The 55779-nt window shown below is 64.0% G+C and carries 53 protein-coding genes (1 of these 53 only partly in view); 19 read left to right on the top strand and 34 right to left on the bottom strand.

Translation table 11 applies throughout. The features are described from left to right. The 5 genes in view from ACODSM_RS21595 to ACODSM_RS21575 are tightly spaced (at most 1 nt apart) and all read right to left on the bottom strand, a layout consistent with a single transcriptional unit that may run on beyond the window. Positions 1-63 carry the 5' portion of a type IV pilus secretin PilQ gene (locus tag ACODSM_RS21595; protein WP_488806856.1) on the bottom strand. Its footprint begins 2073 nt before the window's first position, so only the first 63 of its 2136 coding nucleotides appear in the window; its start codon is at positions 61-63; its stop codon lies beyond the left edge, outside the window. Next, entirely contained in the window at positions 60-605 is a 546-nt protein-coding gene (locus ACODSM_RS21590; protein ID WP_488806855.1) for a pilus assembly protein PilP, read from the bottom strand. The genes ACODSM_RS21595 and ACODSM_RS21590 overlap by 4 nt, the downstream gene beginning before the upstream one ends. Continuing rightward, positions 605-1264, bottom strand: a complete 660-nt coding sequence (locus ACODSM_RS21585) for a type IV pilus inner membrane component PilO (protein WP_488806854.1) — start codon at positions 1262-1264, stop codon at positions 605-607. Before ACODSM_RS21585 ends, ACODSM_RS21590 begins: the two co-directional genes overlap by 1 nt. A gap of 1 nt (position 1265) precedes the next feature. Continuing rightward, on the bottom strand, positions 1266-1886 hold the full coding sequence (locus tag ACODSM_RS21580) for a PilN domain-containing protein (RefSeq protein WP_488806853.1): 621 nt from the start codon (positions 1884-1886) through the stop codon (positions 1266-1268). Further along, entirely contained in the window at positions 1883-2962 is a 1080-nt protein-coding gene (locus tag ACODSM_RS21575) for a pilus assembly protein PilM (RefSeq protein ID WP_488806852.1), read from the bottom strand. Before ACODSM_RS21575 ends, ACODSM_RS21580 begins: the two co-directional genes overlap by 4 nt. 267 nt (positions 2963-3229) lie before the next feature. Here ACODSM_RS21575 and ACODSM_RS21570 point away from each other — a divergent pair, with 267 nt between their 5' ends. Then, on the top strand, positions 3230-5623 hold the full coding sequence (locus tag ACODSM_RS21570) for a penicillin-binding protein 1A (RefSeq protein ID WP_488806851.1): 2394 nt from the start codon (positions 3230-3232) through the stop codon (positions 5621-5623). Positions 5624-5673: 50 nt separating this feature from the next. Here ACODSM_RS21570 and cyaY read toward each other — a convergent pair whose 3' ends face one another. Beyond that, positions 5674-6003, bottom strand: coding sequence for an iron donor protein CyaY (gene cyaY / locus ACODSM_RS21565; protein WP_110959754.1), 330 nt, complete (start codon positions 6001-6003; stop codon positions 5674-5676). 12 nt (positions 6004-6015) lie between these two features. Between cyaY and lptM the strand changes: the two genes are divergently transcribed. Continuing rightward, entirely contained in the window at positions 6016-6222 is a 207-nt protein-coding gene (gene lptM, locus ACODSM_RS21560) for an LPS translocon maturation chaperone LptM (protein WP_110959755.1), read from the top strand. A 115-nt stretch (positions 6223-6337) separates the two neighbouring features. Continuing rightward, complete coding sequence (locus tag ACODSM_RS21555; protein ID WP_488806850.1) at positions 6338-7165, top strand: oxygen-binding di-iron domain-containing protein; 828 nt, start codon at positions 6338-6340, stop codon at positions 7163-7165. 65 nt (positions 7166-7230) lie between these two features. Here ACODSM_RS21555 and msrQ read toward each other — a convergent pair whose 3' ends face one another. The 5 genes from msrQ to ACODSM_RS21530 form a co-directional block, all read right to left on the bottom strand. Next, on the bottom strand, positions 7231-7887 hold the full coding sequence (gene msrQ / locus ACODSM_RS21550) for a protein-methionine-sulfoxide reductase heme-binding subunit MsrQ (protein ID WP_488806849.1): 657 nt from the start codon (positions 7885-7887) through the stop codon (positions 7231-7233). A gap of 61 nt (positions 7888-7948) precedes the next feature. Beyond that, positions 7949-8953 carry a protein-methionine-sulfoxide reductase catalytic subunit MsrP gene (msrP, locus tag ACODSM_RS21545; RefSeq protein ID WP_295937818.1) on the bottom strand — a complete coding sequence of 335 codons (1005 nt, stop codon included), beginning with the start codon at positions 8951-8953 and terminating at the stop codon, positions 7949-7951. Positions 8954-9134: 181 nt separating this feature from the next. Beyond that, on the bottom strand, positions 9135-10484 hold the full coding sequence (gene ccsB, locus ACODSM_RS21540) for a c-type cytochrome biogenesis protein CcsB (RefSeq protein ID WP_488806848.1): 1350 nt from the start codon (positions 10482-10484) through the stop codon (positions 9135-9137). Further along, entirely contained in the window at positions 10481-12634 is a 2154-nt protein-coding gene (locus ACODSM_RS21535) for a cytochrome c biogenesis protein ResB (RefSeq protein ID WP_488806847.1), read from the bottom strand. The genes ccsB and ACODSM_RS21535 overlap by 4 nt, the downstream gene beginning before the upstream one ends. Before the next feature lie 146 nt (positions 12635-12780). Continuing rightward, on the bottom strand, positions 12781-13410 hold the full coding sequence (locus ACODSM_RS21530) for a c-type cytochrome (RefSeq protein WP_015012649.1): 630 nt from the start codon (positions 13408-13410) through the stop codon (positions 12781-12783). Between the two features lie 72 nt (positions 13411-13482). On the opposite strand from ACODSM_RS21530, the gene yihA reads away from it, so the two are divergent. Together yihA and ACODSM_RS21520 are read left to right on the top strand one after the other, a co-directional pair. Continuing rightward, on the top strand, positions 13483-14238 hold the full coding sequence (gene yihA, locus ACODSM_RS21525; RefSeq protein ID WP_488806846.1) for a ribosome biogenesis GTP-binding protein YihA/YsxC: 756 nt from the start codon (positions 13483-13485) through the stop codon (positions 14236-14238). Positions 14239-14288: 50 nt separating this feature from the next. Next, positions 14289-15197 carry an alpha/beta fold hydrolase gene (locus ACODSM_RS21520; protein ID WP_488806845.1) on the top strand — a complete coding sequence of 303 codons (909 nt, stop codon included), beginning with the start codon at positions 14289-14291 and terminating at the stop codon, positions 15195-15197. A 48-nt stretch (positions 15198-15245) separates the two neighbouring features. Here ACODSM_RS21520 and ACODSM_RS21515 read toward each other — a convergent pair whose 3' ends face one another. Both ACODSM_RS21515 and ACODSM_RS21510 read right to left on the bottom strand, forming a co-directional pair. After that, positions 15246-16127 (bottom strand): lysophospholipid acyltransferase family protein, encoded by an 882-nt coding sequence (locus ACODSM_RS21515; protein ID WP_291445463.1) that lies wholly within the window; start codon positions 16125-16127, stop codon positions 15246-15248. Further along, positions 16124-16987, bottom strand: coding sequence for a lysophospholipid acyltransferase family protein (locus ACODSM_RS21510; RefSeq protein ID WP_488806844.1), 864 nt, complete (start codon positions 16985-16987; stop codon positions 16124-16126). The genes ACODSM_RS21515 and ACODSM_RS21510 overlap by 4 nt, the downstream gene beginning before the upstream one ends. 132 nt (positions 16988-17119) lie before the next feature. On the opposite strand from ACODSM_RS21510, the gene metK reads away from it, so the two are divergent. The 3 genes from metK to ACODSM_RS21495 all read left to right on the top strand — a co-directional run bounded on the left by metK (position 17120) and on the right by ACODSM_RS21495 (position 19386). Then, positions 17120-18301, top strand: a complete 1182-nt coding sequence (metK, locus tag ACODSM_RS21505; RefSeq protein ID WP_015012644.1) for a methionine adenosyltransferase — start codon at positions 17120-17122, stop codon at positions 18299-18301. A gap of 402 nt (positions 18302-18703) precedes the next feature. Then, complete coding sequence (locus ACODSM_RS21500) at positions 18704-18889, top strand: DUF1328 family protein (RefSeq protein WP_056060124.1); 186 nt, start codon at positions 18704-18706, stop codon at positions 18887-18889. Positions 18890-18927: 38 nt separating this feature from the next. Then, positions 18928-19386 (top strand): hemerythrin domain-containing protein, encoded by a 459-nt coding sequence (locus ACODSM_RS21495; RefSeq protein WP_488806843.1) that lies wholly within the window; start codon positions 18928-18930, stop codon positions 19384-19386. Between the two features lie 23 nt (positions 19387-19409). Here ACODSM_RS21495 and ACODSM_RS21490 read toward each other — a convergent pair whose 3' ends face one another. Together ACODSM_RS21490 and ACODSM_RS21485 are read right to left on the bottom strand one after the other, a co-directional pair. After that, positions 19410-20651 (bottom strand): diguanylate cyclase, encoded by a 1242-nt coding sequence (locus ACODSM_RS21490; RefSeq protein ID WP_488806842.1) that lies wholly within the window; start codon positions 20649-20651, stop codon positions 19410-19412. Between the two features lie 159 nt (positions 20652-20810). Continuing rightward, positions 20811-21488, bottom strand: a complete 678-nt coding sequence (locus ACODSM_RS21485) for an NUDIX hydrolase (RefSeq protein WP_488806841.1) — start codon at positions 21486-21488, stop codon at positions 20811-20813. 174 nt (positions 21489-21662) lie between these two features. On the opposite strand from ACODSM_RS21485, the gene ACODSM_RS21480 reads away from it, so the two are divergent. From ACODSM_RS21480 to ACODSM_RS21465, 4 genes are all read left to right on the top strand, one after another. Further along, positions 21663-22505 (top strand): cysteine hydrolase family protein, encoded by an 843-nt coding sequence (locus ACODSM_RS21480; RefSeq protein WP_488806840.1) that lies wholly within the window; start codon positions 21663-21665, stop codon positions 22503-22505. A gap of 45 nt (positions 22506-22550) precedes the next feature. Further along, positions 22551-23750, top strand: a complete 1200-nt coding sequence (gene pncB / locus ACODSM_RS21475) for a nicotinate phosphoribosyltransferase (RefSeq protein ID WP_488806839.1) — start codon at positions 22551-22553, stop codon at positions 23748-23750. Positions 23751-23754: 4 nt separating this feature from the next. After that, the gene (locus tag ACODSM_RS21470) at positions 23755-25455 is read left to right on the top strand and encodes an NAD+ synthase (protein ID WP_116750290.1); all 1701 of its coding nucleotides are present in this window, start codon (positions 23755-23757) and stop codon (positions 25453-25455) included. A 227-nt stretch (positions 25456-25682) separates the two neighbouring features. Continuing rightward, positions 25683-26720, top strand: coding sequence for a bifunctional nicotinamide-nucleotide adenylyltransferase/Nudix hydroxylase (locus ACODSM_RS21465; protein WP_488806838.1), 1038 nt, complete (start codon positions 25683-25685; stop codon positions 26718-26720). Between the two features lie 77 nt (positions 26721-26797). On the opposite strand, the gene ACODSM_RS21460 is transcribed toward ACODSM_RS21465, so the two are convergent. From ACODSM_RS21460 to ACODSM_RS21435, 6 genes are all read right to left on the bottom strand, one after another. After that, positions 26798-28054, bottom strand: a complete 1257-nt coding sequence (locus ACODSM_RS21460; RefSeq protein ID WP_488806837.1) for a Zn-dependent hydrolase — start codon at positions 28052-28054, stop codon at positions 26798-26800. A gap of 26 nt (positions 28055-28080) precedes the next feature. Next, positions 28081-29532, bottom strand: coding sequence for a dihydropyrimidinase (gene hydA / locus ACODSM_RS21455; protein ID WP_488806836.1), 1452 nt, complete (start codon positions 29530-29532; stop codon positions 28081-28083). A gap of 81 nt (positions 29533-29613) precedes the next feature. Beyond that, positions 29614-31071: an NCS1 family nucleobase:cation symporter-1 gene (locus ACODSM_RS21450; protein WP_476018584.1), complete on the bottom strand. Its 1458-nt coding sequence runs from the start codon at positions 31069-31071 to the stop codon at positions 29614-29616. 221 nt (positions 31072-31292) lie between these two features. Then, complete coding sequence (gene preA / locus ACODSM_RS21445; RefSeq protein WP_488806835.1) at positions 31293-32606, bottom strand: NAD-dependent dihydropyrimidine dehydrogenase subunit PreA; 1314 nt, start codon at positions 32604-32606, stop codon at positions 31293-31295. A gap of 43 nt (positions 32607-32649) precedes the next feature. Next, a complete protein-coding gene (locus ACODSM_RS21440) occupies positions 32650-33999 on the bottom strand; it encodes an NAD(P)-dependent oxidoreductase (RefSeq protein WP_488806834.1) in 1350 nt (449 codons plus the stop codon). Further along, positions 33999-34148 (bottom strand): hypothetical protein, encoded by a 150-nt coding sequence (locus ACODSM_RS21435; protein ID WP_488806833.1) that lies wholly within the window; start codon positions 34146-34148, stop codon positions 33999-34001. Before ACODSM_RS21435 ends, ACODSM_RS21440 begins: the two co-directional genes overlap by 1 nt. A 182-nt stretch (positions 34149-34330) precedes the next feature. On the opposite strand from ACODSM_RS21435, the gene ACODSM_RS21430 reads away from it, so the two are divergent. Next, positions 34331-35038 (top strand): TetR/AcrR family transcriptional regulator, encoded by a 708-nt coding sequence (locus ACODSM_RS21430; protein WP_488806832.1) that lies wholly within the window; start codon positions 34331-34333, stop codon positions 35036-35038. A gap of 89 nt (positions 35039-35127) precedes the next feature. On the opposite strand, the gene ACODSM_RS21425 is transcribed toward ACODSM_RS21430, so the two are convergent. Further along, positions 35128-36507, bottom strand: a complete 1380-nt coding sequence (locus ACODSM_RS21425) for a sigma-54 interaction domain-containing protein (protein ID WP_488806831.1) — start codon at positions 36505-36507, stop codon at positions 35128-35130. Positions 36508-36866: 359 nt separating this feature from the next. Between ACODSM_RS21425 and petA the strand changes: the two genes are divergently transcribed. Continuing rightward, positions 36867-37493 carry a ubiquinol-cytochrome c reductase iron-sulfur subunit gene (gene petA, locus ACODSM_RS21420; protein ID WP_488806830.1) on the top strand — a complete coding sequence of 209 codons (627 nt, stop codon included), beginning with the start codon at positions 36867-36869 and terminating at the stop codon, positions 37491-37493. A 46-nt stretch (positions 37494-37539) separates the two neighbouring features. Here petA and ACODSM_RS21415 read toward each other — a convergent pair whose 3' ends face one another. Next, positions 37540-38427 carry a LysR family transcriptional regulator gene (locus tag ACODSM_RS21415; RefSeq protein ID WP_488806829.1) on the bottom strand — a complete coding sequence of 296 codons (888 nt, stop codon included), beginning with the start codon at positions 38425-38427 and terminating at the stop codon, positions 37540-37542. Between the two features lie 101 nt (positions 38428-38528). Here ACODSM_RS21415 and argC point away from each other — a divergent pair, with 101 nt between their 5' ends. From argC to groL, 3 genes are all read left to right on the top strand, one after another. Further along, entirely contained in the window at positions 38529-39464 is a 936-nt protein-coding gene (gene argC / locus ACODSM_RS21410; protein ID WP_488806828.1) for an N-acetyl-gamma-glutamyl-phosphate reductase, read from the top strand. 205 nt (positions 39465-39669) lie between these two features. After that, on the top strand, positions 39670-39960 hold the full coding sequence (locus tag ACODSM_RS21405) for a co-chaperone GroES (RefSeq protein ID WP_015012625.1): 291 nt from the start codon (positions 39670-39672) through the stop codon (positions 39958-39960). A gap of 96 nt (positions 39961-40056) precedes the next feature. Further along, positions 40057-41703 carry a chaperonin GroEL gene (gene groL / locus ACODSM_RS21400; protein ID WP_015012624.1) on the top strand — a complete coding sequence of 549 codons (1647 nt, stop codon included), beginning with the start codon at positions 40057-40059 and terminating at the stop codon, positions 41701-41703. A gap of 124 nt (positions 41704-41827) precedes the next feature. Here groL and ACODSM_RS21395 read toward each other — a convergent pair whose 3' ends face one another. The 3 genes from ACODSM_RS21395 to edd all read right to left on the bottom strand — a co-directional run bounded on the left by ACODSM_RS21395 (position 41828) and on the right by edd (position 44775). Next, positions 41828-42127, bottom strand: a complete 300-nt coding sequence (locus ACODSM_RS21395) for a DUF805 domain-containing protein (protein ID WP_015012623.1) — start codon at positions 42125-42127, stop codon at positions 41828-41830. Between the two features lie 231 nt (positions 42128-42358). Next, positions 42359-42988 carry a bifunctional 4-hydroxy-2-oxoglutarate aldolase/2-dehydro-3-deoxy-phosphogluconate aldolase gene (gene eda, locus ACODSM_RS21390; RefSeq protein WP_343736333.1) on the bottom strand — a complete coding sequence of 210 codons (630 nt, stop codon included), beginning with the start codon at positions 42986-42988 and terminating at the stop codon, positions 42359-42361. A gap of 17 nt (positions 42989-43005) precedes the next feature. After that, the gene (gene edd / locus ACODSM_RS21385) at positions 43006-44775 is read right to left on the bottom strand and encodes a phosphogluconate dehydratase (protein WP_488806827.1); all 1770 of its coding nucleotides are present in this window, start codon (positions 44773-44775) and stop codon (positions 43006-43008) included. A 99-nt stretch (positions 44776-44874) separates the two neighbouring features. Here edd and ACODSM_RS21380 point away from each other — a divergent pair, with 99 nt between their 5' ends. Then, positions 44875-45807, top strand: coding sequence for an SMP-30/gluconolactonase/LRE family protein (locus ACODSM_RS21380; RefSeq protein WP_488806826.1), 933 nt, complete (start codon positions 44875-44877; stop codon positions 45805-45807). Positions 45808-45861: 54 nt separating this feature from the next. Here the strand turns inward: ACODSM_RS21380 and ACODSM_RS21375 are convergent, their stop codons facing one another. From ACODSM_RS21375 to pgi, 3 genes are all read right to left on the bottom strand, one after another. Beyond that, positions 45862-46302, bottom strand: coding sequence for a GFA family protein (locus ACODSM_RS21375; protein WP_488806825.1), 441 nt, complete (start codon positions 46300-46302; stop codon positions 45862-45864). Positions 46303-46349: 47 nt separating this feature from the next. Further along, on the bottom strand, positions 46350-47582 hold the full coding sequence (locus tag ACODSM_RS21370) for an AGE family epimerase/isomerase (protein ID WP_488806824.1): 1233 nt from the start codon (positions 47580-47582) through the stop codon (positions 46350-46352). Positions 47583-47695: 113 nt separating this feature from the next. Further along, positions 47696-49264, bottom strand: coding sequence for a glucose-6-phosphate isomerase (pgi, locus tag ACODSM_RS21365; RefSeq protein WP_488806823.1), 1569 nt, complete (start codon positions 49262-49264; stop codon positions 47696-47698). Positions 49265-49438: 174 nt separating this feature from the next. On the opposite strand from pgi, the gene zwf reads away from it, so the two are divergent. Next, entirely contained in the window at positions 49439-50893 is a 1455-nt protein-coding gene (gene zwf, locus ACODSM_RS21360) for a glucose-6-phosphate dehydrogenase (protein WP_015012616.1), read from the top strand. A gap of 46 nt (positions 50894-50939) precedes the next feature. Here zwf and gloA2 read toward each other — a convergent pair whose 3' ends face one another. The 5 genes from gloA2 to ACODSM_RS21335 form a co-directional block, all read right to left on the bottom strand. Next, on the bottom strand, positions 50940-51371 hold the full coding sequence (gene gloA2, locus ACODSM_RS21355) for an SMU1112c/YaeR family gloxylase I-like metalloprotein (protein WP_488806822.1): 432 nt from the start codon (positions 51369-51371) through the stop codon (positions 50940-50942). Continuing rightward, a complete protein-coding gene (gene glk, locus ACODSM_RS21350; RefSeq protein ID WP_488806821.1) occupies positions 51368-52345 on the bottom strand; it encodes a glucokinase in 978 nt (325 codons plus the stop codon). The genes gloA2 and glk overlap by 4 nt, the downstream gene beginning before the upstream one ends. A 272-nt stretch (positions 52346-52617) precedes the next feature. After that, a complete protein-coding gene (locus ACODSM_RS21345; RefSeq protein WP_488806820.1) occupies positions 52618-53679 on the bottom strand; it encodes an ABC transporter ATP-binding protein in 1062 nt (353 codons plus the stop codon). A 3-nt stretch (positions 53680-53682) separates the two neighbouring features. Next, a complete protein-coding gene (locus ACODSM_RS21340; protein WP_015012612.1) occupies positions 53683-54552 on the bottom strand; it encodes a carbohydrate ABC transporter permease in 870 nt (289 codons plus the stop codon). After that, positions 54542-55420: a carbohydrate ABC transporter permease gene (locus tag ACODSM_RS21335; RefSeq protein WP_015012611.1), complete on the bottom strand. Its 879-nt coding sequence runs from the start codon at positions 55418-55420 to the stop codon at positions 54542-54544. The genes ACODSM_RS21340 and ACODSM_RS21335 overlap by 11 nt, the downstream gene beginning before the upstream one ends. Positions 55421-55779: the final 359 nt, after the last annotated feature.

Raw genomic sequence — 55779 nt, 5'->3', positions numbered from 1 at the left:
GGCTGAAACGCCGACAACAAACGAGCGGCAATAATTAAAAAGCGTAATACTATTTTGTTTCATTTTCTACCCTCTTGTAGATCAAGCAATGCAGTGCGCTCTACCCAGTCCCCAGTTGCGTCCTGTACAATTTCACGCAGCTGAATCGAACTTTCAGTGATTCGAACAATTTTCCCATAATTTTGACCAAGATAATTTCCCACTTTTACCTGGTAAATCAAATTATCAATCTTCACTAAAGCCGTAGGCGAGTCTGATTTGTTCAAACTGCCAACCATAACTATGGAATCCAATGGAAAGGCCTCTAAACTTTCCTTGCGGCGTGCCATTTCCGGAGCAATTAAAACTGCATTTGAAGCCGCTTGATTCGAATCACGCCTTAACGCCTGGGTCAACTTGATCTGATTGAAAGGGTCTGCCACTCCATCTTGCGCGTAAGGCTCGGGAATAAATTTTTTCGGCTCTGTTAAGGGTTGAACAGTCGGCTTCGTGTTGGCTCGTTGCTCCGCCATCCAAACTCTTAACTCATCCTCGCCTGTTGGGCCACAGCCGCTCAAAAGAAACGCTAATACAACAAAGAGAGGGAATGCAAAAAATAATCTCATTATCTCCCCCCCCCTGCCCTCTTCTGAGCTTGAATTTCGTCAGGATCAAGATATCTAAAAGTACGGGCTGTCGCATCGAGAGTCAAGCCGTCACGAATACCCGGCGTTATTGATATATTATTCAATGTAACGATACGCGAGAGGTGAGCGATATCAGACGCAAAGGCACCAATATCATGATACTTCCCAGTCACCCTAATGGCGATGGGCAACTCAGCATAATAATCTTTCGCAATTACTTGTCCAGGTCGGAATAATTCAAACTGCAAACTCCGCCCCAAGCCAGATTGATTGATATCGGAAAGCAAAGCCGCCATTTCGGCTTTGCTCGGGAGCTGTTTTTCCAACTGAGTAACATACTGCTGAATCTGCTCCCGCTGCTTCTTGAGCGCATCCAAACTAACAGCTTTGACTAGTTTTTGCTGATAGTCGGTACGCAACGATACTTCTTTGCTGCGCTCGCCTTCGAGTTGCACTTCATATTCTTGCAAGAAAGCGTACCAGCAAACTACAGCGACAGCGCTTGCTATAAAAATGCAAAGGATCAGCTTAGGCGTCGCGGGCCACAACGACGGATCTTTTGTATCCAAATTTCTAAACTGATTCTGAATCACCGCTAGATAGTCAGTAACGCTTGTCAGCTTCCCCTTTTTCGCCATCTTATTTACCTCCCTGCGATGACGCGGCTGCACCCGCAGCCTCAATAGACTTCCTAGCGTCGCTAGCCCGAACTAATTGAAATCTCAAATTGAAAGCCGAAACCCGACGTTGGTCCCGCTGCGAAACTGCGACAGTACCTGCCGTAATCTCAGCCAATTCCGGCTTGGCAAGCCAAGGCGTATTGCTTGCCAAATTACGCAGTAGCTCGGAAACACGTTCATTTGATTGGGCCATACCCTGCATTGTGATCGTCTGCCCGGCCTGCTTGATTGCGGTGACGTAGACTCCATCCGGCAATTGCTTAACTAACTCCGTCAGTAGGTGAACAGGTAAATTTCGATCAGACTGAAGATCTTCAACCGCCTTTTGACGCGCACGAAGAGAGGCTATCTCATCTTCGATGGAAGCAATTTCTTTAATTTGCCCTTCCAGAACTTTGATCTCCTGCTGGAGAAAATCGTTTTTTTTCTGCTGATCAGTAATCATCATCTGGAACCACCAATAAATAGCTCCAGCTATAGCAAGACCCATCAGAAAAGATGCAAACATCGTCGCCTGGAATGCCTCCTTGCGACGTTTGCGAGCCGCCTCACGATGAGGTAACAAATTAATAAGAATCACTGCAGAAACCTCCGCATAGCGAGACCGCAAGAGGTCAGGTAGGACGGCGCTTCGCGCACCATTTTTTTCAGTCGCACGGAACTTCCGATTTCCATGCCATCAAAAGGATTGACAGCACTACATGCGAAACCGGTTTGCTGGGTGACAGCCTCTGTAAGCCCCGGCAGCGGGGCCGATCCTCCCGCCAACATGATGTGGTCTACGCGGTTGTGTGGCGTGCTGGTGAAGAAGAATTGCAGGGCCCGGCCAATTTCTTGGGCCATGCTGTCGACAAAAGGACGAAGGACCGCTGATTGATAGTCTTCTGGCAAGTCGCCGCTACGCTTTTTACTCTCGGCTTCTTCCACCGAGAAACCGTATTGGCGAACAATCAACTGAGTGAGTTGGGCACCGCCAAAGGCTTGATCGCGGTCATACAGAACCTCTTCGTTCCGGATCACCTGCATGCTGGTCGTCAGGGCTCCCACCTCGAAAAGCGCCACCATCGCATCCACGCCTTTATTCGGCAGCGCTTCAATGAGGCGCCCAGCAGCCAGTCGCGATGCATGGGATTCAATATCGATCACCACGGGCTTCAACCCGGCGGCCTCTGCCAAACCCTGCCGGTCTTGGACTTTTTCACGCCGGGATGCGGCAATCAGAACGTCAACATCCCCTGGTGCATTTTTACTGGGACCGATAACGCAAAAATCCAAGCTCACCTCGTCGAGCGAAAACGGGATGTACTGGTTGGCCTCGGATTCCACCTGGACCTCAAGCTCCTGCTCGGTCATACCACCTGGCAGCGTGATCTTCTTGGTGATCACTGCGGAAGGGGGCAGCGCAAGCGCCACGTTTTTGGTTCTAGTGCCGCTCTTCTTGACCAAGCGACGCAATGCGTCCGCCACTTCGTCAAACTTTTCGATGTTGCCATCGGTGATCCAGCCCCGCTCCAGTGGCTCGATCGCGCAACGCTCTAGGACCAGACTACCCGCCTTATCGCGTCCCAACTCCACCAGCTTGACACTGGAGGAGCTGATGTCGATTCCCAGCAGCGGAGCAGACTGGCGATTGAACAAAGACCCCATTGAGATCAAGATTGGTCCCCTGTAACTTGCCAAAATGAGGCAACAAAACTTAACACTTCACATGAATGCTATCAGTAAGATAGTTCTCCAGCAAAGATTTTTCCCCCTGCAACATCAGAAGAGCGTTGCCAAAAGCAGACGAAATTTTTGGGCGCTGCAATACCGCTCGGCCACTACCGGAAGCCTTTCGGCGGCACCTTGCCAAGTACGAAATTGGATTTCGAGCCCCAGCGGTGGACATTTTTATAATGGGTGGTCTTACCCCATCGGAGCGATATGCCGCCCTCCCCTTCGAAGTCCTCCGACAAGTCGGACTCCTCTCCTGTTCGCACCCGCCCCAGTTGGCTTCGCTGGTTGGTTCGTATCTCTCTTTGGATCACGGGATTGGCGGCGGCCGCAGCCTTGGGCCTGGCGCTCACAATTGCTGTGGCTCTGTCGGTGGCCTACCCCAACCTACCCGACATCTCTGACTTGGCGGACTACCGTCCCAAACTGCCGCTGCGGGTGTACTCAGCGGAAGGAGCCTTGCTGGGCGAGTTTGGCGAAGAACGTCGCAACCTCACACCCATCGGCGAGATTCCGCAGGTCATGAAAGACGCCGTTTTGGCGATTGAAGATGCCCGGTTCTTTCAACACGGCGGGGTGGACTACAAAGGCGTTCTGCGAGCGGGTCTCGCCAATCTGGGCCGGGTAAAAAGCCAAGGCGCTTCAACGATCACCATGCAGGTGGCGCGCAATGTTTATCTGTCCTCAGAAAAAACATTTACTCGCAAAATTTACGAAATCTTACTAACTTTCAAATTGGAGCATTTGCTGACCAAGGATCAGATTCTTGAGATTTACATGAATCAGATTTTCCTCGGCAATCGTGCTTACGGTTTTGCAGCCGCCTCTGAAGCTTATTTTGGTAAACCGCTCAAATCCGTCTCGATCGCCGAAGCTGCGATGCTTGCCGGTTTGCCCAAGGCTCCATCTGCCTACAACCCCATCAGCAATCCGAAACGTGCCCGCGCTCGTCAGCAGTACATCATCGAGCGGATGGAAGAAAACGGCTTCATCACTGCGCAACAAGCAGAGCAAGCCAAGAAAGAAGAACTGAAAATCCGCACGGGGCCCGACAACACCCGCATCCACGCTGAATACGTGGCGGAAATGGCCCGCCAGCTGATCTTTGCCCAGTACGGCAACGAGGCCTACACACGCGGTCTCAATGTGTACACCACCCTTAACGCCGCAGAACAAGAGGCGGCCTATGTCGCTTTGCGGCGTGGGATCATGGATTACGAACGGCGCCAGCAGTACCGGGGGCCAGAAAAGTTTGTGGCGCTGCCTGCCAGCGCTCAGGAGGTGGAAGACGCCATTGATGACGCACTGGCCAACCATCCGGACAACGGCGACGTGCTCTCCGCGGTGGTGCTGGAGGCATCTGCCAAACGTATCCTGGCCGCCCGTGCCAACGGGGACTCGGTGGAGATCACAGGCGATGGACTGAAGCCTGCTCAATCCGGCCTCAGCGACAAGGCCCCCCCCAACATCAAGATACGGCGTGGCGCCGTGATCCGTGTGGTCAAGACACCCAAAGGCGCCTGGGAGATTACACAGCTGCCCGAAGTGGAAGGCGCGTTTGTAGCCCTGGACCCGCGCAACGGCTCCATTCGTGCACTGGTGGGCGGCTTCGACTTCGACAAGAACAAGTTCAACCATGCAGCGCAGGCCTGGCGCCAGCCGGGCTCCAGCTTCAAGCCCTTCATTTACTCGGCGGCGCTCGAAAAAGGCTTCACGCCCGCCACCGTGATCAACGACGCCCCGCTGTTCTTTGATGCGGGGGTCACAGGCGGCCAGCCTTGGGAGCCCAAGAACTACGACGGCAAGTACGACGGCCCCATGAGCATGCGCACGGGCTTGGCGAAGTCCAAGAACATGATTTCCATCCGGATCCTGCAGGCCGTAGGCCCCAAGACGGCACAGGAATGGGTGGGACGGTTTGGATTCGACCCCGAGAAACACCCTGCATACCTGACCATGGCGCTGGGTGCAGGCTCAGTGACTCCTCTGCAAATGGCCTCTGCGTATTCGGTGTTCGCCAACGGCGGATACCGCATCAATCCTTGGCTGATCGCCAAGGTCACCGACCACAAGGGCCGGGTGATTTCTGAGATCACACCTCCCGCGTTGAGTGAACAGCCACGTGCCATTGATGCGCGCAACGCCTTTGTCATGAGCAGCCTGTTGCAGGAAGTGACCCGCACCGGTACTGCAGCACGCGCTCAGGCGACCCTGAAGCGACCCGATCTTTATGGCAAAACCGGCACCACCAATGATTCGGTGGACGCGTGGTTTGCCGGGTTCCAGCCGACCATCGCAGCCGTGACCTGGATTGGCTATGACACGCCGCGCAATCTGGGCAGCAGGGAAACCGGGGGCGGGCTGAGCCTGCCGGTGTGGATCAGCTTCATGGAGCGCGCGCTCAAGGGTGTGCCGGTGATGGAGCCCACGGTGCCGCCCGGTGTCGTGAATGTGGGCGGCGAGTGGTTCTACGAGGAATACGCGCGCAACGCGGGTGTTTCGAGCGTGGGTGTGGAAGACCGATCCGTATCTCCGGCGGTAGCCCCCCAGGCGCCTCCTCCTTCTGAAGAGCGCAGTCGCATCCTGGACTTGTTCCGTAACTGATCGCCCCAACGCCCCATCACCAGCCCCTCAGGCTGGCGGGGCGAAAACCGTCACGCAGAAAACTGCAGCGACATGCCGGACTGCTGTGACGCGTCGCGCGTTAGGCACGCAAAAAACTCACCTGCGCCTTTGGTGTCCTGCCAGTGGCTGCCATCAAAACGGTAGTGGTAGCCGCCCGATCGGGCCGCCATCCACACCTCGTGCAGCGGCTTTTGCAGATTGATCACGATCTGGCTGCGATTGGGAAAGGTCAAGGTCACCATGCCCCCCGAGCGCTGGCTGTCCACATCGGCATCCGAGGTGTCGTTGATGCGATCACAACTGCGCTCGACGGCAAGCAGCAGTTGTTCGGCGTGGTCCATGAATTCGAGGTCGGTCATTACAATTTGCGCATGTTGAAAGCTCCCCAAATTCTAGTCAGGACGCTTGTCCTTGCTGCCAGTGCGGCAGCCCTCTTCGGTTGTGGCCAGCGGGGGCCGTTGTATCTGCCGACCGGCCCTGCAGCGAGCCAGCGTGCCACGCTGCCGCAAACACTCACGCCGGGCAACGACACCAACACTGCGCCGTCGCCTGCGGCCAGCGCCTCGCAGCCACGCTGAAACATTCGGCCGCCTGCGCAGGATGGCCAGGCAATGCGGTTTCGCTTGATTTCCATCAAGCACAAAGCTTAGGGGTACTCGTACAGTCTGCGCTTTATTGCACCGCAGGATGGCCATGGCCCTGGAACTCTACCGCGACAAAAATCATGCTTGCCTGATGTTCACCGACCTCATTGAGGAAGATGGACAGGCCGTGCAGGCCAATCAGTTCCTGATCGTGGACGACGACACCGGCGCCATCATCGACCCGGGCGGCAACCTCGCTTTCAACGAGCTGTTCATGGGGATGACCAAGCATTTCCCGCCCCACAAGCTGTCGTACCTGATCGCCTCGCACGCAGACCCGGACATCATTGCCTCGCTGGACCGCTGGATGACCAGCACCAAGGCCAACCTGGTGATCTCACGTGTGTGGGAGCGCTTTGCACCGCACTTCACCAAGGTGGGCAAAACCGAAAACCGCGTGATCGGTGTGCCAGACGGTGGCGGCCACCTGCCCCTGGGACGCCATGAGCTGGTACTGCTGCCTGCGCACTTCATGCACTCCGAGGGCAACTTCCACTTCTACGACCCGGTCAGTCGCATCCTGTTCACAGGCGACCTGGGCGTATCGATGATGTCGGGGGCCGAGGCCCGTGTGCCGGTGACTGACCTCAAGGCGCACATTCCGCGCATGGAGGGGTTCCACCGCCGCTACATGGTGTCCAACAAAATCCTGCGCCTGTGGGCACGCATGGCACGGCAGCTCGACATTGCCATGATCGTGCCGCAGCATGGTGCCCCGATCATGGGCAAGGAAGCCATTAGCGACTTCTTTGAATGGATCGAGAACCTGATGTGCGGCATCGACCTGTTCGATGACCGCGCCTACCAGATTCCCACCGCGTACATCGACCCTGTGACCCGGCAGATGCGCCCTGCGCTGCGGACAGTCAACGGGTAAATGTTGGTCAAATCGACTGCAAGCGCTACAACTACAAGCCCAAGAAGCTATAAATTTAATAGCATTCAACTTCCCGGAGATCCAGCGGCTGTCCGTCTTGCCGCTGCACCGGCCGGTGCAGCCGACCGCTTGCGCAGTCGGTGCCAAAGTCGCCAGCCCAGCAGCGCGCCGAGGATGGCGGCATAGATGGCGACTTCACCAAAATTGTTCTTGCCAGCACGCATCCAGAAGAAGTGCAGCACCGCTAACCCGGCCACCGCATAGACGGTGCGGTGCAGCGCCTGCCAGCGCTTGCCGCCCAGGGCCTTGATCGCGCGGTTGAACGACGTCGCAGCCAACAGGGCCAGCAACACCAGGGCCAATGTGCCCACCAGGATGAAGGGCCGCTTGGCTATGTCGTGCAGGATGTCCGGGATGTCGAAACCCATGTCGAACCAGCTGTAGCTCAGCAGGTGCAGCACTCCGTAAAAGAACACAAACAACCCCAGCATGCGCCGAAACCGCGCCAGCTGCGGGGTGGCGGTGATGACGCGCAGTGGAGTGATCGCCAGCACCAGGCAAAGCGCCCGCAGCGTCCAGTCACCGGTGACGCGGATCAACGCCTCTGCAGGGTTGGCGCCCAGCTGGTTCGCCACCGTGGCATAGACCAGCCACGCCAGCGGCAACAGGCACGACACAAACACCACCGGCTTGGCGGCGGGGTGGAGCAATAGTTTTCGCATCGCGATTCAAGAACCACCGTGGCCTCGCACACCGCCCAGGACGGCAGCGAGGCCCAAGCGGTCAGTAGAACTTCTTGAGGTCCATGCCCGCGTAGAGCTGGCCGACCTGGGCTTCGTAGCCGTTGAACATCAACGTCTTGCGCTTCTTGGCAAACAAGCCGTCTTCACCAATACGCCGCTCGGTCGCCTGGCTCCAGCGGGGGTGGTCCACATTGGGGTTCACGTTGGAATAGAACCCGTACTCCTGCTGGGCCGCCTTGTTCCACGCGGTGCCTGGTTCTTTTTCGACAAAGCGGATCTTCACGATGCTCTTGGCGCTCTTGAAGCCGTACTTCCATGGCACCACCAGACGCACCGGTGCACCGTTCTGGTTGGGCAGCACTTCGCCGTACATGCCGAAGGCCAGCAAGGTCAGCGGGTGCATGGCCTCGTCCATGCGCAAGCCTTCCACATAAGGCCAGTCCAGCACGCGCGAGCCCACGAAGGGCATGGTGGCCTTGTCGGCCAGGGTCACGAACTCGACGTACTTGGCGCTGCCCTGCGGCTCCACTCGCTTGATGAGCTCGGCCAGCGAGTACCCCACCCACGGGATGACCATGGACCAGCCTTCCACGCAGCGCAGTCTGTAAATGCGTTCTTCCTGCGCGCTGAGCTTGATCAGGTCTTCAATGCCGTACTTGCCGGGCTTCTTGACCAGGCCCTCAACTTCCACCGTCCACGGGCTGGTCTTGAGAGTGTGCGCATTGCGGGCGGGGTCGGCCTTGTCGGTGCCAAATTCGTAGAAGTTGTTGTAAGTGCTCGCGTCCTTGTAGTCCGTGAGCTTCTCCATGGAGACCGCCCCCGCTACTGCCGACTTGGCACCCGCCAAAGGCGCCAGCTTGCCAGGGCGCGTGACTGCCACCTGCTGCGCCAGGGCCTCCCGACCCGCCCAGGCGGCCATGGCGGCACCGGCAGCACCACCCGCCATCAGCTTGAGCATCTGGCGGCGGTCTTCGTAGACCGAGCGGGGGGTGATTTCGGAGGAGTGCGGGTGATTGAAACCCGAATCGCGTGAGGGGATCAGCATGGTGGCTCCGGTCATGGTGGGTGAAACAGCTGCAGCGGTAGAGCAGAACAACTGTTAGTTCGTTCCCTGGACCGCTCAGGTTACACCGAAGACGCAATAGTTGCTGTGCGCCTGCGAATGCCCGACATGCCCGCCGCGCCCGTTGACGATCTGGCAGGGATCGTCAACAGCGCTCGCCCTCTCAGAGCGTGCCGTAGCTGTGCAGGCCGCTCAGGAACATGTTGACGCCCAGGAACGCGAAGGTCGTCACAGCCAGACCCACCAGCGCCCACCAGGCGGACACCGTGCCGCGCAGGCCCTTCATAAGCCGCATGTGCAGCCAGGCCGCGTAGTTGAGCCAGACGATCAGGGCCCAGGTTTCCTTGGGGTCCCAGCTCCAGTAGCCGCCCCAGGCCTCGGCGGCCCACAGCGCACCCAGCACCGTGGCGATGGTGAAGAAGGCAAAGCCCACAGCGATGGACTTGTACATCACGTCGTCCAGGATCTCGAACGAGGGCAGGCGCGCCGCGATGCGCTTGCGGCCCAGCAGAATGCCCGCAACGATGAAGGCCGAAACGCCGAAGTAGACCATCCAGTAGCTGCCGCCGTTTTCCGTCGCGCCCTGGCGGAACACGATGGGCTCGAAACACAGCACCACGCCCAGCAGCCACAGCGGCGCCAGCTTGTACCAACGGGTTTCAGTGGCCTGCTGTTTGATGAGGTAGGCAAACGCCACCATGGCCGACAGCGCAAACGTGCCGTAACCGATGAAGTTGGCGGGCACATGCAGCTTCATCCACCAGCTCTTGAGCGCAGGGACCAGCGGCTGGATCTCATGCGCCTCGCGCACCACGGTGTACCAAAGCAAAAAGCCCACGGCAGCACTGACCACCAACATCACAAAACCACCCAGCGCGCGCGTGTCGTACTGCTCTTCGTAGTACAGGTAGAACGCCGCTGTCATCCAGCAGAACAGCACGAACACTTCGTAGAGGTTGCTCACCGGGATGTGGCCGATGTCCGGGCCGATGAGGTAACTTTCGTACCAGCGCACCAGGGTGCCAATGAGCGCCATAGCCACCGCCACCCACGCAATGCGCGAGCCCAGCATGCTCATGGTCTTGCCTTCGCCACGTGCAAACATCCCCACCCAGTAAAACGCCGTGCTGATGAAAAACAGCATGCTCATCCACAGGATGGCCGACTGGCTGGACAGGAAATACTTGAGGCCGAACACCGTGTCGGCCCGCGCCAGGCTGCCTGCCCCGTCTTGCTGGTACAGGCCAATGGCCATGAGCGCCACGGCCGCCACCACCAGCATCAGAACGCGCAGCGGGCGCCAGAACCAGCCCAGCCAGATGGTGCTCGGAATGGCGCCCAGCAAAATGCCTTTTTCGTAGACATCCATGAAGGCCCCGTAGCGCTGCAGCGCATACAACGCCCCCACGGCCACGATGGCGGCAAACAGCCAGTCCAACCAGTTGCGGCGAGCGAAGAACCCCTCGTTCAGGGTGATCGTGGTAGCGGTCGAGGTAGAAGTCGCGGTGTTCATGCGGTGCCTTCGCGGGGCGATGCCCCGATCAGTTTTTGTGCGAGCTGGACAAACTCCTGGTCGCCGTCCATGGTCTTGCGGTTGGTGGACAGTGCCATGGTGGCGTGGGTGCGGCCATCCTGCGGGGCCACCCAGACCCACACGCGCCGCTCGCGCACGTAGAGCATGGCAAAAACGCCCAGGATCAGCAAGGCGCAGCCCAGATAGACAACATTCTTGCCAGGGGCTCGCGCCACCTGGAACACGCTGGCCTGGACCTGGGTGAAGTCTTTGAGTTCAAACGCCAGCGGCGCTGGGTAGATCTGCGCATCGCTGAGGGAGAGCACGGCCTGGGTCATAAAACCCCGGGTCTGATCGTCCTGCGGCAGCGGCGGCAGGCCCTCACGCTGGCGGGTCAACTGGGCCAGCTCGAACAGCGTGCCGTTCAGGATGCGCACCAGCACCTCGCCTGCGCGCGCACGCTCCGCCTCGGGCACATTGGCCTCCATGAAGTCCGACACGGCCTGCAGCCCGCCCGTGGGCTTGCCATCAACCACACCACGCCCTGCGAACAACGCGAGTGCGCGCACGGCAGACTGCTGCAGTTGCTCGGCCAGGTCGGGGCGCGAGGCGTCCATGGCCTGCGACACGTAGCGGCGCACCGCCTGCTCCCGGGCCTGGGGGTCGGCCAGGGCGGCCTTCATGCGCATGAAACCGTCCATGCTGCCCTTGTCATCCGCCGGTACCCGCAGGTACCGGAAGGGCTCTGCCGGGGATTCGCGCACCCCCAGCAGGAACACCGGCACGCCGTCGCCGGTGTCGACTGGCAGCATGTAGTTGTGGAACTCACGTGCCTGCCCGGCCGCATCACGCAGCTTGTAGCTCACGCTAGGGCCGACGTTGCGCAGTTCTTTTTTGGTGACGGTTTTGTTGGCAGCGCCCAGGCGCGACTCCACCGACTCGCGCAGGTCCACCTTGCGCACGTCGGCACCGCTGCCGCCCGGGCCAGCGCCGCCAAAGTTCTCCACATTGATGGTGCGCAGCGCCGTGAACTCCAGCGTCAGCGTATCGCTGCCGGGGCCTCCGCCCTTGTTGGTGAGCTGCGTGGAGTTGCCCACCACACCCTCGACATCAAAAGGCTTGGCCCCCGCCACCATGGGTACGGCGCGCAGCTTGAGGTGCGAGCCGCCGTCGTCAAAGCTCGACTGGTAGATCTCGATGCCCTTGTAGCTGGCCGGGTGGTTCACCTCGACGCGTGCAGGCGTCTTCTCGCCCGTGGCCTTGTCGTGGATGATGATTTCGCTGGCGAACAGCTTGGGCATGCCCGTGGAGTAGTGCTCCACGATGAACTTCTTAAGCTCAATCGCAAACGGCAGGTCCTGCAGCAGCACACCGTCGGACTGGCTCAGGATGGCCGTGCTCGACTGCGTACCCTCGGCCACGAGCAGGTTGCCCCGGAAGGTAGGGTTGCGCTCGGACAGGCGGTGCTCGGGCTTCACATCGGCGATCAGCCCGCCCCCGGTGTAGACCGACTTGCCACCCAGCAGCATCTGCGCCCGCACGATGAGGTCGCCGTCCAGCAGGCCCCCCACACACACCAGCACGATGGCACTGTGCGCCGCGATGTAGCCGATCTTGTTGGCCGCACCCGCCTTGGCCGCCACCATCCAGCCGGTGCCTGGGCCGGCGGCGGTATCGCGCTGCTGCAGGCGCACCTTCCACCCGCCCCCTGCCAGCAGCGTGCCAATGCGGCGTGCCTCGGCCTCGGCAGAGTCGCTGAGCGCAGCCTCGGCCTTGTGGTGGAACGCCTTCAGGCTTTGTTCGCGGATGTTCTCTTTGTAGACCTTGAGGTCGGTGAGGATCTTGGGCGTGTTGCGGGCAATGCACAGAGAGGTGCTGATGACCAGAAACGCCAGGATCAGCAGAAACCACCAGGCGCTGTACACCGCGTTGAGCTGGATGGCGCCGAACAACTCGGCCCAGAACGGTCCGAACTGGTTGACATAGTTGGCCGAAGGTTCGTGCTGCTTGAGCACCGTGCCGATGACCGAGGCGATGCAGATCACCGTCAGCAGCGAGATGGCGAACCGCATCGAAGACAGCAGCTCGACCCCGGCGCGCAGGGCCTGGGAGCCGGACTTCATGCGAAGGCCCTGGGTGTTGTCGGACATGAGTGGGTGCGGTGTCTGCGAAGCGCGAAAGAAAAAGGGCGGGACCATCGCTGCGATGGACCCGCCCTTTTTGGGGTTGTTATTGGCGGTAGGTTCCGTGCCGCCCGGTCAATCAGGCCGGGGCATGACAAATATCAAGCAATCACTCAACGCAGGCCGGCGATGTAGTCCGCCACGGCCTTGATTTCCTTGTCATTGAGCTTGGCGGCCACCTGGGTCATCTGGATGCTGTTGGCGCGCGAGCCGTCGCGGAACATGTTCAGCTGCGACACCGTGTAGTCGGCGTGCTGGCCCGACAGGCGGGGGTACTGCGCAGGGATGCCAGCGCCATTGGGGCTGTGGCAGCCAGCGCACGCGGCGATCTGGCGGTCGGCAATGCCGCCGCGGTAGATGCGTTCACCCATGGCCACCAGGTCCTTGTCCTTGGCAAAGCCGGCCTTGGCGGGCTTGGACGTGAGCCAGTAGGCGATATTGCGCATGTCGTCGTCCGACAGGGCCGTGGCGAAGCCCTTCATGATGGCGTTGTTGCGCTTGCCGGACTTGAATTCCTGCAGCTGCTTGACCAGGTATTCGGGGTGTTGCTGCGACAGCTTGGGGTTGGCCGCGATGGCCGAGTTGCCGTCTGCGCCGTGGCAAGCCGCACACACCGCAGTGAAGCTGGCCTCGCCTTTGACGAGATCCGGCTTGGCCGCTTTGGGTGCGTCACCCGCTGCAAAGGCCGAAAAAACAGGTGCTGCCAGTGCGGCAGCCGTCAGCAATGAGGCGAGCAACTTCATATCGAGGGTGTGTGTTTATGTGCGCAAAACCTCGCGATTCTACAATGATGGTTCTTTCTCTCCCAACTCCCCATGACGACACCCCCCTCTGCGCCAGTTGCTGGCTCTCTCCCGCCCGCACCTGACGCCAAAATCGCCATGGGCTGGATGCACACCGCCAGGTTCCTCACCACGGCGGCGCAGCTGCACCACCTGCCGCCCATCGACGTACCCGAAATCGCTTTCGTGGGCCGTTCCAACGCGGGCAAATCCACCTGCATCAACACCCTCACCCAGCAAAAGCAGCTGGCGTTTGCCTCCAAGAAGCCGGGGCGCACCCAGCACATCAATTTGTTCTCGCTGGGCAAACAGGGGGTGATGGACGCGGTGCTGGCCGACTTGCCCGGCTACGGCTACGCCGCCGTGTCGCGCTCGGACAAGGTGCGCTGGCAGCAGGTGATGGTGAACTACCTGGTCAGCCGCCCTGGTCTCACCGGCATCGTGCTGCTGTGCGACCCGCGCCTGGGCCTGACCGAGCTGGACGAGGCGTTGCTCGAAGTGGTGCGCCCCCGCGTGGAAGAAGGGCTCAAGTTCCTCATCGTGCTGACCAAGGCCGACAAGCTCACGCGCGCCGAACAGGCCAAGGTGCTGTCGATTACGCGACTGCACGCCGGCGGTGGCGAGGTGAAGATGTTCTCGGCCCTCAAAAAGCAAGGGGTGGATGAAGTGGCCCAGTTGCTGTGGCAGTGGGCGCACCCGGTGAAGCCCCTCGCCGAAGAGCCCCCTGCGGCTGCGGACGGCAGCAGCCCCACCCCGCCTTCGCCCACCAGCGAATCCGAGACCAACTAGCCGCAAGCGCAATTGCATCATGCGCTGGCAGCTACAGAATGCATAGCGCCATGATCCAAGATAGCCCTGTTGACCTCCCCCACGGAATCACCTTGCACTGCCGCGTGAGCGGCATCCCCGGGCGCCCGGTGCTGCTGTTCCTGCACGGGTTCCCCGAGGGGGCCTTCATCTGGGACGAACTCCTGCTGCACTTTGCCCGCCCCGAAAACGGCGGCTACCGCTGCGTGGCGCCCTACCTGCGCGGGTTTGGCCCGTCCAGCAGCCCGCAGGCGGTGGACGCGTACCGCGCCAAGCACCTGGTGCAGGACCTGGTGGCACTGATCGCCCACGAATGCCCCGGCAGCGCCCTGGAATGCCTGATTGCGCATGACTGGGGCGGCGCCGTGGCGTGGAACCTGGCCAACCAGCAGCCCCAGCTCATGAAGCGCCTGGCCATCATCAACTCGCCCCACCCCGGCGCGTTTGTGCGCGAGCTGTCGCACAACGCCGCCCAGCAGGCGGGGAGCCAGTACATGCACTTCCTGTGCAGGCCTGATGCCGAGACCCTGCTGGCCGAAGACGACTTCCGCCGCCTGTTCGCCTTTTTCAACGCCCCGGACGGCAGCGCCCCCGCATGGCTGACCGACGAGGTGCGTGCCCAGTACCGGGCCTTGTGGCAGCAAGGCCTGCAGGGTGCCTGCAACTACTACCGCGCCAGCCCCATCCGCCCGCCGCGCGAGGGCGACCCCGGCGCCCAGGCCATCACCCTGCCCGAGTCGATGTTGACAGTGGACGTGCCCACGCTGGTGCTCTGGGGCATGGATGACCCGGCCCTGCTGCCCGGCCTGCTCGACGGCCTGCCCGGTTGGATCCCCCGGCTGCAGGTGCAGCAGGTGGAGCAGGCATCGCACTGGATCGTGCACGAACACCCCGAGCGCGTGGCCATGGAGCTGCAGCGTTCTTTGCTATCTAAAAGATAGCTATCAGCGCATGATGCACTAGCCCATCAAGCCATTTTTGCTGATATTTCAGCGGGAATACACGGAGGGCTCGCCCTCCGGGCGGGTCTTGAAGCGCTTGTGCACCCAGTAATACTGCTCGGGCATGGTGTCGATCACGGCCTGCAGTTCACGGTTCATCCGGGCCGTATCGGCCTCGGCATCGTCGGTGGGGTAGTTGGCCCAGGCGGGTGAGACCTCGGCCACATAGCCTGTGGGCGTCATGCGCGAATACACGCCCACCACCTTGGCGCGGCCCAGCCGCGCAAACCGCGACAGCGACGGAATGGTGGCTGCCGTCACGCCATAGAACGGCACAAACACCGAATCATTGCGGCCGTAGTCCATGTCGGGCAGCAGGTACAGCAAGCCCCCTTTGCGCAGGCTGGCGATGATGGGTTTGACGCCGTCCGAACGGTTGAGCATGCGCACATCGCCAAAACGCTGGCGCCCCGCCATGAACCAGGCATCCACCGCCGGATCGGGATGGGTGGCAAAGATGGAGGTGAAGGCACGGCTGCTGCGCAGCGGCAAGGCCAGCCCCCCCGCGTCCATGCCGTAGAAATGCGGCGCAAACAAAATGGTGGGTGTGTCGCCCTCCAGCTCGTGCACCGCGCCCGTCAGGCGCACACGCTGCTCCACCACCGAACGCGGCGCGGCCCACAGCCAGCTGCGGTCCAGCCAGGTCTGGCAAAACGCGACAAAACTGGCCCGGGCCACGGCGCGGCGGCGCGCTTCGGTCCAGTCCGGGAAACACAGCGCCAGATTGCGCAGTGCCACCTTGCGGCGGGGCGCCACCAGCACAAATGCCACCTGCCCCAGCAGCCAGCCCATGCCGCGCAACACCGGCAGCGGCAGCAGCGCCAGCACCCGCATGAACCCCACGCCCAAACGCCCTGTGAGGCCCTTCATGCGGCGCCCCCTGCGGCAGGCTCCGCCGCAGCAGGCTCGCCGCGCGGCTGCTTGTAGCGGCCATAGCCCCACAGGTATTGCTCGGGGCATTGGCGGATGAGATGTTCCATGGCCTGGTTGATTTGCAGCACGGCCTGGTCCATGTCGGCGGACAGCGGCGCGGAAAGTGGCTCGAAATGCGTGACATAGCCACGCCCCCAGGGCAGGCGCTCGCAGCGCGCCAGCACCACGGCCGCTCCGGTCTGCTGCGCCAGGCGCACGGCCAGCGTCATGGTGTAGGCGTCCCGTCCAAAAAAGGGCGACCACTGTCCCTGCCCCTCGGGCGGCACCTGGTCAGGCAGCAGGCCCACGGCCTCCCCCCGGCGCAGGGCCTTGATCATCTGGCGCACACCCGCCAGCGTGGTGGGCACGGCCAGCATGCCGGGGCGGTTGCGGGCGGTCTCCATCACCTTGGCCAGCCAGGCCTGGCGCGCCGGGCGGTACAGCACGGTGATGGGGCCACGCTCCGCGCTCCAGCGGCGCGCTGCGGCCTGGGCCGAAAGCTCAAAACAGCCCTGGTGCGGTGTCAGAAACACGATGCCGCGGCCGGCTGCGTACGCCTGCTCCACACAGGCTTCGCCAGTGAGTGCGCAGGGCATCGTCGCGCCCATCCACAGGCGTGGCAGTTCGGCCACCATGCGGCCCGCATGGGCCACGGCAGCGCGCACATCGCCAAACGCATAGCCCGCCAGTGCCGAGTTAGCGAGAAACCGGCGCCGGTAGGTGGGAGACGCCACAAACGCCACCCAGCCCATGGCCGCGCCCATGACGTGCAGCAACCACAGCGGAAATACGGAAAAGAATCGAAAGACGACTGGCATTAAAATAAAGGGGTCGCTGAGTTAAATGAGCAACTTGCAGGGCGACGTTAAAAAAATCTGCTAAAGCGTTCGCCAGATCTCCTTCGGGGTGAGGGCAACGCCCCAAATGCCGGAACACAGGAGTTTATTCAAATGGCGAACGACTTTCTCTTTACCTCGGAATCCGTCTCCGAAGGCCACCCCGACAAGGTGGCCGATCAGATCTCGGACGCGATTCTCGACGCGATCTTCAAACAAGACCCCCGCAGCCGCGTCGCCGCTGAAACGCTGACCAACACCGGCCTTGTGGTGCTGGCAGGCGAAATCACCACCAACGCGCATGTGGACTACATCCAGGTGGCGCGCGACACCATCAAGCGCATCGGCTACGACAACACTGACTACGGCATCGACTACAAGGGTTGCGCCGTGCTCGTGGCGTACGACAAGCAGAGCAACGACATTGCCCAGGGCGTGGACCACGCGAGCGACGACCACCTGAACACCGGCGCCGGTGACCAGGGCCTGATGTTCGGCTACGCCTGCGACGAGACGCCCGAGCTGATGCCCGCGCCCATTTACTACGCGCACCGCCTCGTCGAGCGCCAGGCCCAGCTGCGCAAGGACGGCCGTCTGCCCTTCCTGCGCCCCGACGCCAAGTCGCAGGTCACGATGCGCTACGTGGACGGCAAGCCCCACAGCATCGACACCGTGGTGCTTTCCACCCAGCACCACCCTGACCAGAGCGAAACGCAAACCAAGATGAAGGCCTCGTTCACGGAAGCCATCATCGAAGAGATCATCAAGCCCGTGCTGCCGAAGGAATGGATCCAGGACACGCGCTACCTGATCAACCCCACCGGCCGTTTTGTCATCGGCGGCCCGCAAGGCGACTGCGGGCTGACCGGCCGCAAGATCATCGTAGACACCTACGGCGGCGCCTGCCCCCACGGCGGTGGCGCGTTCAGCGGCAAGGACCCAACGAAGGTGGACCGCTCGGCCGCCTACGCTGCCCGCTACGTGGCCAAGAACATCGTGGCCGCAGGCCTGGCCCGCCAGTGCCAGATCCAGGTGGCCTACGCGATTGGCGTGGCCGAGCCGATGAACATCACGGTCTACACCGAAGGCACGGGTGTGATTCCCGATGACCAGATCGCCAAGCTGGTGCGTGCGCATTTCGACCTGCGCCCCAAGGGCATCATCCAGATGCTGGACCTGCTGCGTCCGATCTATGAAAAGACCGCAGCCTACGGCCACTTCGGCCGTGAAGAACCTGAGTTCAGCTGGGAGAAGACCGATAAAGCTGCGGCCTTGCGGGCAGCAGCCGGGCTGTAAGCCCTCCGCGCGGCACGCGCGGCTTTCCGAACGTGGACGAAGCTCATATCGCGCAGCAATGTGAGCGCGGGCCAAAAGACCGATAAAGCTGCGACCCTGCGGACAGCAGCCGGGCTGTAAGCCCGCCGCGCTGACAGCGCGGTATCGGTCTTCGGCGGAGTTCATATCGCGCTAGCGATGTGAACGCAGACCAAAACACCATAAGAGCCGCCCCACCTCCCAAGCCGCAACGCCCCGCGTTGTGGCTTTTCTTTTGGCGCCTCACCGCAGCCCGCCAGCGGCACTCTCCTACACCTACCGCCCGCCTGCGCTGACGGCGCACTCTACCGCCCACCGGTATCGTTCTTGCATACCTTCCGCAGCCCCGCGCTGCCTCAACATCCACTGCAAGGAGCGACCACCATGCTGAAGTACGCCATCATTTTTGCCCTAATTTCCCTCGTGGCCGGGGCCCTGGGTTTCAGCGGGGTGGCCGCAGGCGCGGCGGGCATCGCCAAGGTGCTGTTTGTGCTGTTCCTGGTGGTTGCCGTGGTGTTTGTGGTGCTGGCCGCCATCGGCGTGGGCGCAGCACGCAAGGTGCTCAAGTAAGGCCACGCGCCGCCCTCCACACCACTGCACAGCCCACCATGACTGATACCACCAACATCTTCGAAGCCCTGCGCGAAAGCCACGAGCGCCAGCGCGCGCTGTACAGCGCACTCACCAACACCAGCGGCGACACGCCGGAGCGGCGCGATCTGTTCGATCAGCTCAAGAAGGAGCTCGCCGCCCACGCCCAGGCGGAGGACCGCCACTTCTACATCCCGCTGATGGCGCACGACGCAGGCATTGACCTGTCGCGCCACGCCATTTCCGAGCACCACCAGATCGATGAGCTGGTGGAGTCGCTCGAAGAAACCGAGCCCTCCAGCCCTGCGTGGCTTCCACTTGCCAAGAAGCTGGCCGAAAAGGTGGAACACCACCTGAAAGAAGAAGAACATCGCTTCTTCCAGATGGCGGGCAAGCTGCTGACAGAAAAGCAGAAAACCACGCTGGCCGCTGACTACAGGACGGATTACGAAGAAGCCCTGGCCGCGACGGCCTGAGCCTGCCGTCCAGCGCCCGAAAATCAGGTAGCGTCTTCGGCCTGCACCACGCAGTTGCGACCGCTGGACTTGGCTTTGTAGAGCGCCGTGTCCGCACGCTTGATCAGGGCGTGGCTGTCTTCCTTGTGGTCCCAGGTGGCCACACCAAAGCTGGCGCTCACATGGCCCACGGCGTCAAACGGCACACCCGCGATACGGGCCCGCACCGCCTCGGCCATGGCCATGGCGGCATCCACCGGGGTTTCCTTGAGCAGGATGATGAACTCCTCGCCCCCGAAGCGCGCGGCACAGTCGGACGAGCGAAGCAGCTCGCGCACGCGCAGCGCCGTGTTCTTCAGCACCACATCGCCCGAGTCATGCCCGAAGGTGTCGTTGATGCGCTTGAAAAAGTCGATGTCGAACATGACGACCGACAGCTGGCTCTTCTTGACCCGCGTCTCGGCCATGTCGGCCTCCAGCCGTTCGAAGAACCGGCGGCGGTTGACCAGGTCGGTGAGGAAGTCCTTGGTGGCCAGGTCTTCCAGCTTGCTGTTCAGCCGCGCCATGGGCTCAATCACCAGCGACGACAGCGACAGGTTCAGGCCGACAAACAACAGCACAAAGCTGCCCACCAGCGCTGCCATCACGGTGTTGAAGGTCTGGCGCGCTTTCTCCAGCGGAAAGTACATCGGCACCTTCACCACCTGGATGCCCACGGTTTCGTTCATGCCCCAGCCAAAACCGTTCTTGTCGCCATAGACCTTGAGCATGGTGGGGGGCGCCACGGCGGGCGTGCTGTGGCAAGCCATGCACTGGGGCTGCTTGATGGTGATGGGGCGGGCCACGTACATCGCACGGTGCATGCCCTCGCCCACCTCGCCCGTCACTTCTTTTTTGAGGTCGGCGCGGCCTTCGCGGAAGTCGCTGATGATGCGCTCTTCCCATTCGTTGGCGCGGTCCCGCAGGTTGGTGGGGTTGAGCACCGCTTCCTTGTACTCATAGCCCGGAAACCGGTTCTGCAACCGGCGCAGCGTCTCGGTGGCGGCGTAGGCGGGCACGGTCTGCGGCAGGAATTTCTCGGCCAGCGTCACATCCAGGTGCGGCTTGACCAGCTCGGTGGTGTAGTCGCGGATGGCCATCGCGGCGTGCATCATGATCTGCGAGTTGTGCTGCACCTCCTCGATGGCCGATTGCTGCAGGAAGCGGTGCACATACGCGCCCGCGCCCAGCACCGCCAGCAGCAGCACGCCCGCCAGCACCAGGTTGAATTTGAGCCGCAAAGACATGGTTCTCCCTCAGATCCGGCACAGGGCCGGTATTTCAATGAGGCAGTCCTGGCGCCGGTGCACCCGACTGCGCGCGACCACCGTTCGTGGAACACAAAGTTTGCGTTTGTGCCAGATTTGGGCGCGGCGGTCCAATGTTTTGTGCGCGAGGAGGCCGCGCTACAACCCTCGGGCACTGAGCGACAGCTGCCGCCGGTAGGCCGGGCGCACCCGGTACAGCTGCGCAGGCCGGTGGGCGCCGCCTGTCTGCAGCGCACCGGGCACGGGCTCCAGCATGGCCAGCTCGTCCACCTTGCGGCGAAAACTCACCTTGTTCACCGGCTCGCCCAGCACCGCTTCGTACACCGCCTGCAGCTGCGGCAGCGTGAAGGGCTCGGCGCACAGGTGCACGGGCAGCGACGAATACTGGCTTTTACTGCGCACGCGCAACACAGCGGTATCGATGATCTGGCGGTGGTCGAAAGGCAATGGCGGCAGCGCATCCACCGCCACCAGCTCCACCCGCCCCGCAGCCTGCGCCAGCACGGTGGCGGGCACCAGGGCGCAATAGGCCACGGCCACCGACCAGCCGCGTGGGTCGCGCACCGCACCGGTGAAGGTGGCCAATTGCTCCAGGTACGGGCTTTCGAGCCCGGCCTTGTCCCGCAGCACCCGCGCGGCACTGGCCTGGGCGTCCACATCGTCCTGTGCATGGATGTAGCCGCCTGGCAGCGCCAGCGCCTGGGCAAAGGGCTCGCGCTCGCGCCGCACCAGGGCCACCTTCAGCGTGGATTGCTCCAGGGTCAGCAGCACCACGTCTACGGTGCAGATCACGGCGGGAATGTTTTCGGTGGTCACGGGGCTTTAGTTCATTGCAACTTTGAACGAACAAGGCTACCACCAAGCCAGTCCACAGGAAAGCAGCTCGATTCAGCCATTACCGTTCTCATCTGAAACATTGGCTTGCAAATTACTTAGTTGCAAAAATAATCTAACAAACCTAAACTGCAGTCACAGCGAAGGAGAAAGACCATGGCCACGTGTACCACCCAGCTTCTGGTGATCGACCCCCAAAACGATTTCTGCGACCTGCCCGCCAGCGACCGCCCCGCAGGCAGCGCGCCCAGCCTGCCCGTGGCGGGGGCCCACGCCGACATGCAGCGCCTGGCGGACTTCATCCGGGCACGGGGCGGCCAGATCGACGCCATCACCGTCACGCTCGATTCGCACCAGCGCTTCGACATCGCCCATCCCGGCTTCTGGCAGACCGGCGCGGGGGCAGAGGTGGCGCCCTTCACTCCCATCACCGCCGCCCAGGTGCGTGCAGGCGACTTCGCGCCGCGCGATGTGGCCGCCCTGCCCCGCACGCTGGCCTACCTGGACGCACTCGAAGCCCAGGGCCGCTACACGCTCATGGTCTGGCCCGTGCACTGCGAGGTGGGCAGCTGGGGCCACGGCATCCACGCCGATGTGCTGGCCGCCTGTGGCGACTGGCAGCTGCAGCGCCAGCGCGCGGTGCGCAATGTGTTCAAGGGCACCAACCCCTGGACGGAGCACTACAGCGCCATCGAGGCCGAGGTGCCCGATGCGGACGACGCCAGCACGGCGCTCAACACCGCCCTGCTGGAGTCGCTGGGCCAGGCCGATGTGCTGTTGATTGCGGGCGAGGCCAGCAGCCACTGCGTGCGCTCGACCACCGAGCACATCGTGCAGCACCTGCCCCGCCTGGTGCCCGGCTGGCAGGCCAGCCGCATCGTGCTGCTAACGGACGGCATGAGCCCCGTGGCGGGATTTGAAGCGCAGCACCAGGCGTTTCTGGACGGGATGCGCAAGGCCGGTGCGCAACTGGCATCCATGAGCGAAATCAGCCTGTAGCGCTTTTACTTACTACCCCGGCAGCTATCCATTCAGGAGCAAATCATGGCCACCGTCATCACCAGCCTGCTCGACACCGACCTCTACAAGTTCACCATGTGGCAGGCGCTGCTGCACCGGCATCCACAGACGCAGAGCGAATACCGCTTCGTCTGCCGCAACCAGCCCATCTACCCGCTGGCCGAGCTGTTGCCCGAAGTGAATGCCGCGCTGGACCACCTGTGCACCCTGCGCTTCAGCGAAGACGAGCTTGCCTACTTGCGCGGCCTGCGGTTCATCAAGAGCGACTTCATCGACTTTCTGCGCATCTTCCAGTTCCAGCGCAGCTTCATCCGCGCCTGGGCCGAGGGTGACAAGCTGCACATCGTGGCCCAGGGTCCGCAGGTGCATGTGATGGGCTTTGAGATTTTCGTGCTGGCCATCGTGAACGAGCTGTACTTCCACCGCTTCAACGCCAACGCCGCCCTCGCCAGCGGCCGCGAGCGGCTGGCGGTCAAGGTGCAGCAGCTGCAGAACCTGGCGCAGCAGGCCACGCTGCGCCACCCCTTTGAGTTATTCGACTTTGGCCTGCGACGCCGCTACAGCGGCGCGTGGCAGCGCGAGGTGGTGCAGACCTTTGCCACGCAGACGCCACAGTGGTTCAAGGGCACCAGCAACGTGCTGCTGGCGCGCGACCTGGGCCTGGTGCCCATCGGCACCATGGCGCATGAATACCTGCAAAGCTACCAGGCACTGGGCGTGCGCTTGCGCGATTTTCAAAAGGCGGCGCTTGAAGACTGGGTGCAAGAGTACCGGGGCGACCTGGGCATTGCGCTGACCGACACCGTGGGCATGGATGCCTTCCTGGCCGACTTTGACCTGTACTTCGCCAAGCTGTTCGACGGCCTGCGGCACGACTCGGGCGACCCGGTGGCCTGGGGCGAGAAGGCGCTGGCGCACTATGCCAAGCTGCGCATCGACGCGCACACCAAGCGGCTGGTGTTCTCCGACGGCCTCACACTGACCAAGGCGCTGGCGCTGTACCGCCGCTTTGGCGACCGCACGCAGCTGGGCTTTGGCATCGGCACTCACCTCACCAATGACATGGGGGATGCCCCGGAGATGAAGCCGCTCAACATCGTGATGAAGCTGGTGCGCGCCAATGGGCAGCCGGTGGCCAAGCTGTCGGACACGCCCGGCAAGACGCTGTGTGACGATGAAACCTACCTCGCCTACTTGCGCCAAGTTTTTGGCGTGGAAGGCTGACACCATGCTCCGCATCACCATCGCCCAGCTCAACCTCACCGTCGGCGACATCGAGGGTAACGTGGCCCGCATGGTGGCCGCCGCGCAGCAGGCCGCCCGCGAGCAGTCCGACCTCATCGTGTTCAGCGAACTCGCGCTGTGCGGCTACTACCCCGGTGACATGCTGGACGAGCCGCCCTTCCTGCAACGCGTGCAGGACGGCCTGGCGGCGTTGCAGAAGGCATCGGCCGAGCTGCCCGCGCTGCACTGGGTGGTGGGCGCGCCCACGTCCGCCACAGGCCCGGGCAAGCGGCTGCACAACAGCCTGCTGGTGCTGCAGGGCGGCACCGTGCGCCTGCAATACGCCAAGCAGCTGCTGCCCACCTACAACATCTTTGACGAACGCCGCCACTTCGAGCCCGGGCCAGACGTGGCCAAGGTGCTGCGCATTGGCGGCACGCAGGTGGGCCTGCTGGTGTGCGAGGACGGCTGGAACGACCATGGCACCGACTACGCCACCAACCCCTTCGAGCGCCTGCGCGACGCCGCGCCCGATCTGGTCATCAGCATCAACGCCAGCCCCAGCCACGTGGGAAAGCGCGAGCAGCGGCACCAGATCTTTGGCGGCTCGTCGCGCCGCCACGGCCTGCCCATCCTGTACGTGAACCAGGTCGGCGGGCACGACCAGGTGGTGTACGACGGTGCATCGTTCGCGGCCGAACCCGAGGCAGGCATCGTGTTCGAGGCGCCGCGTTTTGTGGAGGACCTGCGTACGCTGCGGTTTGACAACGGCCGCTTCCTCACCGCCGATGGCAACGCGCCAGTGCGTGTGCCCGCCGAAGGCCTGCCCACCATGGAGTTCTACCGACAGCAGATCCTGCTGGGCCTCAAGGACTACGCACGGCGCTGCGGCTTCAGCCAGGTAGTGGTGGGCAGCTCGGGCGGCATCGACAGCGCACTTACGCTGGCATTGGCTGCGCAGGCACTCGGACCTGAGAACGTGGTGGGCGTGACCATGCCCTCGCGCTACTCCAGCAGCGGCTCGGTCGATGACTCGGTGGCGCTGTGCCAGAACCTGGGCGTGCAGCTGCACACCCACCCGATTGCCGAGCTGGTGGCGGGCTATGCGCAGCAGTTCGAGGGCAGTTTCGGCCAGCCGCTCTCTGGCCTGCCGCTCGAAAACCTACAGGCCCGCATCCGTGGCACGGTGCTGATGGAATACTCCAACGCCTTCGGCCACCTGCTGCTGACCACGGGCAACAAGAGCGAAATCTCGGTGGGCTACTGCACGCTGTATGGCGACACCAACGGCGGCCTGGGCCTGATTGGCGACCTGTACAAGACCGAGGTGTTTGCCCTCTCGCGCCATGTCAACGAACAAGCGGGGCGCGAGCTGATCCCGCAGGCCATCATCGACAAGGAGCCATCGGCCGAACTGGCCCCAGGCCAGCGCGACGTGGACAGCCTGCCGCCCTACCCCGTGCTGGACGAAGTGCTCAAGCTGCTCATCGAAGGCGAGCGCCTGTCCGCCCCCGAACTGGCCGCCGCACAGGCGTTCGTGGCGCAGCTGCAGACCGACGGCGCAGGCCGCGCCCTGGTGCAGCGGGTGCGCATGATGGTGGCGCGCAACGAGTACAAACGCCGCCAGGCCCCGCCCATCCTGCGTGTGCGGCCGCGCGCATTTGGCAGCGGTCGGCAGATGCCCATCGCCGCAAGGTATGTGTGACAACCCCCTGAGCCGCTTCGCGGCTTCCCCCTTCTCTCACGCTGCGCGTGGGAAGGGGGACGACGCCAGCGCGGCGGGGCGGCCCTTGCGCGGCGCCCGCTGGCGGGGGCCGCGCCGGTACCACGCGGCGCGCCCCATTCCCCAAAGGGATTCACTACTAAAATCGTAGCTATAAGCGCATGATGGACGAGCGCAAGAGGCCAAAAACCTCAGAATTTTGGAGACCCATGTACGACACCGCCCTCCTCATCGGCCGCTTTGAACCCGTGCACAGCGGCCACCTTGCCCTGCTGCACGAGGCCCTGCGCATGGCGCCCCAGGTCATCGTGGTGGTGGGCTCGGCCTGGCAGGCCCGCTCGCCCAAGAACCCCTTCACCTGGGCAGAGCGCGAGGCCATGCTGCGCGATGCGCTGCCCCCGACCGACCGCAACCGTGTACGCGTGCTTCCCGTGCGCGACTATTACAACGAAGCCGTGTGGGTGCAGGCCGTGCACCGCAGCGTGGCGCGGCACACGCAGCCCGGCGACCGCATCGCGCTGGTGGGCCATTTCAAGGACGCGACCAGCAGCTACCTTCGCGCCTTCCCCAGCTGGGCGCTGATCGACCTGCCCCGCCAGGGCAGCATGGACGCCACCACCATCCGCGACGCCTACTTTGGCGCCACGGCCGACACGGTGGACCAAGCCCTGGCGCCGCTGGCCGCGCAAATCCCGGCGAGCACGATGGCCCAGCTCCAGGCCTTTGCGCACACCCCGCACTACGCCGCGCTGCAGGAGGAGTGGCGCATGCTGCGCGGCTACCGCCAGGCCTGGTCTGCCGCGCCCTACCCGCCTGTGTTCGTGACGGTAGACGCCGTGCTGCGCTGCCAGGACCAGGTGCTGCTCATCCGCCGCGCCCACGCGCCCGGCAAGGGCCAGCTGGCCGTGCCCGGCGGCTTCATCGAGCAGCGAGAAACCGTGTGGCAGTCCTGCCTGCGCGAGCTGGTGGAAGAAACTCACTGCCACCTGCCCGAGGCCACCATGCGCGCCGCGCTGCAGTCGGTGGCCGTGTTCGACCACCCCGACCGCAGCCAGCGCGGCCGCACCATTACGCATGCGCATTACTTCGACCTGGGCGATGCGCCCTTCCCGGTGGTGCAGGCCGACGACGATGCGGCGCTGGTGCAGTGGACACGCATTGACCAGCTGGCAGGCATGGAAGAGGAATTCTTTGAAGACCACTTCCACATGCTGGACCACTTTCTGGGGCTGACGAAGCTGGACTGAACCGCTCCACCCGTTTGGTAGAAAAACGGGTGCAAGCGCTACAGAATCATGCCTAAAAAGCTGTATTTTTTATAGCACTAAGCCCCTGCGCGCTCCAGCATGGCATGCAGCAGCACGTTGCACCCCGCCTCGATGTGCTCGGGCTTGGCGTCCTCGATCTCGTTGTGGCTGATGCCGTCCTTGCAGGGGATGAAGATCATGCCGCTGGGTGCGAGCTTGGCCATGTACACCGCATCGTGCCCGGCGCCCGAGACAGCGGGCATGTGGCTGTAGCCCAGCTTGGCCGCAGCGCGACCCACGGCCTCCACGCACTCGGGCTGGAAGAGCTGCGCAGGGTAGCTGGAGACCATCTCGATGTGCACCTGCACGCCATGTTCCTTCGCCACCTGGTCGGCAAAGGCCTTGACCTCGGCGGCCATGGCGTCCACCAGTTCGTCCGTGCTGTTGCGCAGGTCAATGCTGAACTTGACCCGGCCCGGAATCACGTTGCGGCTGTTGGGGAACACCTGCACCATGCCCACGGTGCCCCGGCCATGCGGCGGGTGGCGATGGGCGGCAGCGACTACGTCTTGCATGATGCGTGTGGCGGCCAGCATCGCGTCCTTGCGCAGGGCCATGGGCGTGGGGCCGGCGTGGGCTTCCATGCCGGTGACGGTGCAGTCGAACCAGCGGATGCCCAGCACGCCGCTGACCACGCCGATGGTCTTGTCGTTGTCTTCCAGCACGGGGCCTTGCTCGATGTGGGTCTCGAAGTAGGCGCCGATGGGGTGGTCGCCCGGCTCCTGGTCGCCGATGTAGCCGATGCGCTCCAGCTCGCCCTTCACCGTCTTGCCCTCGGTGTCGGTGGCGGCGTAGGCGTGCTCTAGCGTGAAGGCTTTGGCGAACACGCCCGAGCCCATCATCACAGGCACAAAGCGGCTGCCTTCTTCGTTGGTCCAGAAGGCGACTTCGATGGGGGCTTCGGTCTCGATGCCGTGGTCGTTGAGCGTGCGCACCACCTCGATGCCCGCCAGCACGCCGTAGTTGCCGTCAAACTTGCCGCCCGTGGGCTGGGTGTCGATGTGGCTGCCGGTCATGATGGGTGGCAAATTGTTGTTGCGGCCGGGGCGGCGCATGAAGCCGTTGCCGATCTTGTCGATGGTCACCGTCATGCCCGCCTCGCGTGCCCAGCGGGTGACGAGGTCGCGGCCCTGCTTGTCCAGGTCGGTGAGGGTGAGGCGGCACACGCCGCCTTTTGGCGTGGCGCCGATCTGCGCCAGCTCCATGAGCGAGTCCCACAGGCGCTGGCCGTTGATGCGCAGGTTTTCGATGTTGGGTTTGACTTTGGTATCCATGGTGTTCTCCAGATGCATTGCAGCGGTCAGCGCGCCACCGCCGTGGGTGCCAGGTCCTGCGCGCGCTTTTGCACCGCCTGGAAGTTGGCGCCAAACGCTGGGCGCTTGATGTAACGGCCCTTGCCCTGCTCGGCGCGCAGGTCGCCGTTGGCAAACACCACGCGGCCCTGGCTCACGGTGTGGCTGGGGACGCCGCGCACGGTGCGGCCTTCAAAGATGTTGAAGTCGCCCTTGCTGAACTGGGTCTTGGCCGAGAAGGTCTTGGTGCCTTGCGGGTCCCACAGCACCAGGTCCGCATCGGCACCTTCACCGATGTAGCCCTTGCGGGGGTAAATGTTGAACAGCTTGGCCGCGTTGGCCGAGGTGATGGCCACGAACTCGCTGGGCGTGAGGCGCCCGGTGTTGACGCCGCCGTCCCACAGCGCGGCCATGCGCTCTTCCACGCCGCCAGTGCCATTGGGGATCTTGGCGAAGTTTTCTTTGCCCATGGCCTTTTGCGCGGCGCAGAAGGTGCAGTGGTCCGTCGCCGTGGTGTGCAGCTGGCCCGACTGCAGGCCGCGCCACAGCGCCTCCTGGTGGCCCTTGGGGCGGAAAGGTGGGCTCATCACATAGGCGGCGGCCTTGGCAAAGTCGGGGTCGCGGTACACGCTGTCGTCCACCAGCAGGTGGCCCGCCAGCACCTCGCCGTACACACGCTGGCCACGTGCGCGGGCACGGGCAATGGCGTCGGCGGACTCCATGCAGCTCACGTGCACCACGTAGATGGGCACGCCCAGTACATCGGCAATCGCGATGGCGCGGTTGGCGGCCTCGGCCTCGACCATGGGCGGGCGCGAGAGCGGGTGGCCCTCGGGGCCGGTGATACCCATCTTGGCGACCTCCTGCTGCAGCAGGTACACCAGCTCACCGTTCTCGGCGTGCACCGTGGGCATGGCCCCGAGTTCGAGGGCTCGCTTGAAGCTGTTCACCAGCGTTTCGTCGTCGCACATGATGGCGTTCTTGTAGGCCATGAAGTGCTTGAAGCTGTTCACGCCCTCTTCCTGCACCAGCGTGCCCATGTCGGCGCGCACCTGCTCGCTCCACCAGGTGACGGCGACGTGGAAGGAATAGTCGGCCGCCGACTTCTCCGCCCAGCCGCGCCATTTGCGGTAGGCGTCCATCAGCGGCTCCTGCGGGTCGGGGATCACGAAGTCGATGATGCTCGTGGTGCCGCCCGCCAGCGCGGCGGCCGTGCCGGTGAAGAAGTCGTCCATGGTGACGGTGCCCATGAACGGCAATTGCATGTGGGTATGCGGGTCAATGCCGCCGGGCAGCACGTACTGGCCGCTGGCATCCAGCGTCTCTGCGCCCGCAGGGGCCTGGGCCGCAGCGTCCTCCCCCACGGCCACGATGCGGCCATCGACGCACAACACATCGGCGCGCTGTTCACGGTCGGCGTTGACCACGGTGCCACCGCGGATCACAAGGGCTTGGCTCATGGGGGGTCTCCTTCAGGGATACGGATCAATTCAAAAAAACGGAACCTGCACTGGCACCAGGCCCAGGCAGGGTCCGGGGCATCACTTCTTCTTGGCCGTCAGGTAGTAGTAGGTGCCGGCCACCGCCAGGCTGAAGAACCAGCCCGAGTCGAACAACGACAGCCAGATGGCAGGCATGCCCGCCTTGTCCACCACGCCCGACACTGCCAGGTAGCCGGGCAGGCAGGGCAGCACGCCCAGTGCAAACGCGATCAGGGCTTGCAGGTTCCAGCCGTTGCTGTACTCATATTCACCGCCACGGCGGTACAGGTCGTCCACCTTCAGTTCACTCTTGCGCACCAGGTAGTAGTCCACCAGCAGGATGCCCGCGATGGCGCCCAGCAGCGTGCCGTAGCCGCCCAGCCAGGTGAACAGGTAGCCGCCCGATGTGGCCAGCAGCTTCCAGGGCATGAACAGCAGGCCGATGCCCGCAGCGATCAGGCCGCCCATGCGGAAGCTGATCTTGGACGGCGCACACTGGCTGAAGTCATACGACGGTGACACCAGATTGGCGGCCACGTTGGTCGTAAGGTTGGCCAGCAAGATCACCAGCAGACCCAGGCCGGCGGCCACGCTGCCCATCTGCGTGAGCAGCCCATCGGGGAACAGCTGGGCCTTGCCGTACAGGATGGCCGAGGCCGAGAAGCCGATCACGCCCACCATGGAGAACAGCGCCATGGGAATGGGCAGGCCTATGGCCTGGCCCACCACCTGGTCCCTCTGCGATTTGGCAAAGCGGGTGAAGTCCGGAATGTTGAGCGCCAGCGTGGCCCAGAAGCCCACCAGGCCCGTGAGCGCCGCCCAGGTCTTGGGGCCGCCTTCGACCACCTTGGCGGGCAGGTTGAAGAGCTGGCCCGAGGGCACCTTCATCATCAGCACCACAACCAGTGCGATGGACGCAATGATCATCAGCGGCGCCGCAATCACCTCCAGCATGCGGATGGACTCCGGCCCCTTCCAGATGAACCAGATGTGCACCGCCCAGAACGCCAGAAAGCACATGAACTGCGAGGTGCTAATGGTCTGTCCATCGGCCGGTCCAGCCAGATTCATACCCAGAATGTTGAGGAAGCCATGCAGCGCCAGCGCGCCAAAGTAGCAGTTGATGGAGAACCAGCCACATGCCACCAGCCCGCGCAGCACAGCGGGCAGGTTGGCGCCTTTCACGCCAAACGATGCACGCGCCAGCACCGGGAACGGCACGCCGTACCGGGGCCCTACGCGCCCGATGAGCACCATGGGCACCAGCACGATGCAGTTGGCCAGGAACACCAGCCACACGGCCATCTGCCAGGTAAAGCCCTGGTCCAGCATGGAGCTGGCCATGGTGTAGGTGGGCACACACACGACCATGCCCACCCAGAGTGCGGCAAAGTCCTTCCACGTCCAGTGTCGCTGCGCGGCGGTGGTGGGGAGCAGATCTTCATTGGCGAGCGTGTTGGATGCATCGCCGGGCATCAGCCCCGCCACATGGGCCGCGCTGCCGGTACTGTTGGTCATGCCTGTACTCCTGTCAAAGACGTCGTTGGGGTTGCACACAACCCGCTGTCTGTTCCAGCGCCCTCACGCTGGCAGATGGCGGGCAAAGGGAAGCGAGCGATGCTAGAGATCACGCAAGAACTGCACCAGATGCAGTGCAGCATGCGTTGCAAATCGGCACCACAACGGGTGCTGCCGCAACGCCTTGCGGGGCCTGTGGCAAACGCACGCAGGGGCACATATCAAGCGGCTGCAGACACGCGCTGCGGGTTGTTGGGGTGCGTGGTCCAGTTGGCGTATTCGCCCGTCACCTTTTTGCCCGTGCGCACATCGACTTCGCCCGGCTCCAGCGCGCGCATGGTGATGCACTCGGGCACAGGGCAGATCGACACGCACAGGTTGCAGCCCACGCATTCGGCCTCGTTGATCTCGAACTTGCGCACGCCGCCTTCTTTGGTGAAGGTGATGGCCTGGTGCGAGGTGTCTTCGCACACCACATGGCAGCGGCCGCACTGGATGCAGGCATCCTGGTTGATGACGGCTTTTTCGATGTGGTTGAGGTTGAGGTTCTTCCAGTCCTTCACCGTGGGCACGGCCTGGCCCTTGAAGTCGTCGAGCGTGGCGTAGCCGTGCTCGTCCATGAAGTTGGACAGCCCATCACACATGTCCTGCACGATCTTGAAGCCGTAGACCATGGCCGCAGTGCACACCTGCACCGTGCCGCAGCCCAGCGCGATGTACTCGGCCGCATCGCGCCAGGTGGTGATGCCGCCAATGCCGCTGATGGGCAGACCGGCGGTCTGTGCGTCGCGCGCAATCTCGGCCACCATGTTCAGCGCAATGGGCTTGACGGCCGGGCCGCAGTAGCCGCCATGCGAGCCCCAGCCATCGGTGCTCGGGCTCATGACCATGCGGTCCAGGTCCACCCCCATGATGGAGTTGATGGTGTTGATGAGCGACACGGCATCGGCCCCGCCCGCCTTGGCCGCGCGCGCCGGGTGGCGCACGTCGGTGATGTTGGGCGTGAGCTTCACGATCACGGGCAGCTTGCTGTAGTGCTTGCACCAGGCAGTGACCATCTGGATGTATTCAGGCACCTGGCCCACAGCTGCGCCCATGCCACGCTCGCTCATGCCATGTGGGCAGCCGAAGTTGAGTTCGATGCCGTCGGCACCGGTGTCTTCCACCAGCGGCAGGATGTTCTTCCAGCTCTCCTCCACGCAGGGCACCATCAGCGAGACGATCATGGCCCGGTCCGGCCAGTTGCGTTTGACGCGCTTGATTTCTTCCAGGTTGGTCTGCAGCGGCCGGTCGGTGATCAGCTCGATGTTGTTCAGGCCGATCACGCGGCGGTCTTGCGACATCAGCGTGGAGTAGCGCGGGCCGTTGACGTTGACCACCGGTGGGTCTTCGCCCAGCGTCTTCCACACCACACCGCCCCAGCCCGCCTCGAAGGCGCGGGTGACGTTGATCTCTTTGTCGGTGGGTGGTGCGGAGGCCAGCCAGAAGGGGTTGGGACTTTGAATGCCCAGAAAATTGCTGCGAATGTCTGCCATGGGGTGCTCCCGTGAAAACTGGGGTGAAGGGGATCAGGCCACTTCAGGCCATCAGTGCGGCGTGGATGGAGACAGCGGCCACCTTGCCGTGCTCCACCGCCTCCACCGTGAGGTCGCGGCCGCCCACGCGGCAGTCGCCACCGGCCCACACACGCGGCAGGCTGGTCTGGCCTTCGGCATCGGTGGCGATGCGACCGCCCTCCAGCGCAATGCGGCTGCCCACGGGCTCAGCCACAAAGGTCTGGCCGATGGCCTTGAGCACCATGTCGGCATCAAGCGTGAAGGTCTCGCCGGTTTCCACCAGCTTGCCGCCACTCAGCGCCGTGGCCGCGAAGCGCACGCCCTTCACCGCGCCGTTTTCGCTCAGCACCTCCTTGGGTGCGGCCCAGTGGCGAATGGTCACGCCATTCGTCTGCGCCCATTGCTGCTCCACGGCTGATGCCGACATGGCCTCTGCGCCACGGCGGTAGACGATGGTCACTTCTTCCGCGCCCAGCTTGCGCGACTGCACGGCAGCATCCACCGCCGTCATGCCGCCACCAATCACCACCACGCGGCGGCCCACCGGCAGGGTCGAGAGGTCGGTGCTCTGGCGCAGCTCGGCAATGAAGTCCACCGCATTGCGCAAGCCGGTGGCCGTGGGCTCGGCCACGCCCAGCGCGTTCACACCCTGCAGGCCCAGTCCCAAGAACACAGCGTCGTACGCGTCCAGCAGGCTGTCGAGCGTGATATCACTGCCTAGCTGCTGGCCGGTGCGCACTTCAATGCCGCCGATGGACAGCAGCCACTCCACTTCCTTTTGCGCGAAGTTGTTCGTGGTCTTGTAGCTGGCCAGGCCATATTCATTGAGGCCGCCGAGCTTGGGGCGCGCCTCGAACAGCACCACCTCATGCCCGCGCACGGCCAGGCCATGGGCGCAGGCCAGGCCCGCAGGCCCCGCGCCCACAACGGCCACGCGTTTGCCAGTGGCGGCTGCGCGCTGGAACAGGGGTGCACCGGGCTGGGTAAAGAAGGCGTCGGTGGCGTAGCGCTGCAGCGAGCCAATCTCCACCGGCTTGTCTTCGTTGGTGTTGCGCACGCAGGCCTGTTCGCACAGCACCTCGGTGGGGCACACGCGGGCGCACATGCCGCCCAGGGGGTTGGCCTCCAGGATGGCGCGGGCGGCGCCCCGGTTGTTGTCCTGCGCAATGCGGTGGATGAACGAGGGGATGTCGATGCCCGTGGGGCATGCCGTAGCGCAGGGGGCGTCGTGGCAGTAGTAGCAGCGCTCGGCCTCGATCAGCGCCTGCGCCCGGGTGAGCGGCGGGTGCGCGTCGCCGAAGTTGACGGCGTAGTCGGCCAGGTTCAGGCGTGCGGCATGAATGCCGCAGGCACGGCTTGCGGGTGTGTCCATTAGGCTTCCTCCGAGAGGGTGAGGGTGGGGGTCTGGGCGCCCAGGGGGCGTGCGAGCGCACGCCGCGCAGCGTTGGAGCGCCAGCCAGTGGCGCCAACCAATGCGGCACCAGCGTGAATGCTGGTGCACGCAAACTTCGGAGGTTTCATCGTGGTCCTCGCTGTGGGGTGCAGGTGCCCGCTGCTTTGGTGCGGCGGTGCCCTGCGTTGTGGGTCAATTTACCAACCCGTAAAAATTTACCAATTGGTAAAATCCCTACAGCAAACCGCGTGCCAGCCTCCAGCCAGCCAATTGCCAGTTTTCAGGCCCCGGCTTGTTCCACAATGGTGCAATGACTGCAGCCCGCCCGTCCCCTGCCAACCCCGCCCCCCGCCCCCGCAAGGTGGCCCGCCCGCCCGCTCTTGACGAGACCGCGCCCCGCGCACCCACGGCGTCGCGCTTGCTCAAGGAGCAAGGCATCCTCACAGAGGCGGAGAACCAGTTTGCGCAATTCGGCTTTGAGGGCGCCTCGCTGGAGAGCATTGCCGCCGCCATTGGCATCAGCCGCCACAACCTGCTGTATTACTTCCCGAGCAAGGAGGCGCTGTACCAGCGGGTGCTGGACGATGTGCTCACCCAGTGGCTGGCGGGCATGGAAGACCTGTCACACAGCGACGACCCGCAGCAAGCGCTGCGGCGCTACATCCGCGCCAAGCTGCACTACTCGCGCACGCGCCCCCAGGGCGCCAAGGTGTTCACCAAAGAGGTGATTGCGGGTGCACCACGGTATGGCACGGCCATCACCGAACGGGTGGCGCCGCTGCTCAAGACCGAGGTGCGCACCTTCGAGCGCTGGGCGCGCGAGGGCCGCATTGCCAAGGTCAACTTCACGCACCTGATGTTCATCATCTGGTCGGTGACCCAGGCGTACGCGGAGCAGGAGGCCCAGTTCGCCCTGCTGCTGGGCAAGCCCGCCCTGACCGAGCGCGACTACGAAAAGGCCGAAGAGCTGATCGTGCGCATGGTGCTGAGCGCGCTGGCGCCCGATGCGGTGGTGTAAGCAGGCACGGCACACCAGACGCTATATAAACAATAGCTGCTGGCGCAATCACCCTATGCGCCTGGGGCCGATTTCTTCATCTATGGGCGTCAAGTGCCCAAGGTTTTCAGCCGCCGGTACAGCGATCGCTCGCTGATGCCCAGCTGCCGCGCCAACGCCGCACGACTGCCCTGGTGGGTTGCCAGAGCCTGTTGCAGGGCCTGGTCGTCCAGCAACCTTCGTTGACGTGACGACCCGGCCAACGCCGCCGATGCACGCGGCTCCGCTGCGCCCTCCTCCACCCCACTCACGAGCGGCGGCAGGCCACAGGCAAGCGCTTGCTGCACATGCTCCGCGCCGATGGTGTCGCCATCACACAGCAAGGCGGTGCGCTCCAGCAGGTTGCGCAGTTCCCGCACATTGCCGGGGTAAGGCTGCGCCTCCAGCAAGGCCAGCGCAGCGCCAGACAGCTGCAGCGCCCGGGGCGGGGGCGCCACACGCTCCAGCAGCGCGCGTGCCAGCAGGGCAATGTCGCCCTGGCGTTCGCGCAGCGGTGGCAGGTGGATGGGGAAGGTGCTCAGGCGGTAGTACAGGTCCTCACGAAAACGCCCTGCAGCCACCATGTGCGGCAGATTGCGGTGCGTGGCCGATACCACGCGCAGGTCGGCATGCCGCAGCTCGGTGCTGCCCACGCGGCGGTAGGTGCCGGTCTCCAGCAGGCGCAGCAGCTTGACCTGCAGCGGCAGGGGGATGTCGCCCACCTCATCCAGAAACAGCGTGCCGCCGTCGGCCGCCTCCACCAGCCCCGGCCGGGCCTGGGTCGCGCCGGTGAACGCCCCTTTCTCATGCCCGAACAGCTCGGACTCGAACAGCGCCTCGGGCAGGCTGGAGCAGTCCACAGGCACCAGCGCACGCCGCGCGCGCAGGCTGCCCTGGTGCACGGCATGGGCCACCAGCTCCTTGCCCGTGCCGGACTCTCCCAGCAGCAACACCGCTGACTGCGAAGGTGCCACCCGCGCCACCAGGCCCAGCATCTTCTGGAAAGCGAGCGAACGCCCGATGAGCCCCTGCGCCGACGGCACCGGCTGCGCCGCCAGCGGCAAAGGCACCATCTTTTCGACAAAGAACCCCGTGGTGCCGTCCGCACCCGCCACCGGCGCCAGCTCGATCTGTACATATTCCTCACCTTGGGCGGTGTGGTGCACATGCAGCACCCGTTCGCGTTGTCCCGAGGCGCGCGCCTGCGCGAGTGGGCAGGACTCGCCCGCCTGGTCACACGGCACGCTGGCATGGTGGGACACGGCATGGCAGGTGCGCCCCACCACGCTGCCCTCCGCACCGCCTTCCGTACCGTCCGATGCACCGAACTGGCGGCGATAGGCCCCATTGGCCGCCATGATGCGATAGCGGTCGTCCAGCAGGATGTGTGGATCAGTCAGGCCCTCCAGAAAGGACACCAGTTCGGCAGGCAGCGCGGGGAGACGGGGCATGGCAACACTACGGTACAGGCAAAGGCCCTGAGGGTGCACCGGTTTCGCCGACAGGCCTTTGATCTATGCCATGCGGACTGCAATGGATGGCAGTTGGCAGTTAATTTGGCAGACGGAGTGGCAGTCCATCCGGCTGGGGCCGGACCTGCAGCGCGCCCGCTCACACGATATGCGCGCGCAACCTGTTGAATTCAAAGGCTTTTCATGCGGGACGCGTCATGGCAGGCCAGTCTTGCGGGTGATGGCACGTCGTTTGCGGTAAAGCATTGCCGCCCGCAGCGTTGCGGGCGGTGGCCGTCACCCCGCCGAGCCCCCCTATCGGCGCCACGGCCAGTCCTGCCTCTCTCTGAAAGCACCCCATGACCCTCCACCCCGCTACTCCCCATTGCTCCCTTCCAGGCACCGACGGCGATCCCTCCGCAGAGCGTCGGCAGCTGGTGCTGCTGACGGCGGCCACGGGCTGCGTGGCGGCGGCAGGGGTTGCCGTGCCCCTGGTGTCCAGCATGGCCCCCAGCGAACGTGCGCGGGCCATGGGCGCCGGTGTCGAGGTGGACATCAGCGACCTGGCGCCCGGTGGCGTGAAGACGGTGGAATGGCGAGGCAAGCCCGTGTGGATCATGCGGCGTACGCCCGAAATGCTGGCCGCCCTGCCCCAGCAAGACGCCGCGCTGGCCGACCCGGCCTCGCGCAAGGACCAGCAACCCGAGTACGCCCGCAACCCGCAACGCTCCATCCGCCCGGAGGTGTTTGTCACGGTGGGTATCTGCACGCACCTCGGCTGCTCCCCCACCGCCGTGCCTGCAGGCACCAGCAACCCCAGCGTGGGAGACCAATGGCAGGGTGGTTTCTTTTGCCCCTGCCACGGCTCCACCTTCGACCTGGCAGGCCGCGTCTTCAAGAACAAGCCAGCGCCCACCAACCTGGAGGTACCGCCGCACCGCTACGTGTCTGACACCCGGTTGGTCATCGGGGACGACGCAGCCTGAGCGATGGCAGCCGCCTGGGGCGGCGCATTGCCGGTTGCGCTTCGCGTCACACCTGCTTCTGCTGCCACAGCACATCCAGCACATGCTGGGTGGCGCGCTCTACCGGGCCCGCGCGGTGGGCAATGCCCAGGGGGCGCCACAGGCGGGGCTGCACCGGCAGCATGCGGATGCGCGGGTCCAGCGGCGTGGCGGTGGAGGCCTCGTGCGGCAGCAGCGTGGCTCCGTAGCCCGCAGCCACCAGGCTCTTGATGGCATCGTTGTAGTTGAGCTGGATGCGCGCCTTGGGTTGCTCGCCCGCCAGGGCCAGCCATTCGCTTGTCAGGCGCGACAGGCTGGTGCCGTCGTCATTCAGGATCAACGGCTGCCCCGCCAGCCACTCGGGTGTGACCCTGCGGAGCGCCGCCCAGGCGGAGGGGACAAACGCCATCACCGGGTCGCGCCGCCAGGGCATCACCGTCACCCCGCGCACCGAGGCCATGGGCAAGGCCACCAGGCCCACGTCCAGCGTGCCCAGCGCCAGCCGCGACACGGTCTCCTGTGACGTGAGCACCACCACCTGCACATCGATGCCGGGGTGGTGCCAGCCCAGCACCTCCAGCGCCTGGGGCAGCAGGTGCGCGATGGCGCCGGTGGACGCGCCCAGCCGCACCCGCCCCTCCAGCCCCTGCACCTGGCGCCGCACCAGGTCCATGGCCTCGTCGGCGTCGGCCAGCAGGCGCCGCGCCCGCTCCACCAGCACCTCGCCCGCGCCGGACGGCCGCACCTCGCCCCGCTTGCGCACCAGCAACGGCGCCCCAATCAACGCCTCCAGGTCGGCAATGTGCAGGCTGACGGTGGGCGGCGCCAGATGCAGCGTGCGGGCCGCTTCGGCAAAAGACCCGAGATCAGCGATGGTGACCAGGGTGCGCAGCCGGTCGAGATTGAGTTCGCGCATGACGTTCAGCAGAACTGATCTTGAAGTTTGTGAAATTCAACTTTTCAAAGTTTAGACCGGCGCCGAAGATTCCATATCCCCCCATGTCAGGAATCCGCACCATGACCACCCAGCCCCTTGTTTTTATTGACGGCGACCAAGGCACCACCGGCCTGCAAATCCACCAGCGCCTGCACGGCCGCACCGACCTGCAGTTGCTGACGCTGCCCGAGTCCGACCGCAAGAACCCCACCCGCCGCGCCGAAGCCATCAACAGCTGCGACATCGCCATCCTGTGCCTGCCCGACGCTGCCGCCCGCGAAGCAGTCGCCGCCATCCACAACCCCGCCGTGCGCGTGATCGACGCCAGCTCGGCCCACCGCACGGACGCGCAATGGGTTTACGGCTTTCCGGAGATGGATGCGGCGCAGGCCGCGCGCATTGCCAACGCGCAACGCGTCAGCAACCCCGGCTGCTACCCCACAGGCGCTATCGCCCTGCTACGGCCCCTGGTGCAGGCCGGCTTGCTGCCCGCCGACCATGCGCTCAACATCCATGCGGTGTCGGGCTACTCCGGCGGTGGGCGTGCTCGCGTGCAAGCGCACGAAGGCCCCGAAGCAGCCCATGCGCCCGCCTTCCAGGTCTACGGGCTGCAGCTGGAGCACAAACACACGCCCGAGATCACGCAACACGCCGGGCTGTCGCAGCGGCCGTTTTTCTTACCCTCGTACGGCGCCTTCCGCCAGGGCATCGTGCTGACCGTCGGGTTGCATCTGCGGCAGCTCGCGCCGGGCACACAAGGCGAACTCCTGCACGCCTGCCTGCAGCAGCACTATGCCGACGCCCCCTTTGTCGAGGTGATGCCTCCCGCCGCTACCGAAGCAGCCGAACACCTGGACCCACAGGCCCTGAACGGCACCAACCAGTTGCGGCTGGGGGTGTTCAGCAACGCCCGCCACGGCCAGGTGTTGCTGACCGCCGTGTTTGACAACCTGGGCAAGGGCGCCTCGGGGGCGGCAGTGCAGAACCTGGATCTGATGCTGAGCGGCGCGGCCTGACGGACGCGGGCAGAGCTGGAGAGGCAAAGCCTTCTCCCTCATGTTCTTGGGGGGGGTGTCTTGAAATGGCCACAAATGCCCGTATCATTAGCACTCACCGCAGACGAGTGCTAACACTGCGCTCCCTGCTGGCAGTTTGGTGGCCCCGGATGGCCGGGGCTGATTGAATCCATCAGCTTTTTTTACTGAAAACAGGAGCAATGCAATGAACCTTCGCCCTCTGCACGATCGCGTGATCGTCAAGCGTATTGAAAGCGAAACCACGACGGCCTCCGGCATCGTGATCCCTGACAACGCCGCCGAAAAGCCCGATCAAGGTGAAGTGTTGGCCGTGGGCCCTGGCAAGAAGAACGACAAGGGTGAAGTGATCGCCCTGAACGTGAAGGTCGGCGACCGCGTTCTGTTCGGCAAGTACTCGGGCCAGACCGTCAAGGTCAACGGCGACGAGCTGCTGGTCATGAAGGAAGACGATCTGTTTGCCGTGGTCGAGAAGTAATTTCTCGCCCCTGCGTTACTCATCTTTTCATAGCTGCTTGCGCTGATTGATCATGCGCTAGCAGCCAATTTGAACCCAATTTTCAGGAGCTCCAAAATGGCAGCAAAAGACGTAGTTTTCGGCGGCGAAGCCCGCGCACGCATGGTTGAAGGCGTGAACATCCTGGCCAACGCGGTCAAGGTCACGCTGGGCCCCAAGGGCCGTAACGTGGTGCTGGAGCGCTCGTTCGGCGCCCCCACCGTGACCAAGGACGGTGTGTCCGTGGCCAAGGAAATCGAACTGAAGGACAAGCTGCAGAACATGGGCGCCCAGCTCGTGAAGGAAGTGGCTTCCAAGACCAGCGACAACGCTGGTGACGGCACCACCACCGCTACCGTGCTGGCCCAAGCCATCGTGCGCGAAGGCTCCAAGTACGTGGCCGCTGGCCTGAACCCCATGGACCTGAAGCGCGGTATCGACAAGGCCGTGCTGGCCCTGACCGAAGAGCTGAAGAAGGCTTCCAAGCCCACCACCACCTCCAAGGAAATCGCCCAAGTGGGCTCGATCTCGGCCAACTCCGACGAGTCCATCGGCAAGATCATTGCTGACGCCATGGACAAGGTCGGCAAGGAAGGCGTGATCACCGTGGAAGACGGCAAGTCGCTGCAAAACGAGCTGGATGTCGTGGAAGGCATGCAGTTTGACCGCGGCTACCTGTCGCCCTACTTCATCAACAACCCAGAAAAGCAAGCCGCTCTGCTGGACAACCCCTTCGTGCTGCTGTTCGACAAGAAGATCAGCAACATCCGCGACCTGCTGCCCACGCTGGAGCAAGTTGCCAAGGCTGGCCGTCCCCTGCTGATCATTGCTGAAGAAGTCGAAGGCGAAGCCCTGGCTACGCTGGTGGTCAACACCATCCGCGGCATCCTGAAGGTTGTGGCTGTGAAGGCTCCTGGCTTCGGCGACCGCCGCAAGGCCATGCTGGAAGACATCGCCATCCTGACGGGCGGCAAGGTCATCGCTGAAGAAGTGGGCCTGTCCCTGGAGAAGGTCACGCTGGCCGACCTGGGCCAAGCCAAGCGCATCGAAGTGGGCAAGGAAAACACCATCATCATCGACGGTGCTGGTGCCGCTGCCGACATCGAAGCCCGCGTCAAGCAAATCCGCATCCAGATCGAAGAAGCGACCAGCGACTACGACCGTGAAAAGCTGCAAGAGCGCGTGGCCAAGCTGGCCGGCGGCGTGGCAGTGATCAAGGTCGGCGCTGCGACCGAAGTCGAAATGAAGGAAAAGAAGGCCCGCGTGGAAGACGCCCTGCACGCTACCCGCGCTGCGGTGGAAGAAGGCATCGTGGCCGGTGGTGGCGTGGCCCTGCTGCGCGCACGCCAAGCGGCTGGCGAGATCAAGGGCGACAACCCTGACCAAGACGCTGGCGTGAAGCTGATCCTGAAGGCCATCGAAGCCCCTCTGCGCGAGATCGTTTACAACGCTGGTGGCGAGCCATCGGTGGTGGTGAACGCTGTGCTGAACGGCAAGGGCAACTACGGCTTCAACGCTGCCAACGACACCTACGGCGACATGATCGAAATGGGTATCCTGGACCCCACCAAGGTGACCCGTACAGCCCTGCAGAACGCCGCTTCCGTGGCATCGCTGCTGCTGACGACCGAAGCCATGGTGGCTGAGGCTCCGAAGGACGACGCACCTGCTGCTGGCATGCCCGACATGGGCGGCATGGGTGGCATGGGCGGCATGGGCATGTAATTGCCCGGCCCCTGCGCAGCAGCCCAGTGCTCGCTGCGCAGTCCACAATGTAAAAGCCCGCAGGCCTTACGGTCTGCGGGCTTTTTTCATGGGCGCCAACGCGGGGCGTCAGCTTGCGGCGGCTTTACTCCCCGCTGGGCTGCACCCACCAGTAAATCAGCACCAGGGTACCAATACCGGTGAGCGACAGCAGCTGCCACCAGCCGGAGCGCCCAATGTCATGCAAGCGGCGTGCGCCCACGGCCAGCGCAGGCAGCAGCAGGGCCAGGGCAGCGATGCCGTAGAGCACCTGGCTGATCATGGTGGCAATCACCAGCACGCCGAGCTGGAACAGCGCGAACCACCAGAACTCGGAGCGTGGCGCACGGCCCGAAAACCCGGCGTACTGCGCGAAGCAGCTTTTGACAGCCGAAACAAAATCCATAGCGAACTCCCTCTCTTGAACAATCGTTGCTCGGTCACGGGGTATTCCCGCTTGGCCATGATAGAGGGGCGTTGCGACAAGTCCAGCCGGCTCGACACACACAGCGGCCACGCTGTGCCGCCCGCGCCACGGATTTTTAAAGTTAGACGCTATTATTTTTATAGCTACCAGCGCTTATTGCACTAGCGCATGGGGCGCTTTTTTGGCCGCAAACCCAGCGCCAGCGATCCCTCAGGCCGCCTTGCGCAGCGCCTGGGTGTCACGCGCCAGTTGCGTGATGCGCGCCCAGTCGCCCGCACGCACCGCGTCGGTGGGCGTGAGCCACGAGCCCCCCACGCAGCGCACATTGGGCAGCGCCAGGTAGTTGGAAGCGGTGGCGTTGGTGATGCCGCCGGTGGGGCAAAAGCTCACCTGGCCAAACGGGCTGGCCCAGGACTTGAGCAGCGGGATGCCACCCACGGCCTCGGCCGGGAACAGTTTGAGGAACGAGAACCCATCGGCCAGCGCCGCCATGATCTCACTCGATGTGGCCACGCCGGGCAGCAGCGGCAGGTTCAGGCCCTTGCAGGCGCTGCCCACGGCCGACGTGTAGCCGGGGCTCACGGCGAACCGCGCACCGGCTTCACTGGCGCGGCGGGCGTCATCGGCATTGAGCACCGTGCCCACGCCCACCACGGCCTCGGGCAGATGGCGGGCGATGGCTTCGATGGCGGGCAAACCGGCCGCGGTGCGCAACGTCACCTCCAGCACCTTCACGCCGCCGGCCAGCAAGGCCTCGGCCAGGGGCAGCGCATCTTCCACACGGTCGATCACGATGACGGGGATGACCGGGCCATGGCTGGCGATGTCGAGGGGATTCATGGGAGTGGAAGCAGAGGTTACAGCCATGTGCAGGCTCCTTGTTCGGCACCGCCTGCGTGGCGGCGAAAGTTGGTGAAGAGTTCACGGCCAAAGCCGATGGGTGATGGAGCGTTGAAGGGTGCCGGGGCGCGCGCGGCCCACTCGGCATCGTCCACCAACACATCGAGCGTGCCAGCGACTGCATCCACCCGCACGATGTCGCCATCGCGCACCTTGGCCAGCGGACCACCGGCCAGTGCCTCGGGCGTGACGTGGATGGCAGCAGGCACACGGCCCGATGCGCCGCTCATGCGACCGTCAGTCACCAGCGCCACCTGGAAGCCTTGGTTCTGCAGCACCGCCAGCGGGGGCGTGAGCTTGTGCAGCTCGGGCATGCCATTGGCCTGCGGCCCCTGAAAACGCACCACGGCCACCATGTCCTGGTTGACCTCGCCCGCGCTGAAGGCGGCGAGCAGGGCTTCTTGCGAATCGAAAACACGCGCCGGGGCTTGGACGATGTGGCGGTCTTCGGGCACGGCCGAGACCTTGATCACCGCACGGCCCAGGCGGCCTTGCAGAAGGCGCAGGCCGCCCGTGGGCGAGAAGGGTTCGCTCACAGGCCGCAGCACCGAGGTGTCGCCCGATACGACGGGGGCGCTCTTGCCGCTATCGGCAATGCCGCCCGCGTTCACGCTCATCACATCAGGGTGCATGAGGCCGCCTGCCAGCAGCTCGCGCAGGATCCACGGCGGGCCGCCTGCGGCCTGGAACTGGTTCACATCGGCATCGCCATTGGGATACACGCGGGCCAGCAACGGCACCACGGACGAGAGCTCGTCAAAGTCCGTCCAGTCGATCAGGATGCCTGCACTGCGCGCAATGGCCACCCAGTGGATCAGGTGGTTGGTGGAGCCGCCCGTGGCCAGCAGGGCCACCATGGCGTTGACGATGCAGCGCTCGTCCACCAGCTTGCCGATGGGGGTGAAACGCGATCCGCGCTTGCCGATGTCGAGCACGGTGCGCAGCGCCTGGCGGGTGAAGGCCTCGCGCGCCTCGGTGCCGGGGGACTCGAACGCCGCGCCGGGCACATGCAGACCCATGGCTTCGAGCAGCATCTGGTTGCTGTTGGCCGTGCCGTAGAAGGTGCAGGTGCCGGGGCTGTGGTACGCGGCGGACTCGGCCTTGAGCAGTTCGTCGCGGCCCACCAGGCCTTGTGCGTACTGCTCGCGCACCTTGGATTTGTCCTTGTTCGACAGGCCCGTGCCCATGGGGCCTGCAGGCACGAACACGCAGGGCAAGTGGCCGTAGTGCAGCGCACCGATCAACAAGCCCGGCACGATCTTGTCGCACACGCCCAGCAGCAGCGCGCCATCAAACACATCATGGGACAGCGCTACCGCAGTGGCCATGGCAATGGCATCGCGGGAGAACAGCGACAGCTCCATGCCGGGCGTACCCTGCGTCACGCCGTCGCACATCGCGGGCACACCGCCTGCCACCTGCACGGTGGCCCCCAGCCTGGCGGCTTCGTCACGCAGGATGGCAGGGTAGCCCTGGTACGGCTGGTGGGCCGAGAGCATGTCGTTGTAGGCCGTGACGATGCCGATGTTGGGCACCTTCTCGACCGTGACCTTGAACTTGTCAGAACCCGGCAGCGCCGCATAGGCATGGGCCAGGTTGGCGCAGCCCATGCGGTCCTGGGCGGGCTTGCGGGCGATCATGGCGTCAACGCCGGCAAGGTAAGCGCCGCGGGTGTCTGCGCTGCGCTGGACAATGCGCTCGGTCACGCGCGCTACAACTGGGTGCATGGAAGTCTCCATCGGTGGGTGGCAAGGCCCCATGCATGGTGCCGGGGCTCAGTATCTGAGGCCCTAGAATGTAACTCGATAACCACCCCGCTTCAACCCATGTCCCTGCAAACATTGCCCTTGCCGCCGTCCGAACTGGGCGAATCGCCCTTCTGGCACCCCACGGAAAAATCCCTTTACTGGTGTGACATTCAGGGACAAGCGGTGCATGCATGGCACCCCGAAAGCGGCCGCCACCGGCAATGGCGCATGCCCAGCGAGCCCGGCTGCTGCGCGCCAGCGGCGGATGGACGATTGGTAATCGGGTTACGAAACGGTTTCTATCTTCTGGACACGGCCAAGGACGGCGATGATCCCACCGCCCTCACCTGCCTGGCCCTGCTGCCGCCGGAGCAGCACGACACCGCGGTCCTGCGCTTGAACGACGGCCGCTGCGACACCGCAGGCCGCTTCTGGGCGGGCTCGGTCATCACGCCGCGCACGGCGCCGAATGCCGCGCTGTGGTGCCTGCAGGCCGATGCCAGCAGCGCCACCAGCTACCGCGTGCGCTACATGGCAGGCGACAACTTCACCGCCAACGGCCTGGCCTTCAGCCCCGACAACTGCACGATGTATTGGGCCAACACGCCGGAGCACCGTATCGATCAGTTCGACTTTGATGTGACCACGGGTGAGATCACGAATCGCCGCCCCTGGGTGCAGTTTGACCGCAAGGTGGACGGCCGACCCTACGGTGGTCGGCCCGATGGTGCAGCGGTGGATGTGGAGGGCAACTACTGGGTCGCCATGTACGAAGGGGCTTGCGTGTTGCAGCTTTCGCCAGCCGGTGAGGTGCTGCAGCGCATTGCCGTGCCGGTGCAGTGCCCGACCATGGTGTGTTTTGGGGGAGCGGATTTGCGGACGTTGTTCATTACGTCGGCGCGGGCGGGGAGGCCTGTAGAAGAGCAGCAGGCGGCGATTCCGGCGGGGTCGCTGTTCAGTGTGCGGGTGAAGGTGGCAGGACTGCCAGTCAACGCATTCCGATGTGCATAAGAAGGAGCGATCCAGCGTGCCCAGCGGCAATGTTTGCAGGCCCGTTTTCCCGGCTTACTGATTGGCCGTGTATCGCAGCCAGCCAGCAATCGTTCCGCTGCGCCCACCAACATCCTTGGGGTGCATCCGCCCTTCGCTGACGGGCACCTCTTCGAAGTCGAAAGGGCTCATTCCTTCAATACAGGCGACATTGATCCCGTATTGATGAGGAGAGGACCGGCGTTGATGAAACGTGTAGATGCCGCAGCGGGAACAAAAGTAGTGCTTGGCCTCGCGCATGTTGAACTGGTACAGGGTCAGTACGTCCGCGCCTTGCAATACCTTCATATCGCTCAAGTGGGCAGAAACAGCCACCGCGCCACGCATGCGGCAGTAGGAGCAGTTGCATCTACGGGCACTGCGCAAGCCGTCTGTGAGCCGTACCTCAAACCGAACTGCACCGCAATGACAGGCCGCTTGGTACATGGGCCGACTCTCAGTGGCGATTTCGCTCATACACAAACCTCGTCCTTGGAAATGGCAGTAGTCGCCATTCTCCGCGCTCAAGTCCCCGCTGCCACCACTCCCAACACGTCATAACACGCCCCCATGTTGTGATAGTCCACCTTCCCCGCATTGCTCTTTTCGCGGGTGGTGTTGCGGTTGTCGCGGTGCAGGATGCGAAACCACGCGCCGTGTTGGTGGTCCACAAAGTGGGCCCAGCAATAGGCCCAGATGCGGTCGTACCACTGCAAGTAGCGCTCGTCGCCCGTGCGCACCGCCAGCACCGCCGCACCCGCCACGCTTTCGGCTTGCACCCAGTGGTATTTGCCGTCGTCGCAGATGCTGCCGTCGGGCGCCATGCCGTAGTACAGGCCGCCGTGCTCGGCATCCCAGCCGCGCTCCACAGCCGCATCGAACAGGCGCTGCGCACAGGGCAGGTGCCAGTCGGCGGGCAGCAAGGCGTCGAGTTGCAGCAGCAGCTTGGCCCATTCGGTCTGGTGGCCAATCTGGTAGCCCCAGGGGCGGAAGATGTTGCTGCGGTCGTGGCGGTTGTAGTCCCAGTCCACGGACCAGTCGGCGTGGAAGTGTTCCCACAACCACCCTTCAGCGGCGGGAGCAAGGGCGGCGGTGGACAGCGCGGCCTGCCGCTGGCAGATGCCTTGTGCGAGTTGCTCCGCACGCTCGATGTAGCGATGCTCGCCCGTGGCGCGGAAGGCCGAGATCATGGCCTCGCAGGCGTGCATGTTGGCGTTCTGGCCCCGGTAACTGGTGAGTTGCCAGTCAGGGCTGGCCTCGTCGGCATACAGGCGTGCGGCGGGTTGCCAGAAATGCTTCTCAGCCGTTTGAAAAGCCTCAGCCAGCCAATCGCAGGCCTCGGGCACTCCGGCCTCGTAAGCGCGCGCATAGGCCAGCATCACAAAGGCCATGCCGTAGCAGTGGCGTGTGGCGTCTTGTATGGTGGGGCAGCCATCTTGCCAGTCGATCAGCCAAGCATAGCCGCCCGTCGCAGGATCGAGGAACGCTGTGCGTAGGAACGTGAGCGCGTGCCGCATGCCCACCTGGTAGCGCTCATCGCCCGTGGTGCGATAGAGCATGGCATGCGTGATTACAAAACGCGTGGCGCTGACGAGGTGGCGGGTGCGAGGGTTGTAGACCGTGCCATCGTCCAGAAAGAAATGGAACTGCCCGCCGCTCGGGTCGGTGGCCACGGGGTCGTAGAACGCCATGGTGTCCCGCAGATGCTGGCGCAAAAAGGCAGCGGAGCGGAAGTCTGGTAGGGGCGGAATCGCCATGGCATGTGTCTCCTGATCTGTGGGCTGTGGGCAAGAAACCGCGCTGGTTTCTGCCGGTGGGGCGCCTGGTCTCGCGCCCGCGCTACCCCGAGGACGGTGCGGTGCCGTGAAGGTCAGGCCGCGTTGCGCAGCAGGCCCAGCAGGCCCGCCGTGGAGCCATCGAGTCCGGCCACATCACCGCTCTCCAGGCGCGCCTCGATGTCCTTGGCCAGCACCTTGCCCAGCTCCACACCCCATTGGTCAAAGCTGTTGATGCCCCACAGGCTGCCGCTCACAAACACGCGGTGCTCCTGCAGCGCAATCAATGCGCCCAACGAGGTGGGGGTAAGGAATTCGAGCAGCACTAGCGTGCTGGGGCGGTTGCCGGGAAAGTGGCGGTGGCCGTCGTCGCTGGCCTTGCCCACCATCAGCGCCTGCGTTTGCGCCAGCGCGTTGGCCAGCAGCTTTTGCTGGTGGCCCGGCAGCGGGTGTGATGCCTTGCGCACGGCCACGATCTCCAACGGCAGCACGTCGGCGCCCTGGTGCAGCATCTGAAAGAACGCGTGTTGGCCGTTGGTGCCGGGCTCGCCCCACAGCACGGGCGACGTCACGCACGCCAGCGTGCTGCCGTCTTGCGCCACGCGCTTGCCGTTGCTTTCCATCTCCAGCTGCTGCAGGTAGGCCGAGTAGCGGCCCAGCGCCGCGTGGTATGGCGCGATGCAGCGGCTGGTGAAGCCGTGGAAGTTGCGGTACCAGACATCGAGCAGGCCCAGGCGCACGGGCAGGTTCTGCGCCAGCGGCGCGGTGCGGAAATGCTCGTCCATGGCATGCGCGCCCGCGAGGAAGTCGCGGAACCCCTGCGCACCAATCGCGATGGCGATCGGCAGGCCAATGGCCGACCACAGCGAGTAACGGCCGCCCACCCAGTCCCAGAAACCGAAGGTGGTGGTAATGCCCAAGGCGCCAGCGGCTTCGATGTTGGTGGTGAGCGCCGCAAAGTGGCGGGCTACATCGCGACCGCCCTGGGCAGCAAACCACGCGAGCGCCGAGCGCGCGTTGGTCATGGTCTCGGCCGTGGTGAAGGTCTTGGACGCGACCAGGAACAGCGTGCTCTCGGGCCGCAGGCCCTTGAGCACATGGTGCAGCTCGTACCCGTCCACGTTCGACACAAAGTGAAAGCGCTTGCCGGGGATGCGGAACTCTTCGAGCGCACGCACGGCCATGTGCGGGCCCAGGTCCGACCCGCCGATGCCGATGTTCACCACGTCGGTGATGGCGGCATCGCTGCGCACCCGCTCGGCGTACTGCAGCATGGCGTCAAGCGTGTGGTGCACATCGGCCAGGCGCTGCGCGGTCTCGGGCACATCACCGGGCAGGGCCACGCCTGCAGGGCGGCGCAGCAGCGTGTGCAGCACGGCGCGGTTTTCTGTGGTGTTGATGGCCTCGCCAGCAAACATCGCATCGCGGTGTTGCACCAGGCCGCAGTCGCGGGCCAGGTCCAGCAGCAACGCTTCGGTATCGCGGTCCCACAGGTTCTTGGACAGGTCGGCAAACACATGCGGGGCCGACTGGCTGAAGGCGGCAAACCGCTGGGCGTCCTGCGCAAACGCCTGGCGCATGTCCAGGTGCTGGCCATGGGAGGCGTAGTGGGCGGCCAACTGGGGCCACAGCGCAGACTGGTCGCAACGGAGGGGCATGGTCATCAAACAGGTAGGGTGAAAAGCGCCGAGATAGTAACTTGATTACACAATCAAATGGCTTATTGGCAGGTTCTTTTGAGTTACACGCAGTAGTAACAAGGCAGCATTCTTTGGAAAATCATGTAACGTGATTACAATCCCACGCAACAAAACGAACCACCCCATCACGGAGACACCATGAGTTTTGACCTCGTCCTGTTCGGCGGCACCGGCGACCTTGCCTGGCGCAAGCTCATGCCCGCATTGTTTCAGGCATTCCGACATGGCACGCTGCCTGAGGGGGGGCGCATCATCGCGGTCGCACGCGACGACCTGAGCGACGAACAATACCGCAGCCTGATCCAGTCGCGGTTCGACAGCGTGGAACTGGCCAAGCGCCCCAGCCCGGACGAGTTTGCACGCTTCGCGGCACTGCTGCATTACCTGCGCATGGACCTGTCCAAAACCCAGGACTACGAGCGCCTGGCCGAGACACTGAAAGCGCGCGGCGCCGAATCGGTGGTGATGTACGTGGCCACCGCGCCCAGCCTGTTCACCAACGTGTGCGAGCAGATCGCCGCCGTGGGCCTGAACGGTCCCACCACCCGCGTGGTGCTGGAAAAGCCCCTGGGCCACGACCTGCAGTCCAACCAGGCCATCAATGACACGCTGCGCCGCGTGCTCAAGGAAGAACAGGTCTTCCGCATCGACCACTATCTGGGCAAGCCCTCGGTGCAGAACCTGTTTGCGCTGCGCTTTGGCAATGCGCTGTTCGAACCCCTTTGGCGCCGCGAGACCATTGCCAACATCCAGATCACGATTGCCGAAGAGCTGGGCGTGGAATCGCGCGGCGCGTTTTATGACCAGACCGGCGCGCTGCGCGACATGGTGCAAAACCATGCGCTGCAGCTGCTGTGCGCCATCGGCATGGAGCCGCCCATCAACTCCAGCGCCAACGCCATCCGCGACGAAAAGCTCAAGGTGCTGCAGTCGCTCAAGCCCTGGACGCTGGAGACTATCGGCCAGCACGTGATCCGTGGGCAGTACGCCGCCGGCAACCACCAGGGCCAGCCCGTGCCCGGCTACGCGCAAGAAAAAGGCGTGGCCGCCAGCAGCACCACCGAGACCTTTGTGGCGCTGCGCACCGAGATCAGCAACTGGCGCTGGGCGGGCGTGCCGTTTTATATCCGCACTGGCAAGCGGCTGGCGGGGCGCGACGCGCACATCGTCATCAACTTCCGCCCCGTGCCCCACCCCATCTTCAAGACGCCTGCAGGCGCCGCCAACCGGCTGGTGATCAACCTGCAACCCAAGGACGGGCTGGAGCTGCACCTGATGGCGCAGGGCGCCGCCCAGCACCAGACCGAGCCCGCGCTGTCGCAGGTGCACCTGAACCTGGACTTTGACCAGCGCTTTGGCACCGAGCGCGTGGGCGCCTACGAGCGCTTGCTGCTCGACGTGATTGCGGGCCGCCTGAACCTGTTTGTGCGCAGCGACGAGCAGGAAGAAGCCTGGCGCTGGGTAGAGCCCATCCTGCAGTACTGGAAGAACGACCCAGCAGGCCCGCGCCCCTACCCCGCCGGCAGCTGGGGCCCGCGTGCCGCGAGCGCGATGATTGCGCGCGACGGGTATTGCTGGAGCGAGGAGATGTGAAACGGAAAAGGGCCCGCCAGGGCCTTTTTTTCTAAGCGCAGACAGATCAGCGAGGGTCGCGTACAGGTCCCACCAGCTCGATCGGCAACCCGTCCGGGTCGGCAAAAAAGGTGAACAGCGCCCCGGTGAACGGGTCCGTGCGCACCGGCTCCACGGCCACGCCGTGTGCCGCCAGGGCAGCGACACTGGCCGCCATGTCGGCCACGCGCAGGGCCAGGTGGCGCAGTCCACAGGCCTCGGGGTAGGACGGGCGTGCAGGTGGGTTCGGAAACGAAAACAGCTCCACCTGCGTGCCATCGGGCAGTTGCAGGTCGAGCTTGTACGACTGCCGCTCGGCGCGGTAGTGCTCGTGCACCACCTGCAAACCCAGCACCTCGGTGTAGAAGCGGCGGGAGCGGGTGTAGTCGCTGGCGATGATGGCCACGTGGTGCACACCGGTGGGGCGGAGCATGGGCGGCGGTGCGCTGTTGCTGCTCATGCGTCCGAGCCCGCAATGTCCAGCGCGCGCGATGCGCCAAACAGCGCGGGCGTGGCGCTGGGGTCGATGACCCAGCAGGGAATGGTCGCCAGATAGGACTGGAAGCGCCCTTTGGATTCAAACCGTGCGCGGAACGGGGACTGGTCAAACCACGTGCCCAGTCGCGGCACCATGCCGCCGCCCAGGTACACGCCACCGCGCGCACCCAGCGTGAGCGCCAGGTTGCCCGCCACACTGCCCAGAAAGCCGCAGAACAGCTCCAGCGCCTCCAGCGCCAGCGGGTCGTTGGCCTGCAGCGCCAGCTCGGTCACCTGCGCGGCGGAGCTGACTTCCTTGCCACCGCGCTGGGCCAGCCGGCGCAGCGCGTGGTACAGGTCCACCAGCCCGGCGCCACACACGGCGCGTTCGGCCGACACGTGGCCGTAGCGCTCTTGCAGAATGCCCAGCACATCGAACTCGCGCTGGGTCTGCGCGGCCAGCGTGACATGGCCGCCCTCGCCGGACAGCGGCACCCCCAGGCTCGAGCCGGGCGGAAACACCAGGCCCGACACGCCCAGGCCCGTGCCCGGGCCCAGCAGCGCAATCGCAGCGCCCGGCACGGCCACACCGCCGCCCACGGGGCGCAGCTGCTCGGGCGTGAGCAGGGGCAGCGCCAGCGCGAGTGCGGTGAAGTCGTTGATGACCACCAGCCGCTCAAAACCAAAGACCTCGCGCACAGCGCGCTGCGAGAAGCTCCAGCTGTGGTTGGTCATGCGGATGGCGTCTCCCGTGACCGGGTTGGCAATGCCAAACGCCGCCTCGCGCGGGGTGGCGATGTTCACTTCGGCCAGGTAGGCCGCTAATGCGGCGTCCACCGTGGGGAACTGTGCGCAGGGCAGCACACGGGTGTCGTGCAGGGGGCCATCGGGCTGGTCTTGCCAGGCCAGGCGAATGTTGGTGCCGCCAATGTCGGCCAGCAGGCGCAGGGGTGTCATGCGGTGTTTTTAAGCAAAAACAGCTGCCAGCGCTAGTAGAAAGCGCCAAGCAGCTATTGTTTCAATAGCAACCAGTGTGCTGTCCCGCAAATAGCTGCACGAAATGAAATCGATGACATCGCGCCCAGAGCAAGGCGCAAACCGCAGTGATAGCCGTCGCTATCGCGAGGATTTGCAACGCAGCCCTGGGGGTGAGGACGCGATTTCATGTGCAGCTATTTGCGGGACAGCACACTACATGCAACGATCCGGCAGCGCTTGCGCCGCGCGGCTCACGCCAGCCGATTCTCGCTGCTGGCGTCAAACCAGTGGGCGTTGGCGGGCTCTACCGCCAGGCCCACGGCGTCGCCGGGCTGCACGCGGGTCTGAGCGTCGGTGCGCAGCGTGACGCTGCCTGCGGCCGTGTCCACCATCACATAGGTGTCGGGGCCTGTGGGCTCGACCACGCTGACGCGGCCGCGCCACGGGGCCGTCTCCTGCATCACCAGGTGCTCGGGGCGCACGCCCAGCAGCACCTCGTTGGCACTGGCGGGGGCTGCCAAGTTCAAGGCTGCGCCCTGGATGCCAAACTGCCCCCCCATGACCGCACCGCGCAGCAGGTTCATGGTGGGCGAGCCGATGAAGGTGGCCACATAGGTGTTGGCCGGGCGGTTGTAGATGTCGTCCGGCGTGCCCAGCTGCTGCACCACACCGCCCTTCATCACCGCGATGCGCGAGCCCAGCGTCATGGCCTCGACCTGGTCGTGTGTGACGTACACGCTGGTGATGCCGCTGGCCTGGTGCAGGCGCTTGATTTCGGCGCGCATCTCCACGCGCAGCTTGGCGTCCAGGTTGGACAGCGGCTCGTCAAACAGAAACAACTGCGGCTGGCGCGCCAGCGCCCGGCCCATGGCCACACGCTGGCGCTGGCCACCGGAGAGCTGGCTGGGGCGGCGGTCCAGCAGGTGGCTGATCTGCAGCATGGTGGCCACTTCGTCGATGCGCTTTTGGCGCTCGGCCTTGGGCATCTTGCGCATCTCCAGCGCAAAGCCGATGTTGTCGGCCACGCTCAGCGTGGGGTACAGCGCGTAGCTCTGGAACACCATGGCGATGTCGCGGTCGCGTGGGGGCATGCCCACCACGTTCTTGCCGCCAATGCGGATCTCGCCCTCAGTGGGTTCATCGAGCCCCGCAATGATGTTGAGCAGCGTGGACTTGCCGCAGCCCGAGGGGCCGACCAGGATGAGGAACTCGCCGGGCGCGACGTGGATGTCCACCTTGCGCAGCACTTCCACGCTCTTGTCGCCCTTGCCAAAGCGCTTGTTGATGCCTGCAATGTCGAGTGATGACGCCATGATTTATCCCTTCACCGCGCCGGCCGTCAGCCCGCGCACAAAAAATTTACCTGCCAGCACATAGATCACCATCGTGGGCAAGCCCGCAATGATCGCGGCCGCCATGTCCACGTTGTAGGCCTTCACGCTGCTGCTGGTGTTGGCCAGGTTGTTGAGGCCCACGGTGATGGGCTTGGACTCGGTGCCCGAGAACACCACGCCGAACAGAAAATCGTTCCAGATGTTGGTGAACTGCCAGATCAGCGTGACCATCACGATGGGTGTGGACAGCGGCAGCACGATGCGCCAGAAGATCTGCCAGAAGCTTGCGCCGTCCATGCGTGCGGCGTTCACCAGCTCCTTGGGGATGGCCGCGTAGTAGTTGCGAAAGAACAGCGTGGTGCCCGCCAGCCCCGCCAGGCAGTGCACCAGCACCAGCCCAGTGATGGAGCTGGACAGCCCCAGCCAGCCCAGCACCTGGCTCATGGGCAGCAGCACGACCTGGAAGGGCATGAACACGCCAAACAGCAGCAGGCCAAACAGCGTGTCGCTGCCGCGAAACTTCCACAGGCTCAGAACATAGCCGTTGAGCGCGCCCCACACGGTGGAGATCAGCACGGCCGGCACGGCCATGGCCACCGAGTTCCAGAAAAACGGGCGCAGGCCGTTGCAGTCCACGCCCGTGCAGGCGCTCTGCCAGGCCGTGCCCCAGGCCGACCAGTTCAGCGATCCCGGCAGCGCCAGCAGCGACGTGCTGCGGATCTCCTCGGCATCCTTGAACGACGTGACCAGCATGGCGTACAGCGGCAGCAGAAAAAACGCGGTGGCCAGGGCCAGCACGCCATAGACCAGCAGGCGGCCCACGGACGGAAACACAGAGGGCTTAGCGGTCATGGGGTTTGCTCCGCAGTTCGCTGTAAAGGTAAGGAATCACCAGGGCCGCCACAGTGGCCAGCATCATGGTGGCACTGGCCGCGCCCAGCCCGATCTGGCCGCGCGAGAACGACATGGTGTACATGAAGGTGGCGGGCACATCGGTGGCAAAGCCGGGGCCGCCGGCCGTCAGCGCCATCACCAGGTCAAAGCTCTTGATGGCCAGGTGCGACAGCACCATGAGCGTGGAGAAGAACACCGGCCGCAGCGCGGGCAGCACGATGCGCCAGTAGATGCGCGGCAGCGACGCGCCATCGACCTGCGCGGCCTTGATGATGCTGTCGTCAATGCCGCGCAGCCCGGCGAGGAACAGCGCCATGGCAAAACCGGCGCTTTGCCAGATGCCGGCGATGACCACACAGTAGATGGCCATCTCGGTATCCACCAGCCAGCCAAATTCAAAGTTCGTGAAGCCCCAGTCGCGCACCATTTTTTCGATGCCCAGGCCGGGGTTGAGCAGCCACTTCCAGGCCGTGCCGGTCACCACGAACGACAGCGCCATGGGGTACAGGTAAATGGTGCGTAACGCGCCCTCAGCGCGGATCTTCTGGTCCAGCAGCACGGCTAGCACCACTCCAATCACCAGCGATCCGCCCACATAGCCCACGCCAAAAATGCCCAGGTTCTTCAGGGCCACCCACCAGCGGTCCATCTCCCACAGGCGCTCGTACTGCGCCAGGCCCGCCCATTCGTAGTTGGGCAGCATGCGCGATGCGGTGAGGCTGAGCACGCCGTTCCACACCATGAGGCCATAGATGAAGGCAAAACCCAGCACGAACGCCGGGGTCACCACCAGCCTGGGCAGCCAGGTTTCAAAGGAATTCTTCATTGCTTGCGAATCTCTCTTGCGTACGCACTGCACACGCTGCGTGCGCGGTAGGCGCTGTACGCGGTGTCTCGATCAGTCACTGAATCACCGTTTCACTCATTCACACATTCACTTTGTGTCACATGAAAAAAGGGGGGTGCGCACAGAGCACCCCCCAATGAACAAAGTGTTTACCTCAAACTAACTCGCTACTCACTCACTTAGAACCTGTTCAAAATCTGTTCGGGGATCGCATTGGAGTGCAATCGGGATGAGTGGATGCCTTGGATGCGCCGCATGGGCTCGTGCCCATGCAAGCAGCCGAGGCGTCCAATCGCCCGATTTCACTCCAACCCTTCGGGCAAGTGCCTTGCCGGGCG

The sequence above is a fragment of the Acidovorax sp. FG42 genome (assembly GCF_057809195.1).
The sequence above is the reverse complement of the archived record's forward strand: the minus strand, read 5'-3'. Positions and strand labels throughout refer to the sequence as shown.

What these genes read in the sequence shown, in the direction of transcription:
- ACODSM_RS21590 (WP_488806855.1), bottom strand. Translation starts at nt 605, where the DNA reads ATGAGATTATTTTTTGCATTCCCTCTCTTTGTTGTATTAGCGTTTCTT.
- ACODSM_RS21585 (WP_488806854.1), bottom strand. Translation starts at nt 1,264, where the DNA reads ATGGCGAAAAAGGGGAAGCTGACAAGCGTTACTGACTATCTAGCGGTG.
- ACODSM_RS21570 (WP_488806851.1), top strand. Translation starts at nt 3,230, where the DNA reads ATGCCGCCCTCCCCTTCGAAGTCCTCCGACAAGTCGGACTCCTCTCCT.
- cyaY (WP_110959754.1), bottom strand. Translation starts at nt 6,003, where the DNA reads ATGACCGACCTCGAATTCATGGACCACGCCGAACAACTGCTGCTTGCC.
- lptM (WP_110959755.1), top strand. Translation starts at nt 6,016, where the DNA reads ATGTTGAAAGCTCCCCAAATTCTAGTCAGGACGCTTGTCCTTGCTGCC.
- ACODSM_RS21555 (WP_488806850.1), top strand. Translation starts at nt 6,338, where the DNA reads ATGGCCCTGGAACTCTACCGCGACAAAAATCATGCTTGCCTGATGTTC.
- msrQ (WP_488806849.1), bottom strand. Translation starts at nt 7,887, where the DNA reads ATGCGAAAACTATTGCTCCACCCCGCCGCCAAGCCGGTGGTGTTTGTG.
- msrP (WP_295937818.1), bottom strand. Translation starts at nt 8,953, where the DNA reads ATGCTGATCCCCTCACGCGATTCGGGTTTCAATCACCCGCACTCCTCC.
- ccsB (WP_488806848.1), bottom strand. Translation starts at nt 10,484, where the DNA reads ATGAACACCGCGACTTCTACCTCGACCGCTACCACGATCACCCTGAAC.
- ACODSM_RS21535 (WP_488806847.1), bottom strand. Translation starts at nt 12,634, where the DNA reads ATGTCCGACAACACCCAGGGCCTTCGCATGAAGTCCGGCTCCCAGGCC.
- ACODSM_RS21530 (WP_015012649.1), bottom strand. Translation starts at nt 13,410, where the DNA reads ATGAAGTTGCTCGCCTCATTGCTGACGGCTGCCGCACTGGCAGCACCT.
- yihA (WP_488806846.1), top strand. Translation starts at nt 13,483, where the DNA reads ATGACGACACCCCCCTCTGCGCCAGTTGCTGGCTCTCTCCCGCCCGCA.
- ACODSM_RS21520 (WP_488806845.1), top strand. Translation starts at nt 14,289, where the DNA reads ATGATCCAAGATAGCCCTGTTGACCTCCCCCACGGAATCACCTTGCAC.
- ACODSM_RS21515 (WP_291445463.1), bottom strand. Translation starts at nt 16,127, where the DNA reads ATGAAGGGCCTCACAGGGCGTTTGGGCGTGGGGTTCATGCGGGTGCTG.
- ACODSM_RS21510 (WP_488806844.1), bottom strand. Translation starts at nt 16,987, where the DNA reads ATGCCAGTCGTCTTTCGATTCTTTTCCGTATTTCCGCTGTGGTTGCTG.
- metK (WP_015012644.1), top strand. Translation starts at nt 17,120, where the DNA reads ATGGCGAACGACTTTCTCTTTACCTCGGAATCCGTCTCCGAAGGCCAC.
- ACODSM_RS21500 (WP_056060124.1), top strand. Translation starts at nt 18,704, where the DNA reads ATGCTGAAGTACGCCATCATTTTTGCCCTAATTTCCCTCGTGGCCGGG.
- ACODSM_RS21495 (WP_488806843.1), top strand. Translation starts at nt 18,928, where the DNA reads ATGACTGATACCACCAACATCTTCGAAGCCCTGCGCGAAAGCCACGAG.
- ACODSM_RS21490 (WP_488806842.1), bottom strand. Translation starts at nt 20,651, where the DNA reads ATGTCTTTGCGGCTCAAATTCAACCTGGTGCTGGCGGGCGTGCTGCTG.
- ACODSM_RS21480 (WP_488806840.1), top strand. Translation starts at nt 21,663, where the DNA reads ATGGCCACGTGTACCACCCAGCTTCTGGTGATCGACCCCCAAAACGAT.
- pncB (WP_488806839.1), top strand. Translation starts at nt 22,551, where the DNA reads ATGGCCACCGTCATCACCAGCCTGCTCGACACCGACCTCTACAAGTTC.
- ACODSM_RS21470 (WP_116750290.1), top strand. Translation starts at nt 23,755, where the DNA reads ATGCTCCGCATCACCATCGCCCAGCTCAACCTCACCGTCGGCGACATC.
- ACODSM_RS21465 (WP_488806838.1), top strand. Translation starts at nt 25,683, where the DNA reads ATGTACGACACCGCCCTCCTCATCGGCCGCTTTGAACCCGTGCACAGC.
- ACODSM_RS21460 (WP_488806837.1), bottom strand. Translation starts at nt 28,054, where the DNA reads ATGGATACCAAAGTCAAACCCAACATCGAAAACCTGCGCATCAACGGC.
- hydA (WP_488806836.1), bottom strand. Translation starts at nt 29,532, where the DNA reads ATGAGCCAAGCCCTTGTGATCCGCGGTGGCACCGTGGTCAACGCCGAC.
- ACODSM_RS21450 (WP_476018584.1), bottom strand. Translation starts at nt 31,071, where the DNA reads ATGACCAACAGTACCGGCAGCGCGGCCCATGTGGCGGGGCTGATGCCC.
- preA (WP_488806835.1), bottom strand. Translation starts at nt 32,606, where the DNA reads ATGGCAGACATTCGCAGCAATTTTCTGGGCATTCAAAGTCCCAACCCC.
- ACODSM_RS21440 (WP_488806834.1), bottom strand. Translation starts at nt 33,999, where the DNA reads ATGGACACACCCGCAAGCCGTGCCTGCGGCATTCATGCCGCACGCCTG.
- ACODSM_RS21435 (WP_488806833.1), bottom strand. Translation starts at nt 34,148, where the DNA reads ATGAAACCTCCGAAGTTTGCGTGCACCAGCATTCACGCTGGTGCCGCA.
- ACODSM_RS21430 (WP_488806832.1), top strand. Translation starts at nt 34,331, where the DNA reads ATGACTGCAGCCCGCCCGTCCCCTGCCAACCCCGCCCCCCGCCCCCGC.
- ACODSM_RS21425 (WP_488806831.1), bottom strand. Translation starts at nt 36,507, where the DNA reads ATGCCCCGTCTCCCCGCGCTGCCTGCCGAACTGGTGTCCTTTCTGGAG.
- petA (WP_488806830.1), top strand. Translation starts at nt 36,867, where the DNA reads ATGACCCTCCACCCCGCTACTCCCCATTGCTCCCTTCCAGGCACCGAC.
- ACODSM_RS21415 (WP_488806829.1), bottom strand. Translation starts at nt 38,427, where the DNA reads ATGCGCGAACTCAATCTCGACCGGCTGCGCACCCTGGTCACCATCGCT.
- argC (WP_488806828.1), top strand. Translation starts at nt 38,529, where the DNA reads ATGACCACCCAGCCCCTTGTTTTTATTGACGGCGACCAAGGCACCACC.
- ACODSM_RS21405 (WP_015012625.1), top strand. Translation starts at nt 39,670, where the DNA reads ATGAACCTTCGCCCTCTGCACGATCGCGTGATCGTCAAGCGTATTGAA.
- groL (WP_015012624.1), top strand. Translation starts at nt 40,057, where the DNA reads ATGGCAGCAAAAGACGTAGTTTTCGGCGGCGAAGCCCGCGCACGCATG.
- ACODSM_RS21395 (WP_015012623.1), bottom strand. Translation starts at nt 42,127, where the DNA reads ATGGATTTTGTTTCGGCTGTCAAAAGCTGCTTCGCGCAGTACGCCGGG.
- eda (WP_343736333.1), bottom strand. Translation starts at nt 42,988, where the DNA reads ATGAATCCCCTCGACATCGCCAGCCATGGCCCGGTCATCCCCGTCATC.
- edd (WP_488806827.1), bottom strand. Translation starts at nt 44,775, where the DNA reads ATGCACCCAGTTGTAGCGCGCGTGACCGAGCGCATTGTCCAGCGCAGC.
- ACODSM_RS21380 (WP_488806826.1), top strand. Translation starts at nt 44,875, where the DNA reads ATGTCCCTGCAAACATTGCCCTTGCCGCCGTCCGAACTGGGCGAATCG.
- ACODSM_RS21375 (WP_488806825.1), bottom strand. Translation starts at nt 46,302, where the DNA reads ATGAGCGAAATCGCCACTGAGAGTCGGCCCATGTACCAAGCGGCCTGT.
- ACODSM_RS21370 (WP_488806824.1), bottom strand. Translation starts at nt 47,582, where the DNA reads ATGGCGATTCCGCCCCTACCAGACTTCCGCTCCGCTGCCTTTTTGCGC.
- pgi (WP_488806823.1), bottom strand. Translation starts at nt 49,264, where the DNA reads ATGACCATGCCCCTCCGTTGCGACCAGTCTGCGCTGTGGCCCCAGTTG.
- zwf (WP_015012616.1), top strand. Translation starts at nt 49,439, where the DNA reads ATGAGTTTTGACCTCGTCCTGTTCGGCGGCACCGGCGACCTTGCCTGG.
- gloA2 (WP_488806822.1), bottom strand. Translation starts at nt 51,371, where the DNA reads ATGAGCAGCAACAGCGCACCGCCGCCCATGCTCCGCCCCACCGGTGTG.
- glk (WP_488806821.1), bottom strand. Translation starts at nt 52,345, where the DNA reads ATGACACCCCTGCGCCTGCTGGCCGACATTGGCGGCACCAACATTCGC.
- ACODSM_RS21345 (WP_488806820.1), bottom strand. Translation starts at nt 53,679, where the DNA reads ATGGCGTCATCACTCGACATTGCAGGCATCAACAAGCGCTTTGGCAAG.
- ACODSM_RS21340 (WP_015012612.1), bottom strand. Translation starts at nt 54,552, where the DNA reads ATGACCGCTAAGCCCTCTGTGTTTCCGTCCGTGGGCCGCCTGCTGGTC.
- ACODSM_RS21335 (WP_015012611.1), bottom strand. Translation starts at nt 55,420, where the DNA reads ATGAAGAATTCCTTTGAAACCTGGCTGCCCAGGCTGGTGGTGACCCCG.